This is a genomic window from Roseibium sediminis (genome assembly GCF_008711325.1).
Lineage (GTDB): Bacteria > Pseudomonadota > Alphaproteobacteria > Rhizobiales > Stappiaceae > Roseibium > Roseibium sediminis.
On record NZ_VXDB01000002.1, the window covers coordinates 1 to 55,321 of the forward strand.

Sequence of the window (55,321 nt, forward strand, 5' to 3'; positions counted from 1 at the left end):
GCCCGGCCATCCGTTGCCGAACTTCGCGCCTATCCACTTTGAGGTGAAAGATGGTTACTGACGCACGCACAGCAAAGGGCAATTTGCCCAAGCCGCATCCGGACAACAAGGTCAACGAGGATTTCCCGCGTATTGGCGAGTCCCTGGAACAGATCGGTGCCGGGCTGGATGGCTTGGCAACAGCGCTCGGTGAAAAGCCCGACGCCGCACACCAGCACACGATTGACGATATCCAGGGTCTGACGGCCCAGCTTCAAGAACTTGTCGAAAGTCTTGCGAGCCACACCCATCGCTTTGCTGATCTGGACGATGTCAACGTGGCGGGGGGCTATGAAGGCCAGCTCCTTCAATTCATTGCCGGGAAAATTCAGGCTGTCGGTGCAAAGGCGGAATATATCGCCCAAAGCCAGATCGAAGGACTGACCTCAAACAACGTCCACTCGGCCCTTGTGCAACTCGTGGCCAAGTTCAATCAACTGGTCTCCGAATTGGATCAGCTGCGCGGTGGTACGGCACCGGAGGCGCTGGACACCATCATCGAGATTGCTTCGGCGGTAGGAGATAATCAGGCGTCTCTCGTTGATGTTCTGGAGCAGATAGGACGGCGGGCAACCAAAGCCGAGGTCATCCCTACCTATAGCACTGTTTATGGCGGTGAAGTCATCGGATCGGCGGACAGTGGAAAGTCTTTCTCTTCCGATATCTCAACGCAGGCCGACTTCAAGATTGCACCGGTTGCCGATCTACCGGACGGCTGGTCCATCACAGTCAAGTTCGCAGGCCAAAGCGCAACGGCACGGCTCTTCACGGCGAGTGGAAACTTCGTCTATCGTGGCAGCGTGATGCCGACCGAATTTGCCGTGGTTGGATATGGTGAAGCCTTTCGGCTGACCAAGTTTGCCGGGGCCATCTACATCATGGTTCTGGAGCACCCACCTCGGCTCCTCGTCTCTTTTTCTTGGCCGGGAACAGGCGCCTGGGCTGCTGGCCCGACCGCATGGACCTCAATGCCACTGACAACCGGGGACGGAGGGGTAAATCTGGGACTTGCTACACTGGCGGGGCACGTCGGCACAGTTCGTATTGCCGGAGAGTACGAAATAAAGGGAAGTTTCAATTTCCACGTTAATACGAACAATGCCGCAGATTACGTGCATTACGGGCTCAGGTTGGACGGCGGACTACTTTGCTACGAACATGATTTAATTCGATATGGCGACCACATCAGTAGGGAGCCGGTGAAATCGGAATATCTCATGGCAGGAAGAGGGGTGGACTTGGCCTTTCTGACCAGCAACGGGATAGCGAAATACCTTACACACTATTCCACTCTGCAACTTTCCTTGAAGGGGCGCTGACATGAGCAATTGGAAAGATCGCCTTGTCGGCGCGGTTCTCGCAGAGTTTCCCGGCGCAAGCCCTGCGACAGATTTCTTTATCGAGTCGTCACCTGATGGCCCTGTCATCAAGGTTTGGAACGAGGATGTGCTTGGTCCCTATGTCGAGGCCGACTGGCAGGCGAAGTGCGAGGCGTTGATGGCTGTCGAGTTTGTCGAGGCTGTTAAATTGCAGATTGCACAGCGGATCACTTCCGTTGCTTCCGCATCAACGCAGATGAATTTGACCGCCGCTCACTCGGCAGGACTTCTGACGCCCGAACAACAAGCCGCATATCTCGCAGGGTTGGGGTGGATCGCGGCAACCCGACAAAGGGGAAAGGAGCTTGTTGCGGCTCATGACCCGGACTTTGCCGAAGATGAGAAGTGGCCGCTGCTTCCTGATGGAGTGGCAGAACTCGCAGCCTTGTTCTGAACAATGCCCGCTTCCTCTTACACCGCCCTACGTCAGGACATCCGCTCCGGTGATCTGATCGCTTTTAGGGGCAACGGGCCGGTGTCGCGCCTGATCCGGCATGTCACTGGCGGACGTCATACCCATGTCGGGGTGGCGTTTTGGTGGTGGCACCGGCTTTTCGTCCTGGAAGCCCGTGAAGGTGACGGGGTCAGATTGCGGGCCTGCTCGGCCCGTCTGCCCTTCGACTGGATCGCGACCGGGCTTAATTGGACCGAGGCGGCAGAACAGTTTGCCGCCGACACATTGGATGATCCATATTCCTACCTCGACGCGGTTCGCGCCGGGTTGGGGCTCAAGCTCAGGTCGGACGGGTTTATCTGCTCCGAATACGCAGCCGGAATTCAGATGCGTTGCAAAGGCACGGGCTGCGCCTCATTGCCGGTTGGACACCCGTCCGGTCTGGTCGACTACTGGCTGGATCTCGGGCGACCGCTCAGAAGCCTGAGCTGACATCTGTCAGCCCCGGCCATCATTCCTTGTCCATCATTCTTGTCTCCGAACTTCAGGAAACCTGATTGAGGCCTGTTTAAGCGGGCCTTTAAACGGAGATTGTCATGTCTGCCACGGTGCCTAATGTCGGGACGCGGGTCTTTTCCGATCTCTCGCCAACTGTTGCCTCGATCGACGCCCGTCAAACCTTTGTGGCGATGTGCCTGCCGACACCAAATGCCGATAACTCGATCGAGAAGCACCGCCCGATTGTGTTCTCGACCGATGACAGCGAGAAAATCGCGCTCCTGGGCGAAGGTGTCGCCAAAGATGCCATCAACCAGATCGCAGCTGAAGGCATTACCACCGACATTATCTTTTCCCGCGCTGAAGAAGATCCAGACGAAGAAACCCAGCTTGGGCATATCGCCGGGTCGGCTGCCGACAAGACGGGACTTTGGGCGCTTCTGGAAGCCAAAGGAGAGACCGGGCTGGAACCCGGCTTGATCATCGGACCGGAGCATTTTCACCAGCGACCAGGCGATGCGGCCAATCCCTGCCTGATGGTGGCCGATGCGCTCTGCGACAAGTTTATCGACTGCATGGCGATCGGGGATGCGCCGAACACAAACCGCGAAGATGCAGCGGAAGCTGCCAGCGATTTTGCATCCTCGCTCAATATCATGATGGGTTATCCCCGCGTTCGGATCTGGAAAGGTGGCGGCGAAGTGGACGCGCCGTTCTCCACGTCCTGGGCGGCAGCGATCCTGCGCATGGACGCTTTGGAAGGAAATCCCTTCAAGGCGGCCTGGAACAAACCCTTGAAGGGCGTTCGAGGGTTGACGCTCAAGGTCAGCCACCGGGACGGCGATCCAACGTCTGACAGCAATTTCCTGTGTCAGTCCGGTGTCGGGACGGCGATTGAAAAGAAGGTTCTATGGGCACCCTATTCGACGGCTTCTGACCCGACCGTTCGCGACTATCGTTCGATCAAACGCATCCGCACCCGCCGCTCGATCGAAAAGGCGTTCCTGCGCGCCGTGCGCAAATACAATGCTGAAGATCTCGGTCCGCATCTGACAACCCTTCTGTTTCAAGCCGCGTCCGAGGCCTGCAATGAACGCAAGGCATTTGGTGCGATCATCGACTACGAGGTTATCTGGGACCGCAAGATCAACCCGAACACGGTTCTTCGCGATGGCGGGCTGCGGATCAAACTTCGCTTTGAAGAAACCCCGGATCTGACCGACCTCCAGATCTTCACCGAGCCGCAGCCGGAGGCGTTTGACCTTCTGGCCGACAACATTGCGGCTGCCCTTCAAACCCTCGGCGATCCGAATATCCGGGTCGCAGGCTAAGGAGCCATTTCCATGGATAGTCTGATCTATGGCGCGAACTGGTATGTCGACACGTTGAACCAGCGCCTTCGCCTTGAGACAGTCAAGCTGCCGAACCTTTCGCGCACGAACGAGGAAATCAAACTGGCCGGTGGCTGGATGGCGTTCTCGCACCCTGGAGAGATTGCCGCGTTGTCGGCGTCCTTCACCTTGAAGGGGTCTCATGATGACGTGCGCTCCCTCTTTGGCCGGGAAGCTGGAGACTGGACTACGTTCTATTACTACGAGCGCCTTCGGGACATCCAAAAAAACATCAACAAGGGACGCATCGTTACCCTGAAAGGCCTCTTGACCGATGCTACCCCGCCGAGTGTCGGTGGCCGCATTGGCGGGCAGACCGAATATCAGATCGGAACGATCGTTGGGTATCGTGACGTGGTCGACGGCAAGCGGGTTCATGAGTTCGACTTCTTCTCCAACTCGCTGATCATCAACGGCACCGACTATGCAGCCGAGCATAATCGCCTGATCGCAGCTTAGGTCTCGCATGAGTGACAATCATCAAAGCGAGATCTGGCAGCACGTCAAAGGCGGCGGTCTTTATGCTGTTATCGGCATGGGCGTCATCGAGGCGGATCTTACCCCGGCAACCATCTATCGAAGCCTGCTTGACGGGATCGTTCGGGTTCGCCCTACCGCCGAATTCAACGACGGGAGGTTCAAGAACCTTTCCGTCTTTGAAGTGACCAACCACGATTGAGCCAAGGACGCGGACACTCCAATGACCGGCACCACCCCCAAACCCTTTGATCTCGGCGAACTGGAAACCCTGCCGCCCGAGGAACTAACCGACGCGCTCGATAATTCGGGGCTTTCCGGTGAACCGAAGAGCAAGTCTACCGCACAGAAGGCCGCGCCCGCTGAGCAGCTGAACTTCCGCTCTCCGGAAAGTTCCCGGCTCCGGGAAGTTCCGCTCGACCATCCATTTGATCGGGATGGGAAAGAGGTGAACAGCATTTGGGTCCGCAAGCTCACCGGCGGCGAGGTTGAAGACCTTGTGCGGAACGCGGACGGGGATCTCACGTATTTCAAGGTTTATGAGGTTCAAACCGGATATCCGGAGGCCGTGTTGCGCGGTCTCATGGACGAGGATCTGGAGAAGGTGAAGGAAGTCTGCGCGGATTTTTTTCCGCGATCACTCCGGACGGGAAGCGCCTGATCGCTCGACCCGAGCATTGGCGGAAGATTGCCGCCCGGCTTATGGCAATCCTCGGTTTCTCCCATGCCAAATTCCGGTCGATGGATTGGGACGAGGCGCTTTTGTGGTGGCGCGAAGCGGACGCGGTTCACCGGGAAACCTATGGCCTTTGGGTGAGGACGCAAGGTGAGGTCTGATGAGCGATCTTGATGTCAAAATGCGCCTCGATCTCGACTATCGGGGGCGCGACGCCAAAAAGGCCAAGGATGATATCGAGGCCCTGCGCAAAGCCGCGCAGCGCCTTTCCGGCCTTGGTGCCGACAAGCTGGAAAAGGACCTTGAACAGGTCTCAGCCGGAGCCAAAAAGGCAAGCTCTGCAATTGGTGCGTCGACCGACAAACTGAAACTCCTGAACAGGCAGACGACAAACAAGGCTGAAGGCGAGCTGAAGTCCTTGCGGGACGCGGCAAACCAGCTCGGCGGCAAGCTTGCTCTGCCAACCCAGAAACTCAAGGAGTTGAACCGGGTCAAGCTGGACCGGGCCGAGGGTGAACTGGATAGCCTCGGCAGGAGTGCGGCGGATCTTTCGGGCAAACTGGATTTGCCTAAAAAGGCCCTGCGAGAGTTGAACCAGCTGAAGACCGACAAGGTCGAAAACGAGCTGCGCTCCCTTGGAAACATCGCTGATACGGTCAACACGAAACTTGAACAGATCCGGCGCGGTAGCGGCCCGGTACCGGGCGCTGGTGCCGGTGGGCCTTATCGTCCGTATTCCGGCACTAACATTGGCCGTGGGGGTTCGGCGGGTCGCTTTGGCGAAGCCGTCTATGACCGCACGCCTCTCGGGGCCTATGTTCCACTCTCCAGCGGCACTGCTGTTGCGGCTGGGGCCGGAGTTGGCGCAGCAGTTGTTGGCGCAGGACACGCCTATGGCACCTATGCGGGCGCTGATCGCCGCATGACGCTTTTGGGCATGAGTTCGGGAGCAAACGAGACCGAGACCAGAGCGGCGGGCAAAAAGGTGCGCGCCTTGGCGACGGATCTCGGTGTTCCGATCGAGAGTGCAGTGTCCGGCTTGGAGGATATCATAGCGTCCGGGGTCGAGACGCTTGATGAGGCCATGGAGATGCTGCCTTCAACGTTGAAGGCCTCTGCGGGATCAGGAACGCCATCGACCTTGATGGCGACCGCGCTCAAGGCAACTCAGGATCAAATGGAATTGCGTCCGGATCAGATGATGACGGCCTCCGATACGATCATCACAGCCGGGCGCATGGGCAAGTTCGAAGTCGAGGACATGGCCGCTTTCCTGCCGAATATCCTTCCGACCGCCAAATCCCAGCTTGGCTATACCGGGCTTGAAGGATTGCAGAAAATCGCGACCCAGTTGCAGGTCATTCGCGAAACGTCCGGTACCAGCGGCGAAGCAGCAACCCGGCTCGGCGACCTTCATTCAAAAATCTGGCAGGAAGAGACGCAGAAGAAATACAAGGAGGCCGGTTACAACCTTCAAAAGACCGTTGAAGGGGCAAAGGAACGCGGTGAAGACCCGGTCATGGCCGCCGTTGAATTGACCCGCAAGGCCCTGAAGAAAAACCCGCACCTCCTGCCGAAACTGATCGGGGACAAGGAAGCGCGCCTTGGCATGCAGGCTCTGGTCGATAATCAGGACCGCTACGATTATTTCATGGGCGGCCTGCAAGGTGGATCAGGGGCAACTGAGGAGAGTTTTTCTCGCGTAACCAATGACGCCCAGGCGAGCATCGATCGGCTGAGCAACTCGGCATCCAATGCGGCATTCGGAATTGGCAAGCTGCTGGACGCCATGGGGATGAGCGGCGCGCTCAACTCCATCGGCGGGGCGACCGACAAGATCGCCGATGAGGGGTGGTCCGCTTTTCCGAAAGCCATTGGACGGACCTATAATCGCTACTGGACACAGCCTGCCAAAAAATTACTGTTCGGCGATGAGCCGGTAAAAAAGAACGCGGGAGCATCGCCGTTTCCGCAAGATCCGCTGACAACCGATATCGAAACCTTGGTCCTGGACGAGTTCATCAAATCCAAGATGCCTCTGGATGGAAAGACCAAGGCACCGGTTCCGAAGATCAAGCCCCTCGGCTCTGACAAGCTGAGCGCCCTGTCTGAAGGTATGGGACCAGCGGGAACAGATGCGGGCCAGAAGTTCAATTCTGCTCTGCAGGCAGAAGCTGCCAAGGCGGGTGCTCTTGCCGATGACCTGAGACAGAAGTTTTCTTTTACGGCAACTCCGACCATCAATCCGAGTTTTTCCGCAGCTTCCGGACCGCCGGTACAAGGTCAGAAGGTTTCGTCGGTCAGTTCAGGTCCGGTTAATCAGACCATTAATGGGGTTTCAAACCCATATCGTGCCGCCAGCCTGATGAACAGGCGGCAGAACCGGGAGATCCGTGGAGCACGCTCCCGCGCCCTTCATGAAACCGGGAACCTGGCATGAGTTCGCTTGTTTCCATCGGTGGGGCCCGGCTGAAGGTGATCGGCCTCAATCCGCAACATGTCTCCCGTTCTAGCGAAACCCGTTTACCGGGCCGTGCGACCTTCACCGGCATGGACTACCAGAAAACCGGACGTGGCCCGCACGAGGTCTATCTTGAGGCCATGACAGTGCCCCACTTGCTTGGCGGTCTCGATGCGCTGGGGCTCTTGCAAGCCCATCACGAGCGGCAGGACACCGTGCGCTATATCCGCCTGGAACGGAACTATCTCGGGCGCAATCTCGGCGACGTAGTGATTACTGAACTCCATGTCGACGAGGATCACTTTCACCCGTTCACCGGCATTGGCCGCAAGGTGAATGTCGAGATTTCCCTCGTCTTTGTGGGGGACAAATAATGGGCCTTGTGATCATTGGACACTACAGGGTGACCGAACCGGAGGAACGTCTCGATCGGATCGCAAAGGCCCTTTACGGCTTTGAAGGCAACAGGGCCGTTGAGCGCCTTCTTGAAGCAAATCCCGAACTTGCTGACACCGCCTTTGGACCGACCGGCTTTGTCACATTCGGCACCATTCTCGCCGTGCCTGAACCGCTGGAAGCCGAAGCGGAGCAGATCGTGAGGCCTTGGCTATGACCGCCCGCACTCCGATTGTTTCTGTTGTGGGCCCGAGCGGCACCAACCTTGTGCCCGCGTGGGGAAAAAGTCTTCTCGGGCTGACCTATACCGATCAGGCCGGTTACGAGAGCGACGAACTGGTTCTTCGCTTTGCCGCCCCTCCCTATGACCTTCCGCCCAAGGGCACGAAATACCGGCTGGCTCTTGGTTGGAAGGGAAGCAAGCCCGCCGACTTCGGGCTTTTCTCGGTTAGCCGGAATGCTCTTGGCGGCGATCCCGAAAGTGGCGAGGAGCTACAAGTTTTTTGCCGGGCTGCTGATTTCATCGACAAGATGAAACAGACCAGCTCGAAACATTATGACAAGGACGGCGGCTTCGGCACCGCCGGTTCCATCATCCGCGACATTGCAAAGGAGGCTGGTGTTCCGGCTGTCATTCCGGAGGGCCTTGACAAGATCAAGATCCCGTATCGCCTGCGCTGGAACCAGAGCCCGCTCGATTTCCTGACAGACCTTGCCGACGATATCGGCGGCATCATCAAACCGCAGGCGGGCCGTCTGGTTGTCCTGGAACGCGGCGGCGGCAAGTCGGCCTCCGGCCAATCCCTTCCCGTAATCCACATGCACCATAACCGCATTTACGCCTGGGACGCGGATCTCGAGGAACGCACCGCCCATGAAAGCGCCGAGGCGGATTGGTTTGATCAGAAATCTGGTCGCCTGCGTCAGGCCAAGGCCAACATTGGCAAGAGCGGCGGCCCGCGGCGCAGGCTTCATCCTGCGCCCGATGAAACCGAGGCGGGACAGATCGCCTCGGCCCTTGCCAGCTCTCTCAACCGCTTCACCGGCACAGGTTTCTTTGAAGGTCCGGGTGATCCGCTCGCCCTTGCGGGTGCCGAAGTGAAAGCGTCCGGATATGGCTCGGATGTGGATGGCACTCGCTGGGAAGCGACAAGTGTCACCCACACTTGGGAGCCTGATGGTGGTTGGCTGATCAACGTGGATGTCGAGACCATGAAGGGGAAATGAGCGAGACACGGGTGGTCCGGACCCGAAAGTCCGGACGGCGGGCCTCGGTCGGCAAACTTGAACCCGCCCGACAGTAACACTTGATAACCGCCGCACCCGCTGCCCGCGCGGGCGAATGCAGTGTGGCTGAGTCGACAGACGGTTGTCATGCAGGAAATCAGGTGCGGCAGATGCCGCAAGCTTTTGATGAAATCAGAACCCGCCGCCATTCGCGGCATGGTCGAGGTCAAGTGCCCACGGTGTGGGACAATGAACAGTTTGAGGCCGGTTGAGCCCCTTCCAGAGCGCCCGGGCGAGCGCACCCTGAAAGGTCTAGATGATGGGCAAGAAATCTCAGCCCCCAAAAGACTATGACGTGTGTTCAACCGCCCCGATGGCCACCATTCGGATTGGTCCGCACAGTTTCCTCGTTGATCGCCAGCGCTTCGAGGATTGGGAGCGAAAGCTCAATGCAAGTGTTGGCTTTGCCCGCGATGACGTAATCGCGGAAATCAAGGGGAGGCTCGGAATTGATTGAACTTGTCGCCCCTTCGTCCCTTCATGGGGACATTCGAAATCCGCGTGAGACAGATCCGGATCGCCTGGAACTTATCCGCCTTTCACTGCAAAAGTTCGGCTTTCTCCTCCCCCTTTATGCGACTGCCGAGCGCATGTTGTTGTCGGGGCATCAACGGTCAACGGCCGCTGATGATCTTGGCTGGCTTGTTCCTGTTGTGGTTGGACAAAAAACCGACCGCGACACGGCTGGTGCAAACCTGACATTCAACAGGGCAACAAATGATTTCGCCCTGACCGATATCGATCACAGCCAGATCTCCGCGGATGACTTGGTCAAACAACTGGCGGCGCTTCCCGATACTGAAAACCGCTATCCGTGCCTGACCACGGAACGGCGATCTGTACCGGAGTTGCTGGCGTTGAACTTTGAAAAGTTCGAGCGCTATGCGGCCAACGCTGCCCGGCAGCTGGCAAGCTACGGTTTCCACATGCCCATCATTGTCACGGCTGAAGGTGAAGTGATCAACGGCATTGGCCGTATTCAGGACGCCTCGGCACGTCAAGAGGCGGAGATTGCATGTGTGGTTCTGGACAGCTCGATCGATCCGGAACTGGTCGCTTTCGCGCTTAACCGGCTGAGCATGGATTTTCAGTTTTCGGATGCCTTTCGCGACATTCTTAGGGCCAATGCCTATCGGCGCAGCCGGCAAAGAAGAACGACGCTCGGGAGCGGCTTCCTGTTCGCGCTAGGGGTCAGACGGTGCAAGGATTTCTCGCCAGGGCGAGAAGCAGAGCGGATGCGGAGCCTGTACGGTCCGCGTATCCTGGACTTTGGAGCGGGACACGGCGACGAGGCAAAAATACTGCGCAAGATCGGGCTGAAGGTAACGACCTTTGAGCCGTATAAGTCAGGCGGGCAAAAACCCGGTGTCCGGACCGGTCGTCGTACCGCCCGCAGGTTTCTCAAAGCCGTGGCTGAGCGTCAAACTTATTCCAGCATCTTCCTTGCCAGTGTTTTGAACTCCGTTCCCTTTCCCGGCGATCGAAACCACATTGTCACCATTTGCGCGGCGCTCGCTTCTTCTGAAACTGTCCTCTATGCGGCTGCAAGGTCCTGCAAGGATCCAAACTGGCGGGAATGTTCGGTTGGAATAGGATTAGGAACGACAGCGGCCCGCAGTGCCCGTTTTGTACTGAAAGATGAACCGGGAACAGCCGTTTCCGAATTGAACGACGCGCCAAAGATCCAGAAGTTCTTTCAGCCGAGCGAGTTTGAGCGTCTGTTCAAACAACGATTCCGCTCAGTGAAGATCGGGGCACACATCAACAACGTGACGGCCATCTGTTCCGATCCGCTGCAGATCGACCGAAAGGCGCTTGTCGAAGCCCTGTCATTTGAGTTTGACCTGCCTTATCCCGATGGGCGCATGGACCTTGTTTCCGAAGCAATCCAGGCGTTTGAAACCCGGTTGGGGGTCAAACTATGAGCGATTGGACCTTCAAGGGTTTTCAGAACGATTTTGATCGTCATGTCCGCCAGCAATTGCCCTGGTATGAACTGGCGACAGATGCGGCAGTTCTGATAGCCAAGCATTACATTCCAAAGGGTGGCCTGATCTACGATATCGGTTGTTCGACCGGCAACATGGGCAGGAACCTCAAAGGGATATTGCTGGAGCGTGCAGCGCGGCTCATAGCGCTGGATGAATGCGCGGACATGATCCAGGCCTATCAAGCACCCGGAGAAGCGATAACCGCCGATGCAACTGCTTATGACTACCAGCCATTCGACGTAGCAATCCTCTTTCTGACCCTCATGTTTCTGCCCGTCGCTGAACGGCAAGAGCTGATGGCGAGACTGCGGGAAAGACTTCGTCCAGGCGGGGCAATCATCGTGTTCGACAAATGTGTTTCGGCGGCGGGTTACGAGGGGACTGTCCTTAGCCGTTTGACCTGGCACCACAAGCTGCAATCAGGCGCTCCACCGGCAGAGGTCGCCGAGAAAGAAATGCGGCTGATAGGCGTTCAGCGCCCTGTCTCAACCGCTGAAATTGCACCCGCTGTTGAGGTGTTCCGGTTTGCGGACTTCGCAGGCTGGATCATTTCGAATTCATAAGGACCGCTAAACGCCTTTTATGCGCCCTTTGAGAGGTCCTTAAATCGACGCTGAAGATTGGAGAATGACATGAGCTTAGTTGTCCAGGCAATCAGCCAAGGCGGCCAACAGACCATCTGGTTATGTGACCGGGTAAGCTATGAGAGGTCCGGCGACGTAAATCTGATCCGGAACGAGGAAACGGTCTTTACGCTCGGGCCGGAGGATTATGCGGCGGGGTTCAGTGTGGAGGCAACCTCGAAAACTCTGAACTGATACTGCCCTAATGCGATGGGCCTAATACTCTGTTGCCAGCTCACGCGATGTCGGCGTAATTTCACTCAAATTGGAGTTTGCAAATTTACGAGGGGGATTTCATGGAAATTTTTTTGAGCTGGAGCGGTGACTATAGCCGCCAATTTGCGAACGCAACAAAAGATCTGATTGAACTTATTCTCCCGAGTTGCAAACCGTGGATGTCGACCAGCATAGAGGGCGGAGAGCGCTGGTCTGAAGCAATTGCTCAGCGACTAGAGAATGCAAATTACGGTATTGTTTTTCTCACACCGGATAACCTGCAAAAACCTTGGTTGCTTTTTGAGGCGGGAGCGCTTGCTAAATCTATTGCGTTCGGGCGCGTGGTCCCTCTTTTGTTGGGGGTCCACCATACCGCCCTTGCGGGTCCTTTAGGACAGTTTCAAGGCAAAACGTTCAATAAAGAGAACGTGAAAACGCTACTTTTAGAATTAAACAACGCGTCAGAAGACCCGCGAAAGCAAGATATTTTCGAAAAGGTGTTTGAACAGAATTGGGACGGGTACTCTAATAAGGTTATCGAAATCCAAAACTCGGGTTTAGCCGATCCAGAGAGGCAGGTTCCAACCCGCAGTATCGATGAAGTGCTGGAAGAACTCGTAAAAGAGGTACGAAGCATCAAGTCGGCACTAAATTCTGGAATTCAGAATTCTTCAATTGGCCTGTCGTCCGAGTTAGCGCAAATAAAATCGGATGTGAGTAAATGGAGGGTTCTCAGCGCTATGGTGAGCAGCAATGCTTCTGTGAAGACCGACAAGCATTCCAAAGGTGGGTTGGGCGGTTCCTTGATAACTTCAGGGCAAGGCATGTTCGGGCCGCTGGCTTCTGAAGTGCCAGATGAGGAAGCCGAAGATTAATGCTGCAACAATTAGGAAATGCAAATTTCTAATTTTGATCGTCAAAATTCTAATTCTGGGCGGCGAGCTACATTGAGCATGAGAAGCACCCACGCGAGGCCTCGACTCCCTCTCCCGGTGGGAGAGGGTTGGGGTGAGGGGCTGAGATGTCGGGGCGCGCAGAAAAATCGCCTCCCCTCGCCCGGCGCATTGCGCCGACCTCTCCCCATGGGAGAGGTGAAGGAAGCGGCTCTATCTGGCGAAGGTCCCGGCTCAAGGCCGGGACGGCAGAGGTTTTCCACGCCGTGAAATCCGGTGTTTTCTTGCCATGGAAAGCTGAAGGGCAAGGCTTTATAGTGCCAGCCAGACAAGACATTGCGTGGGTGATTCAAGCCCGCGCCGGGGAGATACTGACAGAACATGCCTGATCCGATCAGCTGGGAATATGCCTGGCCCTATTACCTTGCCGTCCTCGTGTTTGGATATCTGCTCGGTTCGATCCCCTTCGGCCTTGTCTTCACCCGCATGGCCGGGCTCGGTGACATTCGCAAGATCGGCTCCGGCAATATCGGCACCACAAATGTGCTACGCACGGGCAGCAAGAAGCTGGCACTGGCGACGTTGCTGGGGGATGGCCTTAAAGGCACCGTGGCGGTGATGATCGTCAAGCATTTCTACGGTCAGGAAATGGCGCTGATTGCCGGGCTTGGCGCGTTTTTGGGGCACCTTTTCCCGATCTGGCTGAAGTTCAAGGGTGGCAAAGGCGTTGCGACCTATCTCGGCATTCTGCTCGGGCTCTACTGGCCTGCATTCATCGCCTGCGCGCTGATCTGGATCGGAATGGCGTTTGTGTTCCGCTATTCGTCCCTTTCTGCCCTCACCGCCAGCTTCCTGACGCCGGTCCTGCTCTTTTTCGTCTTTGGTCAGACGCAAATTGCGGAAATGTTTGTGCTCCTGTCCCTGCTGCTTTGGGCCAAGCACCACGAGAACATTGGCCGCTTGTTGCGGGGCGTGGAATCGAAGATCGGGCAAAAATCCAAGCCTGCGCCTGAAACGGAAGCAGACCTTTCCGAAGACGGGGCCGGGTGACGGCGCTTATCGCCCATAAAACACCCAGCCTCTCGGAGGCCCAGCGCCTTGCTTGGCTCCGTTTAATACGCTCTGAAAATGTCGGCCCGCACACGTTCCGCGACCTGATCAACCATTTCGGTTCTGCGGATGCGGCCCTTGCCGCCCTGCCGGAACTCTCGGCACGCGGCGGCAAACGCACGATCCGGGTGCATCCGCTGCATGATGCGGAAGCAGAGATGGAAGCTCATGGCCGTTTTGGCGCGAGACTGGTCGCTCTTGGCGAAGCGGATTACCCGCCCCATCTGAGGCATATCGACGGCCCGCCTCCCCTTCTATCCGTTCTTGGCGGCGCAACTTTGCGCGAAGCGCGGATGATCGGCATGGTGGGCGCGCGCAACGCCTCCCTGTCCGGTCGCAAGCTGGCCGCGCAGTTTTCAAAGGACCTGGGAGCACAGGGCTTTGGCATCGTTTCGGGCCTTGCGCGCGGAATTGATGCTGCCGCGCATGAGGCCTCGATCCTGACAGGGACCGTCGCTGTCTTTGCCGGTGGGATCGACGTCCTTTATCCGCCGGAGCACGAGCGCCTGTTGGCGGCAATCCTCCACGAGGGCGGCAATGCAATCACCGAAATGCCCTTTGGCTGGAAACCGCGTGGACGCGACTTCCCCCGCCGAAATCGACTGATTTCCGGCCTTTCGCTTGGTGTTGTGGTGATTGAAGCCGCCAAGAAATCAGGCTCCCTGCACACCGCCCGTTTTGCTCTGGAGCAGAACCGCGAGATTTTCGCGGTCCCCGGCTCCCCGCTCGATCCGCGCTCGGAAGGCGCCAACCACCTCATTCGGCAAGGCGCCACGCTGGTCACCTGCGCCGAGGACATTCTGGAAAGCCTTGCCGGACGCATCGAGCCGGACCTGCCGTTTGATCAGGACATTCGCGAAGACGACGCCTCCGATTGTCATTCTTATAAGGAACCGGATGACACGTTGCGTACTGCCGTTCTCTCCGCGCTCGGGCCCACACCGACCGATCTGGATGAATTGATCCGCTTTCTCGGAGCCCCTGTCCGCAGCGTCCATGTGATCCTTCTGGAACTGGAACTTGCCGGTCGGCTTGAACGACACCGGGGAAACACGGTTTCACTGCTTTATTAGGCTGCGAATTGTTCGCCGTCAGGGTTATCCACGGTCCGAACAAGCGTTTGCGCCGTCGTACCGACACTTCCCGCCAATCATCACCGCGCGCAATTTTCTTCAAGACTCGCCTTGCGTTGCGCAACATTTAGACGGGGAAAGGTTCTCAAAACCCAGATGGTTTTTCTGCCTCACTTGACCGCGCGGCTTCAAAGGTCCATTTGACAGGCGGCCTGCGATCCCGGATCGTCGGCGCTCGTGAACAGGTTTTCCTCCCGGAGCTCATTCTCCGGCAATCGTATTTTGGGTGTCCATGAACATCGTCATTGTAGAGTCGCCCGCAAAGGCGAAGACGATCAACAAGTATCTCGGCTCTGACTATCAGGTCCTGGCCTCCTATGGCCATGTCCGCGATTTGCCGCCCAAGGATGGCTCGGTCAAGCCGGACGAAGACTTTGCCATGAGCTGGCAGGTGGATTCCAAGTCCCAGAAACGGTTGAGCGAAATCGCCAATGCGGTGGAAGACGCCGACAAGCTCATCCTCGCAACTGACCCGGATCGCGAAGGGGAAGCCATTTCCTGGCACGTTCTGGAAGTGCTGCAGAAAAAGCGCGTCCTGAAGGACAAGAAGATTGAGCGCGTGGTTTTCAACGCGATCACCAAACAGTCCATTCTGGAGGCGATGAAGAACCCGCGCGAGCTGGACACCCCGCTGGTGGATGCCTATCTCGCCCGCCGTGCGCTCGATTATCTGGTTGGCTTTACCCTCTCTCCCGTCCTGTGGCGCAAGCTGCCGGGCGCACGTTCTGCTGGCCGCGTCCAGTCCGTTGCGCTCCGCCTGATCTGCGACCGGGAAATGGAGATCGAGGTTTTCAAGCCGCAGGAATACTGGTCGATCTTTGCCGGAATGAAGACGCCATCCGGCGCAATGTTTCAGGCCGGGTTGACCGGATATGATGGTCGCAAGATCGGCCGCCTCGACATTTCGGGTGAAGCGGAAGCAACCGAAATCAAGCGGATGCTTGATAGCGCCAGCTATCTGGTCGACAGCGTTGCCTCCAAGCCGGCAAAGCGGAACCCGGCGGCTCCCTTCACCACGTCCACCCTCCAGCAGGAAGCCTCGCGCAAGCTCGGTTTCTCGGCATCGCGCGCCATGCAGGTCGCACAGAAGCTGTATGAAGGGGTGTCGATCGGCGGCGAGACCTCAGGCCTCATCACCTATATGCGTACCGACGGCGTGCAGATCGCGCCTGAGGCCGTCTCTTCGGCGCGATCGGTGATCGCCAAGGACTTCGGCGACAACTACGTTCCGGAAAAGCCGCGCTTTTATTCCTCCAAGGCAAAGAACGCGCAGGAAGCCCACGAAGCCATTCGCCCGACCGATCTGTCCCGTCGCCCGAAGGATGTTGCCCGTTTCCTCGACCCCGATCAGGCAAAGCTCTATGAGCTGATCTGGAAGCGCACCATGGCCAGCCAGATGGAATCGGCGGTTCTGGAGCGCACCACCATCGACATCACCGCCAAAGGCAGCGGCAAGGTTGCGCAACTGCGCGCCACCGGCTCCGTCGTCCGCTTTGACGGCTTTCTGGCGCTGTACCAGGAAGGCCGCGACGATGATGACGAGGAGTCCGCGGGCCGACTTCCGGCGGTCGATGAAGGCGCTGCACTGACGCTCGGCGTTCTGGAAGACAAGAAGGAAGCCGTCGAGGCCTCCCAACACTTCACCACGCCTCCCCCGCGCTATACCGAAGCCAGCCTCGTCAAGAAGATGGAAGAGCTCGGCATCGGCCGTCCGTCCACCTACGCATCCACGCTGCAGACCCTGCGCGACCGCGAATATGTGGAGCTGGAAAAGAAGCAGCTTGTCCCGCAGGACAAGGGCCGGATCGTGACCGCGTTTCTGGAAAGCTTCTTCAACCGCTATGTGGAATTCGACTTCACGGCGAGCCTTGAAGAACAGCTGGACAAGATTTCTGCCGGTGAGCTTTCATGGCTCGATGTTTTGCGCGATTTCTGGACCGCCTTTTCAGCTACTGTCGAAGAGACCAAGGATCTGCGCGTCTCGGAGGTGATCGACAATCTGAACGAATTGCTCGGGCCGCATATCTTTCCGGCCAAGGAAGACGGTTCGGACCCTCGCAAATGTCCGACCTGTGACACGGGTCAGCTATCGTTGAAAGTCAGCCGGTTCGGCGCCTTCATCGGCTGCTCCAACTATCCGGAATGCAATTACACCCGCCAGCTGGCGAAAAGCGGCGACGGAGATGAAGACGGTGCGGCGGAAGGCCCGAAAGTTCTGGGTCAGGACCCTGAAACCGGTCTGGATGTCTCCCTGCGCACCGGTCGCTTCGGCCCCTATGTGCAGCTTGGCGAAGAAGCGAAGCCGAAACGCTCGTCCCTGCCCCGTGGCTGGTCGGCTGCAGACATGGACCTGGAAAAGGCGCTGCAGCTCCTCTCCCTGCCGCGCGAGGTCGGGCCGCATCCCGAAGACGGCAAGATGATTTCTGCCGGTATCGGTCGCTACGGGCCGTTTGTCTTGCATGAAGGCACCTATGCAAACCTCTCGTCCCCGGATGAAGTGTTCTCGGTCGGCATCAACCGCGCCGTAGACGCTCTGGCGCAAAAACGCGCCAAGGGCGGCGGACGCTCCGGCGCTGCGGCTACGCCGCTCAAGGAGCTTGGCGAGCATCCCAAGGAAGGCGGACCGGTCAATGTTTACGACGGGCGCTATGGGCCCTACGTGAAGCACGGCAAGGTCAACGCAACACTGCCCAAGGGCACTGACCCGCAGGCTGTCACCATGGAACAGGCGGTCGAACTGATCGCAGCCAAGGGTGGCACGAAGAAGAAGGCCCCTGCCAAGAAGGCAGCCAGCACGAAAAAGGCTGCAACCAAGGCAGGCGACAAGAAAACCGGCGAGAAGAAAACCGCTGCCAAGAAGACGGCAGCCAAGAAAACAACCTCCAAGGCCAAGGCGAAGGTCGACGCTTCTTCTGAAGAGGTTCCCTGGGACGACGCATCTTGAGCGCAAAGCGAATTAACCCGCGCAAGCACACCAAGCGGGCGCACCCGAAGGTGCCGGGCGAAATGCCCTCCAAGGAGGACATTCTCGCCTTTGTGGCCGATCATCCGGGCAAGGCGGGAAAACGCGAAATCGCGCGTCACTTCGGTATCGTCGGCGGCGCCCGCATTCAATTGAAGAAGATGCTGAAGGATCTGGCTGATGAAGGTCTGATCGAAAAGCGTCAAAAGCGCCTGATCCGGCAAGGCGACCTCCCCCCGGTCTTCGTGGTCAATCTGGTTTCCCGCGATGAAAACGGGGAGCTTCTGGGCGAGCCGGTCGACTGGGACGAGGAAGCAGGCACCCCGCCGCGCATTCTGGTTCTGACCGGCAAAGGCAAAACCACACAGCCGGGCCTGAACGACCGCGCCCTCGTGCGGCTCAGCGAGGCGGAGGCAGGCCCCGAGGCAAGCCATGTGGCTCGTGTCATCAAGGTTCTGGAAAAGCGTCAGGGCGCAATTCTGGGCATCCTGAGACTGCGTGAACGCGGCATGCCCCCCTATCTGGAACCGATTGACCGCAAGCAGCGTGAACTGGATGTCGATCCGGTTGATCTGCGCGACGCCGAGGACGGTGATCTTGTCAGCGTCCAGATCACCCGTTCGGGCCGGTATGGCCACCCACGCGCGCAGATCGTCGAGCGCTTTGGTTCCATGATGACCGAAAAGGCCGTCTCGGAGATCGCCCTTCACCAGCACGGCATCCCGCATGTCTTCCCCGATGGCGTGGAGGCGGAAGCCGAAGCCCAGCAACCGATTGCAACGCTCGGCAAACGCGAAGACTGGCGGCAGATCCCGCTGGTCACCATCGATCCGCCTGACGCCAAGGACCACGACGACGCGGTTTTCGCCGAGCCGGATCCCGATCCGGAAAACGAAGGTGGCTACATCGCCTATGTGGCGATTGCAGACGTTGCGCATTACGTGCGCCCCGGCTCAGCGCTCGACAAGGAAGCCCTGAAACGCGGCAATTCGGTCTATTTCCCGGACCGGGTCATCCCGATGCTGCCGGAGCGCATTTCCAACGATCTGTGTTCCTTGCGCGAAAAGGAAGACCGGCCCTCGATGGCCGTGCGCATGGTGTTCGACAAGACCGGTCGAAAGATCCATCACACGTTCCACCGGGTGATGATGCGTTCTGCCGCCAAGCTGTCCTACATTCAGGCACAAAAGGCGATTGAGGGTATTCTGGACGAGCGGACGGAAACCTTGGTCGACGGCGTCCTGAAGCCTCTATGGGAGGCCTATGCGTGCCTGAAGAGAGGCCGCGATGCCCGTGAACCGCTGGAACTCGATCTGCCGGAACGCAAGATCAAGCTGACGCCCGAAGGCACCGTGGACCATGTTTATGTTCCCGAACGGCTCGATGCGCACAAGCTGATCGAAGAATTCATGATCCAGGCGAATGTGGCGGCAGCCGAAACGCTGGAGAAGAAGAAGTCCCCTCTTCTCTACCGCATTCACGATGCCTCAACGCCAGAGAAGCTGGAATCGCTGAAAGAGTTCCTTTCAACGATCAACATGAAGCTGCCTTCGTCTGGCGGCCTTCGTCCGTCTGTATTCAATGGCATTCTGGAAAAGGTGAAGGATACTCCGCAGGCTCATCTCGTGAACGAGGTGGTGCTGCGTAGTCAGGCACAGGCGGAATACGCGCCGCAGAATATCGGCCATTTCGGTCTGAACCTGCGCCGCTACGCGCATTTCACCTCTCCCATCCGTCGCTATGCGGACCTGATCGTCCACCGCAGCCTCGTCAAGGCTTTGGGACTGGGCGATGACGGCCTTCCGGAAGGCATCGAAGCAAAACTGGATGTGATCGGCGCGGATATTTCTGCAGCCGAGCGTCGCGCCATGCTGGCCGAGCGCGAGACCATTGATCGCCTGATCGCCCTGTGGATGTCCGATCAGATCGGGGCCGAATTCAAGGGCCGCATCGTTGGCGTGGTGAAGTCCGGCATGTTTGTCCAGCTCACCGACACCGGTGCTGACGGCTTCATTCCCGCCAGCACCATCGGCCTTGACTACTATCGCTACGACGAAGGGTCGCACGCGCTCATAGGTGACAAGACGGGCGAAACGTTCCAGCTTGGCGACCGGGTGGATGTGCGGCTCGTGGAAGCGGCCCCCTTTGCCGGAGCCTTGCGGTTCGAGCTGGCAAGCGAAGGGCGCAAGCCCGGTCGACTGAGCCGGAAGCCCCACAAGGGGAAGTCCGGGGGAAAGTCCGGCGGGAAGCCTGGGGGAAAACCCGGAGGCAAGTCAGCCAGCAAGTCTGGCGCGCCAGCGGGTGATCGCAAACCCACCCGAAGTTCCAAACGGGCTGCAAAGTCCAAGGGCGGGAGAAACCGTTGAGCGTAGAGTACCGGACAGATACCCTTTCTCAGGAAGACAGCCCCAATCAGGACCCGACACGCAAACCACCGAGGCCAGTCTGGCGCTCGATCCTGCGCGGCGCGGCCTGCAAGTGTCCATCCTGCGGCAAGGGGCCTTTGTTCAACGGATTTTTGTCAACCGAACCGGTATGTTCTGCTTGCGGTGAAGAGCTGCACCATCAGCGCGCGGATGACGCTCCGCCCTATTTCACCATCACCATTGTCGGCCACATCATCATTCCCGGCATGCTGATCGTCGAAATGCTCTACCGGCCCGAACTCTGGGTTCACATGGCGCTCTGGGTGCCTTTGACGCTGATCCTGTCCTTTGCATTGATGCGCCCGGTGAAGGGCGCCCTGATCGGTTTGCAATGGGCCCTTTACATGCACGGCTTTGATCCTGATGCTGGGGACGATCTTCCAGAACCGGATCCAGCAACGGGGCATCAATGACGACAGGACTGGCCGAGAAACTGGCCCGCGACGAGCAAGCCGGAAACCATCCCTATATCCGTCCCAAGGATGCAGCCACGCTGTTGATCCTTGATCGGAACGACAGCGGTGATGTGCGGATCCTGATGGGTCGCCGGCACATTCGGCACACATTCATGCCGGGCAAGTTCGTCTTTCCGGGCGGACGGGTGGACCTTGGCGACTCCCGGATCAAGGTTGCCCAAAGTTACCACCCGAGCGTCGAGGAAAAGCTGACCAAGGATCTGAAAAGCGCCAAGTCCTCCGCGCGCGTTCGTGCCTTTGCACTGGCTGCGATTCGCGAGACTTATGAGGAGGCCGGCGTCTTCATTGGACGCAAGGAAGCGGACTGTCCACAGAAGCTCGGCACTGGCTTTGAAGCTTTTGCAGAACGCAGCATCGCTCTTGATCTGTCTCCCTTACGCTTTGTTGCAAGGGCGATCACGCCGCCCAAACGGCCGCGTCGTTTTGATGCCCGCTTCCTCGCCGTCTGGTCAGATGCGATTGCCGAGCAGCTGGCTGACGGGCACGGCCCCTCCGGGGAGCTTGAAGAATGTGCGTGGCTGACGCTTGAAGAAGCGCGGGAAAAGGAACTTCCCATGATCACGAAAACCATTCTCAGCGATCTGGAAAAGCGCCTGGAAAAAGATCCGGACCTCACGCCGGAAACACCGGTTCCATTCTATTCCTTCCGCAATGGAGACTTCGTTCGCGACCTTCTGTAGGAAGAAATCCACTCCACCAGCGGGGGACAAAGGGCTCAACACCATCGGTTGATCCTGCATAAGCAAAGGCAAGTCTTGACTTTGGGCGCTTCTTGAGTACTTTGCGCGCTGATTTCAGATCACGGGCAAACTGATCGCCAGCGTCCCTGGCCACTACCACCCTTTGCCCCGACAAAAGAACACAGGAAAGCAAGGCAATGGCCAAGGCGACGACCATCAAGATCAAGCTTCTTTCGACAGCTGACACCGGCTTCTTCTATGTCACGAAGAAGAACTCCCGCACCATGACCGAGAAAATGGTCAAGCGTAAGTACGATCCGGTTGCAAAGAAGCACGTCGAATTCAAGGAAGCAAAGATCAAGTAAGATCTTTTCTCCTTGCTTTCGGGCATAAAAAAACCCCGCCGAAATTCGGCGGGGTTTTTTGTTGTCTGGTTTGATCTTGAGATCAGGCTGCAGCAACGTTCCGCAGGAATGCCTCGACCTCGTCCTTCAGGGCGACGGTCTTGCCGGACAGCTCTCCGGACGCAACCAGAACCATCTCGGAAGAGCCGGAGGTTGCCTGAACAGCAGTCGACAGGTTTGTCATGTTGCTGGTCACCGCCCGAGTGCCTTCAGATGCCTTCAGGACATTGTAGGAGATCTCGGAGGTTGCTGCGCCCTGCTGCTCGACGGCAGAGGCGATGGTGGATGTGTAGCTGTCCACCTCTTCCATGATCGCGGAAATCTCGGCGATGGCATGGACGGATTCGCGGGTTGCTTCCTGGATGGCGGCAATCTGCGCTCCGATTTCCTCGGTCGCACGCGAGGTCTGTGTAGCAAGTTCTTTCACCTCGGCAGCAACCACGGCAAAGCCCTTGCCGGCTTCCCCTGCCCTTGCCGCCTCAATCGTGGCGTTGAGGGCCAGAAGGTTGGTCTGCTCGGCGATCGCCTGAATGAGGGTGACGACCTCACCGATCTTGGCTGCAGAAGCTGCCAGTCCCTCAACCTTCTCGTTGGTGTTGCGCGTGCCTTCCGTTGCACGGCCCACAACATCCGTCGTGCGGGCGACCTGACTGGAGATCTCGCCGATGGACGCTGCAAGCTCCTCTGCGGCGCTGGCTACGGTCTGAACGTTGTTGGAGGTCTCTGTGGACGACGATACGGTCTCATCCGCATGGGAGGCACTCTCAGCAGCCAGAGCGCTCAGTTCGCGCGCTGTCGCATCCAGATGGTCAGCCGTCTCTTCAACAGAGGACAGGAGACCCAGGGCACGATTGCGGAAGCCTTCGATAAGCTGCTGGACTTCGCCCTGACGCTCTGCGCGCTGACGTTCATCGGTTTCGCGGTGGAGCGCCAGCTCGGAGCGTTCGACAGAGCGGGACTTCAGCGTCTCGACGGACTTGGCCAGATCACCAATCTGATCGTGGCGCGCCAGATACGGTACATCAACGGACAGATCATCTTCGGCAATCTTGCGGGTCACATCGGCAAGTGAGGTCACCGGCCGCAGCATCCGGCGGACCATCAGCGACGTCAGCACAACGAAGACCGCGACTACCGGAAAAGCCAGCAATACGAAGGAAGACATCAGCTCCCAAACGTTGGCTAGAACAGCTTCCTTTTCAACACCCGCATACAGAATGCCGACAATGCTGTTGTCCCCGGCAAAGATCGGCTTGTAAATCGTGTAGTAGTCCTTGCCGAGGATGTTGGCCTGACCAACATATGTCTTGCCGTCCATGACCACCGGATATACCGCGCCCTTCTGGCCGAGCGGCGTTCCAACCGCGCGCGATCCGTCAGGCTTTATAATGTTGGTGGTCTTGCGCCAGAAATCGCGACTTTCTGCATCCCATGCAAACACCGTCGCGGTTTCGCCCGTCATGCCGGTAATTGTCTCGATCATGGCGTGATCGGCGAATTCGGGAAGCTCGCGAACCTCAATGCGCTCGATGTTTCCGTCGGCGCCTCGGGTGATGCGCACGCCATCAATACGCTCGGAAAAGATAGTGGCAGCCACTTTCAAGCTGGCGTTCTGTTTGTCGACAGCAGTCCGTGCGGCCTGCTTGTCAGCGATCGTGAAGACGATGACGCCCACCAGAACCATTGCCACGGTGAAAAAACCAGCGCATGCCAATGACATAGCTGTTGTTATTCGTAACCTTGCAAAAAAAGACATAGCTGCCCCTCATGAACCGAAGTGGCAATAAATTTGATCGTATAACTTTAATCCGAAGTAAACATACCCTACGTAAGATTGCAGAATATTTCTTTTATTTTCCGGCTGAAGCAATAGTAGAGAACGAGCTGCAACAGATGAGCCCTCGGGGCACAACACTATTGTTTTCAAGTATTTGAATATAGAAAAGACGCCAGAAAAGTGGAGGCCGGCGGAAATCAAGCATTCGAGGAGGCCACTCTTCGACTTGATTTCGCGCCGGCCTGCCCCACGGACCCAGGAGATGCGGCGGACCTGAGCACTCCGTAGGGAAACTGGTTTTTACGGCAGGAGGATTTTCTCACTGCGTAAAACACTATCAGGAATTACCCTGATCCAGCGACACCCTACCTATTTGCCCAAGCAAATCAATAGAAAGCGCCTTTTTTACACACTCTCTTTATCGATTTTAGTAAAATTGTAACCTTAATGCGCTGCGCCGCACGGTTTTATACAGCCAGTAGCAACAATGGCCTGCAGCAATGCAACCTTCATCACGCAAGCATCAGGCGTCTACATCGCCGATATAGGAACGAACTGTTTCCAGGAACTTTGCAACCGAAATGGGTTTGGAAATATAGGCTTCGCATCCGCCCTGACGAATACGTTCCTCATCCCCCTTCATGGCGAAGGCAGTGACGGCAATCACCGGGATCTTGGCAAGATCATCGTCTTCCTTGATCCATTTCGTTACTTCCAGACCGGATACTTCCGGCAACTGGATATCCATCAGGATCAAGTCAGGGTGATGCTGACGCGCCAGTTCCAGCGCTTCGATTCCCGTCCTCGTTTGAAGTGTGGAATAACCGTGCGCCTCGAGCAGGTCATGAAAGAGTTTCATGTTCAGCTCATTGTCTTCCACAATCAGCACGGTTTTTGACATGGCATTGCCCTTTTGACGGCTTTTAGTGCCGATCCCCGTTTCTTACATATTAGCCCAACAATCCTCTGCTGGACCCCTGCCCCGCTGCAAGTTATTCAGTCTTTTTATCGCGGAAATCTTTCGGAAAGGCAAAAAATAGCAATGATAAATTCAATTGGCAGCCGTATTTCCGTCGAACAGGCTGAAGAAATTGCCACTCAGGCCCTTATTCAGCTTACAAGCGACCCTGAACAGGTCGGGCGGTTTCTGGCGGTTTCGGGTATCGGCCCCGAGTCGATTCGGCTTGCTGCCGCCGAACCGGGCTTTCTTGCCGGAGTACTTGAGTTCTACATGGCAGACGAGGCTCTCCTGTTGGCCTTCTGCGAGAATGCGGGCATTCGCCCCACAATGATCGCAGCTGCCCGCTACGTTTTGGCCAAGGACCTGCCGGACGATGCCTGAACCTGATGCACCTGGACGCGCAATTCTCGATCAGATCGATGCGCTGCCGAGATCAACGCGGCCAATTCTCATCTGCGACATTGACGAAGTGGTGCTCCATCTGGTGCGTCACCTTCGAACCTATCTGGTCGCCAATGATCTTGTTCTGCTGGAAGACCGCTACAGACTGACAAACAACATCGCCCGCAAAGAAGATAAAACGCTTCTTTCTCCGGACGCGGTCAAACGTCTGCTGCAGGAGTTCTTCGACCGGCAAAGCCATGATCAGGATCTGGTCGATGGCGCTCATGAAGCGCTTCACACCCTTGCCGAACGACGAGACGTCATCTTCCTGACCAATCTTCCCGGCGTGCATAACAAGCCGCTACGAGAGCGTCTGCTGGCTTCCTACGGGTTCAGCTTTCCGCTGCTGGTGAATTCCGGCCCCAAGGGAGGTGCCGTCGCAGCTCTTTCTGCCAATCGCGAGGGCCGCGCCGTCTTCATCGATGACAGTCCCACCAACCACACGTCGGTCAATGCAAGCCTGCCGACGGCGGTACAGGTGCAGTTCATTGCGGATGACACCTTCCGGGCCAACATGGCACAAGAGCCTCATGTGGACCTTCTGACCGGCAACTGGTCCGAAACAGCTTCCTTTGTCAGCGAGTTGAGCTGATGCGCGTTTTTCTGCAGATCACCCATCATGGCTCATGACGCCTCAAGGACCGATCAATCTCCCGGCCCCGTCCGGGCCTTGTGCCGCGACTGCGGATCGCGGGCGTCGCAAGGCAAGAGCCGCTGTCCGAGATGTGGAAGCCCGCGTCTGGTCTGTCATCCCGAACTCGACCAGCTGACAATCGCGCATATCGACTGCGATGCGTTTTATGCTTCGGTCGAAAAGCGTGACAATCCGGACATTCAGGACCAACCGGTGATCGTTGGTGGTGGTCAGCGTGGCGTGGTTTCGACCTGCTGCTATATCGCCCGCATTTCCGGCGTGCGCTCGGCCATGCCGATGTTCAAGGCAATGGAGCTGTGTCCGGATGCCGTCGTAATCAAGCCCAATATGGAAAAGTACTCCGCAGTGGGGCGTGAGATCCGGGAACGGATGCGCGCACTGACACCGCTGGTCGAGCCCATTTCCATAGATGAGGCATTTCTGGATTTGAGCGGAACGGAGCGACTGCATGGGGCCACGCCCGCAGAAACGCTGGCGAAACTGATCCGCGAAATAGAGGCGGAAATCGGTGTGACGGCTTCTGTCGGGCTGGCTCCCAACAAGTTTCTGGCAAAAGTCGCTTCAGACCTTGAAAAGCCGCGCGGCTTTTCGGTTATCGGCGCAGCGGAAGCGTTGGAGTTTCTGGCGCGGCAACCGGTCAGCATCATCTGGGGCGTCGGCAAGGTCTTTCAGAACAAACTGGCCTCGGATGGAATTCGCACCATCGGCCAGCTGCAGACCATGGACCCGACGGATCTCGCCCGGCGCTATGGGTCCATGGGCCTGCACATCGCCAAGCTGTCGAGGGGAACCGACGATCGGGTTGTGACCCCATCGCGCGGAGCCAAAAGCATCAGTGCGGAAACCACCTTCAACAGCGACATATCCGACTTTGAAACCCTGAGGCCGATCTTGCGGCGGCTGTCGGAAAAGGTCTCGGCACGGTTGAAAAAGGCAGCTCTTTCAGGCCGTGGCGTGACGCTGAAACTGAAAACGGCAGACTTCAAGACGATCACCCGGGCGCGTCATCTGATGGACCCGACCCAGCTGGCCGACAAGATCTATCGCAACGGCGTCGACCTTCTGGAGAAGGAAACAGACGGGCGTCGGTTTCGGTTGCTCGGCATTGGCGTCAGCGATCTGGAAACGGCAGATCGCGCCGACCCGGTTGACCTCGTGGATCAGCAGGCCGGACGCCGGCACAAGGCCGAAAAGGCCATGGATGCTCTAAAGGAGAAATTTGGCTCATCCGCAGTCGAACTTGGTCTCACGCACACAACGCGCAAGACCAAGGCTGCCGAAAAGCCCGCGTCCTTACGGTCGGACGACGACGAAATGGAGTGAACCTGCTGAGCTCAGGCGATGAGAAACCCCGTTAGTTGGGGCAGCTCTCACTGTCGTAGAATTTCAGATCCGTCAGTTTGCCCTTCATGGCAAAGTCGCCATAGTCGAGGATCAATTCGCGGCTGACGCCGTTTTCATAGAGGACAAAGGTGAGCTGATAGACAGGCGTCTGCTCTCCCCCCTCTTCCTGACTGGGATCGAAATAGGCGATCGTCACCGGCCAGCGCTTGACGCCATCCAGCTTTTCGACCTGCCCGGCGGCTCCAGTGATTGTCTCTGCATCATCGCGGACAGCACCAATGACGGCGGTCGTGGAAAAGACCTTGTCGCCGGTTTCCGAGCCATCATAGACATCTGCCGCGACAAAACGGGTTCCGTCCAGCGCGCTGCTGATGACGCGCTTGAGATGCTCTGTTGGAAAGAGAGCAGTGTCGGTGATCAATACCGAGCGTTTTTCGGGCTCGGCCAAGTCGACCAGCTTGACGTCATCAGACTGCTTGGCCTTGCCGCGTGTGGATTCGGTCAGTTTCTGATTGACGAAAGTCTTGCTGAGGAACTCGTAAGCCTTTGCGTCCGGAGCCTCAAAGGAGGTCGTTTGCAGATCGGTGACCTGTGACCCGCCGGATTCATCCTGAAACTCGGTGACGAAGCGGAAGGAAACACTGTAACCGTCGCAGGAGTTTCCGGAGAAGTCATAGACCATACGGCCGGACAGGCTGGCAATGCCGGACTGCCCCTCAGCCTGATCGAGTTCCATGTCATAGACAGCGCGGTGCGGCGCAAGGGCACTGCCCCCCGCAAGCGCAGCCTCCGGCAAACTGGCCACACAGAGGACAGAACCCAAAAGGGCAACAGAAAGCCGCTTCATTCGCAACGCACCTAAGCAATACCAATACTCTGACGCATCCGCGTCACCAGCGCCGAGTTTACGACCAGTCCGCATCCCTCGCCACCCTTGGGTCGAAAAAAACAGGATTTTGCAGAGTTTTACCAATATTTCTATCCATGCCGCCGAAAGCACGTCGGAAATTGAACAGGGAGCGTCCCGTATGGCCGCATTCTTGTCTTGCAGTGGTTCTGCATTTCCTCCAAGAAACCACAAAACTGAAAGCTCAGGGAGCCGAATCCATCATGACCCAGACCATTGAAAGCCGCCTTGCCGAACTCGGTGTCAGCCTGCCGCAGGCCGCCGCTCCGGCTGCAAACTATGTTCCCTATGTTGTTACCGGGAACCAGCTGTTCATTTCCGGCCAGCTTCCGATGGGTTCTGAAGGCCTTGCCTACAAGGGCAAGATCGGTGAAGACGCCTCTCTGGAAGATGGCATCGCAGCCGCCAAGCTTTGTGCGATCAACCTGTTGGCGCAGGCGAAGGCCGCAACGGGTGACCTTGAGAAGGTGGCGCGTCTGGTGAAGATCGTCGGCTTTGTGAATTCCACAGGTGACTTTGGCGAACAGCCGAAGGTCATCAATGGTGCGTCCGACTTCCTCGTTGCCGCCATGGGTGAAAAGGGCAAGCATGCCCGCTCTGCCGTCAGCGCAGCTTCCCTGCCCTTCGGCGCAACCGTCGAAATCGAAGCGATCTTCGAACTCGCTTAACCCCATCGGGAGCCGCATGGCGCGGCTCCTTTTTTCTTCCGGACATTCCAGATGACTATGTTGCAGGACATTTTTGCGCGGCCTGTTGCCCATCGCGGCTACCATGATGCCAGACAGGGCAGAATGGAAAACACCCCGACAGCCATTCAGGCCGCTGTCGACAAGGGTTTCGGCATTGAAGTGGATGTTCAGGAAACCGCTGACGGCGAAGCCCTGGTGTTTCACGACTACACGCTTGACCGTCTTGCAGATGCGACTGGCAAGGTCATCGACCGTCCGTCAGAGGCGCTTGTTGCGCTCAAGATGAAGACGGGTGGCGACAGCCTCTGGATGCTTCAGGATCTGTTTGATCTGGTGGACGGCAAGGTCCCGCTTGTCATCGAGATCAAGTCGCTGATGCGCCCCGGTGCACAGGCGGATTTCGTCCGGCGCATTGTCGATCAGGTGGCTGCCTATTCGGGCCCTGCCTGCATCAAGTCGTTCGACCCGGACATGGTGGCAGTTGCACGAGAGCATAACCCGGCGGTGCTGCGCGGGATTGTTGCCGATGCGGCGCGCCCGGACGGCGAATTTGCGCGACTGTCCTTCACACATCGTTTCATCCTGCGCCATTTGCTGCACTACCCGCGGACACGGCCGCACTTCATTTCCTATGGCATCAAGGACCTGCCGCAGATGGGGCCGAGCCTATTCAGCCGCCATGCGAAGATCCCGATCATGACCTGGACAGTCCGCACGCAGGAAGACCGCGAAAAGGCAGCCCGATTTGCAGACCAGATTGTCTTTGAGGGTTTCGACCCGGATGCGGATCAAGCCTGAACGGCTTGATCCCTATTCTCTTAAGGGGATGTAGTTCCGGCCCGGGTCCTGCGGCCTGATCGAGCGGAAAACTGACGGCAGACTGCGGGTCTGGCCGGTGCATTCATCCACACACATGTTCGACGTGTCTGCCGAGGTATCGGCAGGCAGTTGCGGAATTGCGGTCGTGTTCTTGTTCTGGCCGACCGGCCCTTCCCGGTTCCAGATGGCAACGGCTGTGTCTTCAGACACCGGATGGCACGCGGAGATGGCGTCCCGCTTGCTGATTTCGCCAACACCGACATAAAAGCCGATAAGGTTGGAGACGAGGTCTTCCTGCGAAAATCCGCTGTCATAGGCCTTGCCGCGGATGAGTTCCGACAGGGTGTTTGCAATGCCACCCCACTCCAGTCCGCGCTGGAACGTCTCGAAGCGAAAGCTCACGATCAGGAATATCGAAAGAGCCACCGATTTTTGCTCGATCTCGGAGAGGCCTCTGCGAACCAGAAACGCGCCGGTGGTTCCAAGCCCCGGCCCCATCTGCTGGCGATAGGTGACCCGGTAACCGGTAGACCCGTCCGCAAACCGCGCCGTCCCGTCTCGGCGCATGTCGCGCAGAACAGTGTCGGGATAATCGTACTGGCGGAAGTTCGGCGGATAGAAATAGCCCCAATGTGTTCTGGCATCCGGTCCTTCAGACTGGATTTGTGTCCAGAGATTGGCGGCTCCGATTAGGGGATCATTGTTTGTTGGGTTAAGATGCCCAAGATCAAGCCAGCCGCAATTGCAGGTGTAGACCAGACCATAATTGGCAGCTCCGGCCAACCGGTCATAACCGGTGGCAATATCTCCAAAAGTGCTCATCAAAAATCTCCGACAACAAATATTTTAACGGCCCGGCAGCTACCTTCTTCCTCGATCTGGATGCTGTAGCTACGCGCATTGCACATCGTGTCCGCCAGATTGTCAGCCGGGCAGCCCAATCCCCCCAGATAGTCCCGATAGAAGCCGTTCAGCTCACTTGCCGTTTCGTTGGAGCGAAAGGTGATCTCCGTGGCAGGTGGAGCCTCCCCGTCCCGGCCAGAGTGGGAAAATCGGGCGGCCTCACAGCTGTCAAATAGCGGAATATCCTTTGCCCCATCCGGAAAGCCCAGCTTGTAGGCCCAATCTTCCCGAGCTGCATTGCTTGGCTCGACCAGCATGATGGCCAGCCCGAAAACCGCAAGAAGAAGACATGTGAGGACCGCGAGTGCGGAAAGGAGAAATGGGCGGCGAAACATGAACAGCCTGACGGTGAGAAATAAGAAAACGAATTACGTAACGGTATAATCCAGACTTTCGTACCTTATCAAGCACCGGAGCACATCCGGTTTCCTTTCGAAGGGAGATATCGACTCGGCACGGCTTTCTGTTGGAATTGAACAGTTGAGAGCCTTCTTGCAGACACACAAAACAATCCCTACGTAATGAAACAAGATGTTACTTTTGACCGGTTTTGCTAAATTGAGAGATTAAGACCATTGTTTCATCCCAAAGAAGAAGAACGTGATGCATTTTGGTTGAAAATATCTTTTTCAGCAATGTTCTCCATCGCCTTGATACTGACGGTTTACTCGAGCTATCTTCCGGGTATCAAATACCTTCTCCTCACCCAGCTTGGCGTAACATCCATTGGGGATGTTACTCGTATCGACAGCCCAACAATTTCGTATGAGCAAGTTCTTGCTTTTTCAGAGGGAGAGCTGAGTGAGGACGATATGCGTGAGTTGTTTAGGAGAGCAGGCCCCGGAGAAAGACAATTCTATCTGACAATTGAGTTTAAGCCGCACACCAACTCACTGAACGAAATCCTAAAGGTACCGCTTCAACTGGATCGGCTTTACCAAGTGACGGATGGCCTCCCGATTGAGATCACCTTCCTTAGATCAAATCCCTCAATCGCGTATCCGACAGAATGGCTTGGGGATTATCGCTTTGACATGAAGGTTCTTCTCGTAGCGTCAGCTATTCTGGCGTTTGTGCTGTGGACCCTCATCAAGACCGTTCGGCAGCTTCGAGAGTTTCAAAACAAGATGAAGCGTTACTGACGACCGTCAGCCCCTTGCCAATTCGCCGCCAAGTTCTACGTTAGGCTCCAGACGCCAAGAGGGCCGGAATCAAGGCATGACACATTCCAGCGATCAGGCCAGCGATCAGGAGCAGGCCTCCGCTACGCTGCGCATCTTATCCAGCTTGAAAGAAATTTCGCCGAGTGACTGGGACAGCGTCGCCAACCCCGGCTGGCAGCTTGGCGCGGCTGGAAAACTGTCAGGACCTGCCATAGCTGACGATCTGTCACAATTGGCAGGCCCGCCTGACAAACTGATTCAGAATATAGCATTTAACCCCTTCCTTTCACACGCCTTTTTGCATTCGCTTGAAGAGGCTGGATGCTCAACCGGGCGCACGGGATGGCATCCGCGCCATCTTGTGCTGGAAAACACAGCAGGCGAGATCTGGGGGGCTGTTCCGGCCTATCTGAAAAGCCATTCGCAAGGCGAGTACGTGTTCGACCACGGATGGGCCGAGGCGTTTCACCGGGCGGGCGGAAACTATTATCCGAAACTGCAGGTCTCGATCCCCTTCACACCGGCAACCGGACGCCGCTTTCTCGTGAGCCCGAAAATTGATCGGGCCGCCGGGCTTCAGGCGCTCGCCTCGGGCCTTGTGCAGGTCTGCCGCCAAAGCGGCGCGTCCTCGGTTCACGCGACATTCCTGACAGACAGCGAATGGTCCGCGCTTGGCGACCTTGGCTATCTGCAGCGCACGGACCAGCAATTCCACTGGGAGAACGAAGGCTACAGCTCATTCGATGACTTCCTGAATGCCCTCGCCTCTCGCAAACGCAAGGCCGTGAAGAAAGAACGCCGCGAGGCCCTTGGCACAGGCATCGAAATCGAATGGGTGACCGGCAGTGATCTGACCGAAGCGCATTGGGACGCGTTTTTCGAGTTTTACGAGGACACCGGCGCCCGCAAGTGGGGTCGCCCCTATCTCAACCGCCAGTTCTTTTCACTGGTGAGCGAACGCATGGCCGAGCGCATCCTGCTGGTCATGGCCAAGCGCCAGGGGCGCTACATTGCCGGAGCGCTCAATTTCATTGGCTCGGATATCCTCTACGGGCGTCATTGGGGCTGCACGGAGCATCATCCGTTCCTGCATTTTGAAGTCTGCTACTATCAGGCAATCGATTTTGCCATCGCTCACCGCCTCAAGCGCGTTGAAGCGGGCGCGCAGGGGGCGCACAAGCTCGCCCGCGGCTATTTGCCGGTGACGACACGGTCTGCCCACTGGATCGCCCATGAAGGGCTGCACAATGCGGTTGCCGACTTTCTGGAACATGAACGACAAGCAGTTGAACGGGAAAACGAGCTGCTCATTGATCATGCACCGTTCAGAAAGGCTTCACCCTCCAGCGGGCATGATTGAAACCAAGGCGCAAAGCAACTTGAACTCGCCACGCGCTTGAACTACAAACTCATTCATCATCAAGAGTTGGGATGACGCCCAACGCCAACCTGCCGATCCGGGCAAGGTGGTACTCCTGAAAAACGGAGGATGTGGCCGAACCGGCAACCAAGCGGAACGGATCACGGGGCGTCTATCCTTCAAGTAACGGACGCCGACAATGCCCATAAAGATTCCAAACGATTTGCCCGGTCGCGAAGTTCTCGAAAACGAGGGCGTCATGATCATGAGCGAGTCTCAGGCGATCCGGCAGGATATTCGTCCGCTCAATATCGGCCTGCTCAACCTGATGCCGAACAAGATCACGACCGAGACGCAGATCGCTCGTCTGCTGGGCGCAACGCCGCTGCAGATCGACCTGACCCTGGTGAAGATCGGCAGCCATACCCCGCGCAATACCTCCGCCGACCACATGGCCTCCTTCTACCGCTCGTGGGAAGAAGTGCGCGGCAAGAAGTTCGACGGCTTCATCGTCACCGGTGCGCCGGTCGAACACCTCCCCTTCGAAGAAGTCACCTATTGGGACGAAATCCGCCAGGTCTTCGACTGGACACAGACCAACGTGCACCGCACCTTCAACATCTGCTGGGCGGCGCAGGCGGCCTCCTATCACTTCCACAACATGCCAAAATATGCGTTGGACACGAAGGCAACCGGCATCTTCCGGCAGTATGTGCGCGTGCCCGCCTCCCCGTTCCTGCGTGGCTTTTCCGACGACTTCCGCGTGCCGGTATCCCGCTGGACGGAAGCGCGCAAGTCAGACATTCCGGATGGCAGCGGTCTGGTGGTTCTGGCAGAAAACGAGGAAACCGGCATGTGCCTTCTGGAGGATCCGAAGCACCGCATCCTCAACATGTTCAACCACATCGAATATGACACGACTTCGCTCGCCGACGAGTTTGCCCGAGACAGCGAAACGAAGAAGGACGATGCGCCCTTCCCGCTCGACTATTTCCCGGAGAACAATCCTTCCAAGGTGCCGCCCAACCGCTGGCGGGCGCATGCTCACCTGCTCTTCGGCAACTGGATCAACGAGATGTACCAGACCACCCCGTTCGATGTGGCCGATATCGGAAAGTGATTTCCCGCACTGTTGAAACGACAATCCCGACCAGAGTTCTGGTCGGGATTTTTCTTTGTTTTCAGGCTATTATTTCCAGTGGTGAAACTGCTGATTCAATCAGCTTTCCAAACGGCACACTTGCCCTGCGCTTCGAAACGCCCCGATGACGATCCTTCATTGGCAATCTGATTCAAGGGAACGGGCTAAGCCACTTGGCTCCTTGCGGAAAAACGAAATACGCGGTTCTCTCCGACCGGAATATTGACTAGGTTAGCTGCCGATTTGATCAGCCAGACCCGGCTGAGCGTTTTTCCCGACGAGGTTCCCATGTCCACGCCCGCTTATGACACCAACAACGTTTTTGCCAAGATCATGCGCGGCGAGTTGCCAAGCCATACGGTCTATGAGGACGACAAGACATTGGTGATCATGGACATCATGCCGCGTGGCGACGGACACGTGCTGGTGATCCCCAAAGCCCCTTCGCGCAACATTTTCGATATTGCAGATGCCGACCTTCATGCCGTGATGTCGACAGTGAAGAAGTTGGCCATCGCCGTCAAAAAGGCGTTCGGTGCCGACGGCACGACGATCCAGCAATTCTCGGAACCGGCTGGCGGACAGGTGGTGTTCCACACCCATGTTCATGTGATCCCGCGCTTTGACGGCATCCCCATGCGCCCGCACACCGGCGAGATGGCCGACAATGACACCCTCGCCGCCCACGCAGAAAAGATCAGGGCCGCGCTTGGGTAAACCGGGCGCGTAGAATGACAAATGCGATGGCAAGTGTTAGCGAAACACCAGTTGTCAGCAGCCCTTTTCCTGCCCTTCCCCAAAATTCCATTTGGGTCTGAACATCAGCATATCGATGTGGAAGTCCCCCAAAAAGTAACTGAAAATCAAAATACAGATATGCTTGAACAGCAAGGTTGAGGCTCCAGAACTGCAAGCATCCCAACCAAAATACCGATGTTTTCATCACATGTCTGCGGACAAAAAATCCGGCCCATGCCAGAAGTACGGAAATCGCAAATAACGAGCTATATGCGAAAAACTGCTCCTGCAAAATCGCGGTATCAATTGGCCCCGATCGCCAGCCGGACTGCAGCGCTGCTGTTTGTGTTTCCATCAAACGGAGCCCCAAGGCAATCCAGTAGAAGGAACCAGTCAACCATAACGCTGGCAATGCGCATTTGTTGCGTTTGAAAAAATAGCTCAGTTGGAGAGCTACAAGCGCCCCTACGCCTAGCAAAACAGAATATGGGTAAGGTATCGCGTTGGGAATATGGTTTGGCATCAAATATTGCTCGCCCAACAGGACAGCAGGAATTACTCCACAGAGGAGCAGCAGCCGACGATCCTCCTTGACCAAAAAGATGAAAAGAGCTGTGCCGAAAGTCGCACCCGCTGTCAGAGGCCAGTTGAAAATAAAAAAACCTTCAACACCAAGCATCCACTCTGCCCTATCTGTTTGTCAATAAATCGAACCTATCGGGTCTTAAAAGAACCAGACCACCGAAATGATGAAAGCGCATAATGTGGTTCATCTTCAAGTCAGCTGATTAAACGCGGCTGCAAAACTGCAGCAAGCAGATTTGTTATTCAATCAAGGCTTTGTGAGTTAATAAACGAGTGCCCCGGAGTTTTCCGGGTGCGGGTCTCGCACGAGAATGCGGGCGACGAAATAGGAGATCGCGAACAAGGCTACCCCGGCGAGGATATCGATGAGGTGATGTCCTCCATGCAGGATGGTCGCCGGGATCACCGCCATGTTGAGGACCAGCAACACCGGAAAGATCCGTTTGAGGGTGCGGCTGTAGACCGTGCACATGCCCGCCAGCAATATATGGACCGAGGGAAAGGCGATCAGGCCGAGCACGTTGTCTGGCGAGAGAACCTCGATCCCGAATTGCGCCTGCTGGCGCAGCGCCTCGCCGTAGTCGGCCCCCACGACAAGTGTGAACGAGGTCAGCCCCAATGCGTCGATGTCGTAGACCACGGAAGTTCCAAAACTCGGCGCGACATACCAGATGGCCATCGAGGCGAGCACGCCGATCAAGCCGCAACACAGGAAGCGGTAAAGTTCGGTTTTCTGTACTGATATCCCGAGGCAAAAGATCACCAGGGCGATCTGGGAAATGGCGCTGGCGTATACCAGTCCGAAGACCTGCGCCAACCAGGGATATCCGATGAACCATCTGACGTAGTCGGGCCAGTTGAAGCCAAGCATGCTGTCGATCTGAACCAGTTCAAGGTCGGTTGCCCGGTCGCCGACGGGAAGCAGCAGATAGTTCAGAACAGAGGCCCCAATGGAAAAGAGGATATAGATCGCAGCCGCAAGACAGGTGACTGCGATGCGTTCATTCCCCCGAACCAAACGATAAAAGAGGCCGAGGCCGATCATCAACGCGGACGCTGTTGCCCCGACAACATATCCCGTCCAATTGACCTTCTGGCCGGATGTGACAATGACAACCAGATCCACGATCAAAATTGCCGTCACAACCAGAAACAACAACCGCTCGGTCTGCGTAAACAAGTGCCGCGCCCCTTGACTACCCCTGTCAGAATAATCAAGGACAAAGCCTAATAGAGTGAGAACTTGCGCAACAAGCTGGCCTATCCGAGCACAAACCACCCGGTGAGAAGAACTGCTTCCCCGGTCAGAACACCAACAACAACCCTTTGGCGGAAGACGAGGAAGGCAGTAAAGCCGCACGCGGCAGCCAGAAGGCGGAGGGCGAGCGGGGTTTCGGCCAGCGCCCCTTGCGGGAACAGCAGCAGCTTGGCAATCACCCCGGCAATCAGCGCCGTTGCCACGCAGCGCACCCAAATGAAGACTTCGCTGTCCTCGCGCAGGCGCCCACCGGCCAGAACGCCGAGCCAGCGCCACACATCCGTCGCCAGCCACCCTGCCACCAGGATCATCACGAAGGGCCACCACCAGGCCTCGGAGAGGCCGTTCATCACACCGCCCTCCATCAGCTGAAGCCCCGTCGCATGAACCGGGTCACGAGATAGGCTCCGGTTCCGCCAACAAGCCCGGTCCAAAGAAGATCAAGGCCCGGCAAGTAGAGAAAGAACAGCGGCCCGAGCACCAGCCCGGTGATCATGGCGGCCTTGTCCGCGTTCATGCGCGCCGCGCCCCAGAGCGAACAGAGGAAGTAGACAGGCGTCAGCAGAAACAGCGCCCCGGCCACAATCGGCGGCATGTGGTCGATCAGCAGATAAGAGATGCCGGTCATGCAGAAGACGAAACTTGTCACCGACCCGCCGAAGCCGATGAAAAACGGCAAGCGCCCTTCCCTCGGCATGTCGGGCAAATGTTTCATCGCATAGACCCAGGCGGTGATCGCAACGAAATGCGAGGCGATCAGCAGCTGCCAGGTTTTCGTCTTGCCCGGCACCTTGACGATGGGCATCAGGGCCATGGTCATGGGCATCAGGCGGACGGAGGCGAGCGCAACCGCAATTGCAGCAGGTACCAACCCCATGCCGGTCGCCATGCCGCCGGTCAGAACCACGATGGAGGGCAGCGCCCAGACAAACCCGGTCATCAGCAAGGTTTCGGCCAGGGACAGGCCGGTTTCGCGCGCAAGGCCCGCATAGCCCACAAAGGCGGCCGTAAGGATCAGCGCCGGAATGGAGATTGCCGAACGTGTTCCAAACAGCATCCAACCGCCGGTCGTGGTCGGCCACGAGCGCTGAGCAGCATCAGAAGACGGGTTTTGCTCCGGCGAACCGCCGGCTGGCGAGGACATGACGCTCACACTTTGCAGAACTGAGTAATGAAAGGACAGTCTCACTGTCCCGCCTGACAAAAAGCTTGTCAATTCGCTTTGCCGCCCAAAGCGTTCGGTAGGCGCGAGTTTTTTGCTCGCCCCATCAAAAGTGTCGCATCAGTCAGCAAACCGTAACCGGCCCAGAATGCGCGACCTCACTTCAAACCTTGCGAGCCAGATACACTGCTTGTGTGACCTCGCGCCCGTCCTGCAGGGGATTGGGAAATACCACCGGTTCCGCCCAGGCTTCATCAAAAGCTTCGGCCAGCCGGTTGGTAATCGCATCGTCCGGAGCTTCGTCCGACCAGAGCCCGACCACGCCGCCCGGCTTCAGGAACCGCTGCACTGCCGTGAACCCGTCCTGCGTATAAAAGCCCTGCGACCCGCCATGCAGCAGGCGATCGGGCGTGTGATCAATGTCGATCAGGATCGCGTCATACTGGCGCCCCCGCTGGCGCGGGTCGAACCCGTTCCCGGAGGCTGCCAGGGCAAAGAAATCACCTTGCACCAGCTCGCAGCGGGAGTTGTCGGCCAATTCCCGCTTCATCGGCACAAGCCCCTCCTCATGCCAGCGAATGACCGGCTCCAGAAGGTCGACGACGGTGAGGCTCCTGACCGTATCGTGCGCCAGAACGGCCTGCGCCGTGTATCCCAACCCCAAACCGCCAACCAGAACGTCCAATTGCTCTCCGGCCAAGGCCCTTATTCCGAGATCCGCCAGCGCCACTTCAGAGGCCGTAAACAGGCTCGACATCAGATGTTCTTCACCCAGAAGGATTTCAAACACGTCGATCTCGAGGGAAAGAATGTGGCGGCGGCGCAGGGATATCGCACCAATCGGCGTTGGGGCGTAATCCAGTTCTTCAAACATCTTGCTCATCCCCTACCGTGACGGCGAATGGCCTGAATGGGAAGGGAATTTTCCAGAAAGAGGAGAAAGTTCGTGGGACGGTTTACCGAAGAAAGATGTCGACGCAGTCCTCTTCAAAGCGACTGACCGCAAATCAGCCCCCCCCCAAATCTCACGGTGCGCGTCCCCTCTCCCATTGGGAGAGGGCTAGGGTGAGGGGCGGAGATGTCGAAGGTATGTCGCGAGACCCCATCCCGTCACCCGCCGCTTCGCGCCGACCTCTCCTCATGGGAGAGGTAAACAGGGTTTCCTGCACTTTGCAGGCTTTGACCTCGCGTTTCATTCCACATGTTGCCAGCATGCCACGCAGCCGTCCCGGACAAGCGTAGCGTGATCCGGGACCTTCTCATCGACAGCTCTTGTCCCAGAAATCAACGAGGTCCCGGCTCAAGGCCGGGACGGCCAAGGCGTTGGAAGAATGCGGTGGCGTTGTGTCGAAGATATAAAAAAGGCGCTCGATTGAGCGCCTTTTCCATTTGTTTCAGTGTCTTAGCCGTCCGGATCAGTCCGCGAGCGGGACTTTCGGAACGAGGCTTTTCTTCGGGCCCTTGCTGTCGTCCGGCTTGGCGGACTTGGCAGGTGTAGCGGCTGCCTTGGCGGCGGCTGGCTTCTTGCGGCGCTTGGGCTTGGGCGCTGCCTTTTCCTTTGCCTTGGGCGGGGGAGCCTTGCGGTCTTCCACGCTTTCCAGCAGCAGGCCGGCAGCATCCTCCGAGACGGAGACCTTCACCGTGCCGCCCTTCTTGAGCTTGCCAAACAGGACCTCGTCGGCCAGCGGCCGCTTGATGTGCTCCTGAATGACGCGGCCAAGCGGGCGGGCCCCCATCTGGCTGTCATAACCCTTGTCGGCCAGCCACTTGGTGGCGCTTTCCGTCAGCTCGAAGGTCACGCCGCGCTCGGACAGCTGAACCTCAAGCTGCATGACGAATTTCTCGACCACCTTGTAGACAACTTCCATCGGCAGATTGCCGAACTGAATGACGGCGTCGAGTCGGTTGCGGAATTCCGGCGTGAACAGCTTGTTGATCGCCTCCTGATCGTCCCCTTCCCGCTTCACGCGGTTGAAGCCGACCGGAGCCTTGGCCATGTCCGACGCACCGGCATTGGTGGTCATGATCAGGATGACATTCCTGAAATCGACCTGCTTGCCGTTGTGATCGGTCAGCTTGCCATGGTCCATGACCTGCAGAAGGATGTTGTAAAGGTCCGGATGGGCCTTTTCGATTTCATCCAGCAACAGGACACAGTGCGGGTGCTGGTCGACACCGTCGGTGAGCAAACCGCCCTGATCGAAGCCGACATAACCCGGAGGCGCGCCGATGAGGCGAGAAACCGTGTGCCGCTCCATGTATTCCGACATGTCGAAGCGGATCAGCTCGACGCCAAGTGACATGGCCAGCTGGCGCGCCACTTCCGTCTTGCCGACACCGGTCGGACCCGAGAAGAGGTAGCTGCCGATCGGCTTGTCCGGCTCACGCAAGCCCGCTCGGGCCAGCTTGATCGCCGAGGCGAGCGTGTCGATGGCATCGTTCTGGCCGTAGACCACGCGCTTCAAGTCCTCGCCAAGGCTGTGCAGCACCTGCGCGTCATCCTTGGAGACGGATTTCGGCGGGATGCGGGCCATGGTGGCGATGGTGTTCTCGATCTCCTTCACACCAATGGTCTTGCGGCGCTTGGCTTCGGGAACCAGCATCTGCGATGCGCCCGTCTCATCCAGAACGTCGATGGCCTTGTCCGGCAGCTTGCGGTCGGAGATGTATTTCGCCGACAGCTCCACCGCGGACTTGATAGCGTCATTGGTGTAGCGGACCTTGTGGAAGTCCTCGAAATAGGGCTTCAGACCCTTGAGGATGTCAATGGCATCCGGGATCGTCGGCTCGTTGACGTCGATCTTTTGGAACCGGCGCACAAGAGCGCGGTCCTTTTCGAAGAACTGGCGGTATTCCTTGTAGGTGGTCGAACCGATGCAGCGGATCGAACCGGAAGCCAGAGCCGGCTTCAGGAGGTTGGACGCATCCATTGCCCCGCCAGAGGTCGCGCCAGCGCCGATCACCGTATGGATCTCGTCGATGAACATCACCGCGCCGGGATAATCCTCGATTTCCTTGACGACCTGCTTCAGCCGCTCTTCGAAGTCGCCGCGATAGCGGGTGCCTGCGAGCAGAGAGCCCATGTCGAGCGAGAAGATCGTGGCGTCCTTCAGAACTTCCGGCACATCCTTGTTGATGATGCGCAGCGCAAGGCCTTCGGCAATGGCCGTCTTGCCAACGCCGGGATCGCCGACAAAGAGCGGGTTGTTCTTGGACCGGCGGCACAGGATCTGGATCGTGCGCGAGATTTCATTGTCACGCCCGATCAGCGGATCGATCTTGCCGTCTCTGGCCTTCTTGTTGAGGTTGACGCAATAGGCTTCCAGCGCGTCTGTCTTCTGGTTGGCCTTCTTGTCGCCGCCCGCATTGCTGGTGCCCGAGATTGCCTCGTCTTCTTCCGCGCCTTCCACAGAGCGGCTTTCGGACAGGCCCGGTCGCTTGGCAATGCCATGGGAAATGTAGTTCACCGCGTCATAGCGGGTCATGTCCTGATCCTGCAGGAAGTAGGCAGCGTGGCTTTCGCGCTCGGCAAAGATGGCCACGAGGACATTGGCGCCGGTCACTTCCTCCCGGCCCGAGGACTGAACATGAATGACCGCGCGCTGGATCACACGCTGGAACCCGGCCGTTGGCTTGGAATCCTCATCGTTGTCCATCACCAGGTTTTCAAGTTCATTTTCGATGTAATCGATCAGGTTTCGCCTGATCACATCCAGATCGACGTTGCAGGCGCGCATGACGGCTGCAGCATCCTGGTCATCCAGCAACGCGAGCAACAGGTGTTCCAGTGTCGCGTATTCCTGCTGGCGCTCATTGGCAAATGCCAGAGCCTGGTGGAGGGCTTTTTCGAGACTGCGTGAAAATGATGGCACGTGCAATATCCCTCACTTCTTTTCCATGACGCACTGCAGCGGATGCTGGTGCTTGCGGGCGAAGTCCATGACTTGCGTCACTTTGGTTTCAGCTACCTCATACGAATAGATCCCACATTCTCCGACGCCATGATGGTGAACATGCAACATGATCTGGGTCGCTTCTTCCCTATTCTTCTGGAAAAAACTCTCCACAACATGAATGACAAACTCCATAGGTGTGTAATCGTCGTTCAAAAGAAGCACCCGGTACAGATTTGGGCGCTTGGTCTTTGTTCTGGTCCTGGTAACAACGACCGTTCCGGCATCCGAGCCGTCGTCGTCATAATCAGCCCCACCTGCCATGTTCGTTGCCTATACCCCTTGTTCGACGGACGGATGCAAACACCCAAGGGCGGAAGCCTGCATCCAACTGATTACTTGCCCTACATCAGACGGTATCACGGTTTCAGATCGCCGCCATCTGCAGATTTTTACGAGTCTGCCGTGACGACGGCCATTGTGCAATGGGTGAAATGGCAGACCGGTTACCAGAACCGGAAACCTGCTTCTTCTCCACTACAGACGGTTATGTAGGTTGATTGGAAATAATTAAAAGTCCCCATGTTTGCTTCTGCAATACGGCGGGATCATCAAAAAAACTGATCGATTTTCTTCGTCAAAATCTGTGAACAGCACAAAATAAAAGCCCGGCTTGCGAGAAGCCGGGCCCCAATGAACCTCAAATTGCAGATTTGAGTCGTTCGCTTACTTGCCAAATTTGCCGAGCAGGCCTTCGTACGGCTTGTAGGCGTCCTTGGACAGGTCGGCAACCATTTCACCGATCTTGGTCATTTCGCCAACGAAGCCTTCGTAAGCGGTCTTGACGTATTCGCTCTGGGCTTCAACGGCCTTGTCGAGGGACTTGGAAGCAACGAGCTTCTCAACAGCTGCAGTGCCTTCCTCGAAGGACTTCTTCTGATAATCAACGACTTCAGAAGCGATGGCCTGGAAGCCCTTGGAGAAGGTGCCGAAGGATTCCATGGCTACGTCCATGTTTTCCTTGCCGATTTTCTGAATGTCTTCGAAGTTGTTCAACATAATGAGTGTCCCTATTCCGCATTCTGTGCGATCCGGGTGAAAGCCTCGCGCCTCGGATCAGCACAACCAATCAATCACACGCGGAATATCGTGCGCCGCACAATTTTTGTCAACCAAAATATTGCATCGCAACAAAAGAATTCACGCAGGGCGACTTCTCTCCCCTGCTTGAGGCTTCGGAGTGCTTCATGAAAGAATACCGAACTGAACCAACGAAACCTGCAATCACCAAGCGCGATTCTGTAAAGTAAACAAATATTAGCCATATGTTTTATTTTTACTCATACATCTATTTTACTTACACTCTCCACAATGCAATAAGTTTACCATCTATTAACCCTAACTAAATCTAGAATTTTTTTCCGAGATCGTGCCGTATTATTTACTCATTCGTAACTGAGATTCCATCAAATGAAGCCCTGAGTTTTACGGGATTCATCCTGTCCGCTACAGCGGCTGGACCCAGAGATGAAACCTCCGGTTTCAAAATAGATGCCCCAGAATGGGATCAAGTACTGTGTTTGGTAAGCGTATCAATCAGATATCCAAAAACGTTCGCCGTGTCGGCTCAGCCCTTCTGGTTGCCGGCATGGCAATGGCAGCTGCGTCTCCCGCGTTGGCAAATGCCAAGTATGCGGGCATCGTCGTGGACGCGAAGACGGGCAAGACCCTCTATGCCGACAGCGCGGATTCCTATCGGTACCCGGCTTCGCTGACCAAGATCATGACGCTCTACATCGTTTTTGAAGAGCTGGAAGCCGGTCGACTGTCGCTGAATTCCGAACTGAAGGTTTCCAAGAACGCTTCGCTTGAGCCGCCATCGAAAATCGGTCTCAAGCCCGGCCAGACCATCAAGGTCAAGGATGCAATCCTGGCGCTGGTGACCAAGTCCGCCAACGATGTTGCAACGACCGTTGCAGAGAACATCGGCGGTTCGGAAGCCAACTTCGCCAAGCGCATGACCCGTACGGCTCGTCAGATCGGCATGAAGAAGACCACCTTCCGCAATGCACATGGTCTGCCGAATAAGAGCCAGCGGACCACAGCTCGCGACATGGCAACTCTCGGCATTGCCATTCAGGAGCGTTTTCCGAAGTACTACGACTTCTTCCAGACCAAGGTTTACACCTATAAAGGCCGTCGCTACGGCAACCACAACAAGCTGCTGGGTCGTGTCCGCGGCGTTGACGGCATCAAGACCGGTTACATTCGCGCTTCCGGCTTCAATCTGGTCACCTCGGTAAACCGCGACAACCGGCACATTGTGGCCGTTGTCATGGGTGGACGCACGGGTGCATCTCGTAATGCACAGATGACTAACCTCATCGGTCGGTATCTTCCGAAAGCCAGCAAGGGTCGCAAGGCCGAGCCCCTCATTGTTCAAAACAAGAGCCGACCGAGCAAGGACTCACCGGTATTCGTTGCTGCGAACATGAAGAGCGTACCGATGCCGGAAAGCAAGCCGGGCTCGAGCAAGCCTGAAGCCTCTTCGGTCCTTGCGCTTGCGCCGACCAAGCCGCTCGCCAACGTCCCCTTCCCGATCAATGCCGACGCCCCGGTTCCGCCGAAGCCCGTTGTTGACGCAAACGGCAGCCGCTTCGATCAGGCCTTTGCCGCAGCTGCCCTGCCCCCGGTGCCGGTCTCTGCCCCTGTGCGGTCGAACGACGCCGTGGCGATCAAGGCTGTGGCCACCTCGACCATCAAGGTGGAGAGCGATGATGTTGTAGCCGTCGCTACAAACAATGCCCGGGATCAGGCCCCGTCCTGGCAGGTCCAGATTGCAGCAACCGAAACCGAAGGTGATGCACTCCAGATGCTGAAGAGGGCGGCCAAGGCAACCGGCTCTGTCCTTCGCAAGCAGGTTCCCTACACCGAGCCGGTCAAGTCGAACGGTCAAACTCTCTATCGTGCCCGATTTGTGGGGTTCGAGACCAAAACAGCAGCTTGGAACGCGTGCAAGTCCCTGAAACGGGCAAAGTTCCCCTGCTATGCCATCTATCAGTAATGCGTATCGGATGTGGTCAATGTCTTCTGAGAAGAGTGTCTTTAGCCTCGTTGAGTTTCGCCGCGAGGAAGGTGGAGCCGCCGCTGTCGGGATGAACGCGCTTCATCAACCGTCGGTGCGCCGCTCGGATTTCCGCTTCCCCGGCGTTGGGCGTAAGCCCAAGGACCTCGTAGGCCTCCTCGTATGTCATGGGGCCCGCGCCCGTCGCGCCTCCATGCCCCTCTGCTCCATCCGCCTCGAAGTCTTCTCGCCATCGGGCAAACCGGCGGTCGAAATAAGCTTCGATTAAGGCGCGGCTTTGGCTGTCAGCTGCTGTTTCCAGCCAGAGCTCCTTTAATTCATCGGGCGAGAGATCTTCCAGCTCCCGCCCTTGAAAATGCCCGGCTAGTACAAAGCCACGCATTTCTCCGCTGTCGTGATCCAGCTCCATCTCCAGCATTGCCGAGCGAACGGTGGACTTTTGCCCTCCCGATTTCTGTGTCCGGCGGGATGAGAACGGGTTCAATCGCCCCCAGCCGAGCAAAGACAGTCCGAAGGCCGCCACGGGAAGGCCGATCATCATGCGGCCTGTCAGGGTGAAAAACCCTCCAAAGCCTACAAGCACGATGCCGCAGAGCACCTTGATCCGCCGCGCAAGAACAGCCGGGTTGGCGTTCACGAAGCTCTGGGCTGACACGAGCAAGACGACAAGCGCAAAAATTCCAAGAAGCAAATAGACCATTCAGCTTGCCCGCCCGAGCTGTTCCAGCAACATCCGGGCGCCCTGCCCTCCGGATGTTTCCAGCTGTTTCAATGCCTTTCGCCCCCCGGCTGCATATGCTGCAACGGCTTTCAGCAAGTCGGTCAACTGACGGGCTGACCCGGCATCAAAGCGACAATAGGCCCCTTTTGTCAGGCGGGCCATTTCCTTGAAAGCTGTCTCCGCAGCCGGATCTGTTCCCTCTTGAAAACAGAACATCGGCACGCCGAGAAGCCCGAGTTCTCCAGCCTTGTGGCACAGGGTATCGATATCTTCTTCCATACAGTCGCCGACATAGACGAGCGCATGTATCTTTGCCTTGCGCGCTTCGTTAAGCCCGGCGCTCAACACCTTGCTGATCTGCGTATGCCCGCCCTGACAGGAAATCCGCCCCATGACAGAGGCAAGTTCGCGACCATCGCGAAACCAGCGAGATGCGCGGCATTCGTTGAACCCGCGAAAATAGACCAGCTTGATCTCGAGACCGCCGATCTTTCCCGCTTCCTGAAACATCTCCGACTGGATGTGGCAGGCCTGATCCCAGGTGGGCTGACGGCTCATCGTGGCGTCCAAAGCAAACATCAAACGCCCCGCCCCTTCCTGAGGCGCAGGTATTGAAGCGGCCTTTTTGAGAAAGGCCTCGATTTCGCCAGAGCTGGACGAAGCGGCGATGCCCGTTTCCATGTCCTGCCGGATTTTCTCCGGCGGTGTCTTGGTCATTCGGTTCCCCTGCAGTTTCCGGACCCTGCCCTGAAAATTGGGGGAGCTGGAGCTGATTGGCAAGTTGAGCCGAGCCAAAAGCTGCAACCGCGACCGGTTATGCCCTTAAATCAGACACAGCTCGGTCAGGGCCTGACGCATGCCGTCAGGCATGGCCGCGGCTTCCGTTGCGTTGCGGATATCGGCCGGTGCATCCCCCTTCTTGAGGTATCTCCAGCCTTGAAACGGGCGCTTGGGTTGATACTGGGTCAGGATGATGCGCGGATCGAGAACGAGGTCGCAGCGCTTCACGCCCGCCTTGTCGGTGAACGGGCGGATATCCAGCAAGTGCTGACGGCATTGGATCTTGCCCTTGATGACCCAATAGAGCGATCCGCCGTCGAGCAGCTCGTCCCGCCGCGTTGGCACCATGCGGGTCGTGTGTGTCTGCTCGAACTCGATGCCCGCCGAATGGGCTTGTTCCTTGCGGAAATCAAGCCAAGCCTGAAGGCTCTCCACGCTGTCCGCGCCAACACATAATTTCACCAGATGAAGTGTCATGCCCTATCACCTAGCACCGTGGCGTCAGGTTTCAAACCTGCCGCATTTTGGCCAACCCTTTTTGCACAGCTCTTGGAGGCCGGTTGCTTGCACAAACCCGGCGAACAGGTTTCTGTCAGCTCATGGAAGTATTCGTAACAGGCGGTTCCGGCACCATCGGACAAGCGGTAGTTGGGCAGCTCATCGAAGATGGCTGCAAGATTGTGGGACTGTCGCGCTCGGACGCATCTGCCGACACGTTGAGGCGTATTGGTGCGACCGTGTTTCCCGGCGACCTCAGCACGCCGGAAGACTGGGCCCAGCGGGCCGTGACCTGTGATGCCGTTGTGCATCTGGGAGCCACGTTTCAGGCTGACATGGGACCGGTGGACCGAAACGCCATGTTTGCCCTGCGCAAGGCGACAAGAGGTCGAGGACGTCCTCTCAAATTGCTGTATACCGGCGGCATCTGGCTCTATCCGTCTACGCCGGAACGGTATGCGCTGAAGGAAACAACGGCTCATGAACCGCTTGCGCCCTTTTCGCAGATGTCCGAGACGATCCGAAGCCTGATGACCAGTGTCGAGCTTCAGGTATCGGTCATTCATCCCGCACTTGTCTGCAGCAAGTCCGGCGGGCCTGTGTCCGCGATGGGGGATGCCGCGATCTCCGGCCTGCCCTTCAAGACCCGCGCAACAGCAGAGACGGTCTGGCCGCTGGTCGAAGCATCAGACCTTGCTCGCCTCTATTCGCGGGTTCTGCGCCGTCAGGGCTTCCGCCTCAACGTTTTTGGAGCCGGTGTTTCCGGTGTCCCGGTCGGCGGGTTGATCGATCTTGTGAACGAACAGCTTGGAACCGAACTCCAACTGGAAACCACCCTCCCCACAGATGGCCTCTCGCCTGCAGAGGATTGGGAAGCCGGATACGCCTTGTCGCAATATGTGAATACGGAACGGGCGCAAAAGCTCTCCGGCTGGGTATCAGAGCACCAGACGGCGGAAAGCCTTGTTGCGGCAGTCCTAGGGAAATAGAGCACCTCCATTCTACTCGTTTTTCCCTTTCGAGGCCTGATACAGGTTCGTCTTGGGATAGTGCATCGTGTTGTGGAACTGGGCAGGATTGCTGCCCGGATTCCTGTAGCCGTGAGGTTGATCAGCCCGAAACCTGATCCCGTCGCCCTGCTGACAGGCTTTCCACTCACCGTCATGCAGGACCTCGATCGTTCCGGCCACCACAAAGACATCCTCTACCACGCCGGTATCATGCGGATCTGATGCGTGGCTCTGCCCCGGTTCCAGCGTGTGCAGGAAGGTTTCCGACCCGAAAAGAGGATCGAACGGAAAGACAGTCCGAAAGGTCAGGCTTTCGCGGAACCGCGTCGGCTCCTTTTCGGCGGGCGCGAAGGTATCCGTAGTCTGGACCAGATCCTCGATGAACGCTGTCAGCGGCAGATGGAATCCCTTTGCGAGTTTCCACAAGGTTGCGATCGTCGGGCTGGAGTCTCCGCGCTCGATCTGGTGCAGCATCGCCTTGCTGACCCCGGTCAGTTCCGCCGTCTGAGCGAGGCTGAGCCCTGCCTTCTGGCGCACGGCCTTGAGGTTTATTCTTATCTTTTCGTCTTTCATCGGCACCAAAAGGCTTGTCTGTTATAACAGACGATTGTAGTAAGAGGTGTCCGTTATAACAGACGCCTCACCGTCTGTCAGTTCATTCTCGCCCTCACCCCTCCCCGTATCGCAAAGGCACGGCTGCAATGTTTACCGGTTACAAGATCACCCACATTGTCTCCGGATTTATTGCGGTTCTTGTCGGGTATACCGGGAGCGTCGCCATCATCTTTCAGGCAATCGACGTTCTTGGAGCTACACAGGCCCAAGCCAACAGCTGGATGCTCGCCCTCGGGCTTGGTATGGGGCTAACCGGTCTTTTCCTGTCACTTCGCTACAAGATGCCGATCCTGACGGCTTGGTCCACGCCGGGAGCGGCCCTGCTTGTTTCCAGCCTGAACGGAGTGCCCATGGACGAAGCCATAGGTGCCTTCATGGTGTGCGGTGTGCTGCTGACCCTCACTGGGCTCACCGGCTGGTTCGAACGGCTGTCCCACTACATCCCGACCGCCATTGCCAGCGCCATGCTGGCCGGCATCCTGTTTCGCTTCGGAATGGGGATCTTTCCCTCGCTTGAAGAGAACCTGCCGCTCGTCGCCCTCATGTGTGGGCTCTATCTTGTCGGCAAACGCTGGTTTCCCCGCTTCGCCATACCGGTGGTCTTTCTGGCGGGGGTGTTCTTTTGCTGGGCCACAGGCGCTTTTTCGACCGATGTGTCGATCTCTTTCGATATCCCCAGACCAGTCTTTGTCATGCCGGCCTTCTCGCTGGTGGCGCTCATCAGCATTGCGCTACCGCTCTACATCGTGACGATGACATCGCAGAACATGCCCGGCGTCGTTGCCCTGAAGTCGGCAGGTTACGCCCCGCCGGTTTCCGCAACTCTGACAGTCACCGGATATGCAACGCTGCTGCTCGCTCCCTTTGGTGGCTATGCCTTCAATCTGGCGGCCATCACGGCTGCGATCTGCGCGAATTCGGAAGCCGATGAAGACCCGGACACCCGCTACAAGGCCGCCGTCATTGCCGGTATCGTCTACTGCATCGTCGGACTTTTGGGCGCTGCAGTCATCAGCCTTTTCCTGATCGCCCCGAAGGCGCTGGTTGTCACGATTGCCGGTCTTGCCTTGCTCGGCACAATCGGCAACAGCCTCGGCCTCGCCCTCTCTGATCCGGCACAAAGGGAAGCAGCCCTCGTTACCTTCATGACAACCGTGTCCGGGATCAGCTTTTTCAACATTGGTGCGCCAATGTGGGCACTTCTGTTTGGCGGACTGACCGCCGCAATGCTCTCGAAAGTCCGCTTCTTCCCGAAAAGCACGCCGCAAAGCGCCTGAGTTCTCATGCCCTTGCAGCTGATTTCAGGCAACAAAAAAGCGCGGCATCTGCCGCGCTTTAAAGTCTGCCAGTCCCAAGACCTTACTTGGCGACGGCGACTGCCTGTTGTGCTGACTCAACATCGTTGAACAGAACGACAAGGGCGAGTGCCGCAGTGACGGCGACCACAGTCCACATCGTTACGCCCCAACAGGACTTCTGAACGTTTTCTTCCATAGAAGTGAAAACCTCGTATACCAATTCGGCCGCGGGGTGCCCCAAATATGGCCTCAATGAGGCGATGAGTTAAAGGATCGTTATGCCTTTCGCAAGTGCAAAAAGTTGGGCCCAGTCCCGCGTCCTGTGCACGGCTCGATTTGTGCCGACCTTTTCAAGGCTTTAAATGAGGGTAGGAATTTTATTCCGCAGCTGAAATAAGATGCCCCAAACGTCATCCTCGCCCTGATTCTCGTTGGAATGTGACATCGCAATGTTCGACGCCCTCACCGTTCACGACACACTTGCCGTCATCTGGTTCCTGTTCGCCTGGATCGGGTTCAACCTGCTCGTCGACATCAGCCCGTTGCACAAGAAGACCCTGTCGCACGCCATGGATGTGCATCGTCGCCAATGGATGGTGGCCATGGCACACCGGGAAGTGCGGATCATGGACACGGCGATCATTGCTGGTCTGCAGCAAGGAACAGCATTCTTCGCCTCCACCTCGCTGCTGGCCATCGGCGGCAGCTTTGCGCTTCTGGATTCGCCCGACACGATCCAGCGCGTTGCCGGAGATTTGTCGATCCCGGTCGAAATGAGCCGAACTCTCTGGGAAATCAAGGTTTTAGGTCTGATGATGATCCTGGCCTATGCCTTCTTCAAATTCGGCTGGGCCTATCGTCTCTTCAACTATGCCAGCATCATCATGGGATCCGTACCAGAGCGGGGCACACTGCCCCAGGAACAGGTTGATGATGCCGCCGCGCGGGCAGCAGACCTCAATGTTCTGGCCGGGCGGCATTTCAACCGTGGCCAACGCGCCTTCTTCTTCGCGATCGCGTTTCTGGGCTGGTTTGCCGGGCCGTTCATCTTTTCGCTGACGACCCTTGCTGTTCTGCTTGTCCTGCTGCGCCGTCAGTTCACGTCCCGGGCCAGAACCGCTGCGCTTTCCGGACAGAACCTGATGTCGCCACCGGCCAGGAGTTCCGGCGAATAGACATTCACCGGGTCAGCAAAACCCTTCACCTGATAGGTGCCGAAATGCCCGCTTCGGCATCTCATAACGTCGGCAAGGGCGTCGGTCACGAGTATGCGCGCATCGAGGTCCTTGGCGAGTTCCGCAATGCGGGATGCCAGATTGACGACGGGCCCGATCACGGTGAAATCAAGACGACTGTCGCCGCCCACATTCCCGAAGAACACGTCTCCTGCATGCAGCGCGATGCCCGCCTTCATGGCAGGCGTTTCGTCGCAACTGTTTGCCTCGTTAAACGCCTCAAATCGCGCCGTTGAGTCCCGCGCCGCCAGAAGTGCCCGAACCGCAGCGTCCTGCGCCTCCTCCCCGTTTTCATAGGGGAAAATTGCCAGAACCTCGTCTCCGATAAACTTCAGAACCTCTCCTCCGTTTTCTTCGACAGACCGTGTGACAGCCCCGAAATAGGCATTGAGGAACGGAATGAGTTTGTCGGGTGGAAGCGTATTCGAAATGGGCGTGAAGTCGCGCAGATCCACAAAGCAGACGACGGCTGAAATCCACTCACCCTCGCCGCGCTCGATGCGGCCATCAAGCACGCGCTTGCCCGCGCGCGGGCCCACATAGGTGTCCAGCAATGTTTCGGCGGTACGCCGCAGCGTCTTCAGTTCGCAGATCATGGCGACAGGACGCAGAATGGACTCAAACACATGGATGTCCGACGTGCGAAACCCGCCTTCGGCCTTTGTGGCAAAGGTCATTGCCTTGATCGAACCATCCGAAAAATGCAGAGGCAGGGCCACATAGTCCGTATAGCCTTCCGCCCGGAGGTCCGGCACGATGCCATATTCGTTGCCGGTGGGTTCTGGAGGGATTGGACAATGAAGCGTCGCCTTGGTGTCGTGGACGACCTTCAACGGGCTCTTTTCGTATTCTTCCTCAATGTCATCGGACGCAAGGTAGCGGCGAAGTTCCTCCACCCCATCCGATGTCCAGATCGCCGCTTCCGCCCGTACCAACGGATGCAGGATTCGAATGGCCGTCGTGGCCCGGTCGATGGCTATGCCGTGGCCAACCAGCTTGCGGGCCAAAGCTGCAATCAGTCCCTGACTGTCCGTGTGCGCAAGGGCGTCGGTATAAAGCCAGTGGACGAGGTCGGCGGCGACCAGTGGGGCTTCCAGGGCCATGTCAGGTTCCAAATGCAAGTGATTTGTCTTCCACCTCATATGGGTGCACTGCAATATATTTTCACCCCGCGTGGCTCGAGAAAGTCACCCGACACACAGATTTGCGCTAGGGCGTTCAAGGGGCCCTGCCGTCAGGGCGCAGGGAAGAGGGCTGTGCTGCGCCCTGTGGCATAATAGACGATCAGGCCGATCCACTCCTTGACGGCGATGTCCGTGCGCTTGAGCCCTTCTGCGACACCGACAAACCATCTCTTGGTGTCCTGCGGACCGCGGGTCCTGTGATCGACCGGATAGGGAATGATGCCAGTCCAGCCAGCGGCCTCAAACACGCCCACCGACCGGGGCATGTGATAGGCGGACGTCACCAGCAGCCACTTCTGCCCTTCCTTCGGTTCCAGCATGGTTTTGGTCAGCGTTGCATTTTCCCAAGTGTTGCGCGCCTTATCCTCGAGCACGATCCGCTCGCGCTCTATTCCAAAGGACAGGAAGATCGGCAGCACGCCTTCCGCTTCCGACGTGCCGGACCCAAGCAGAAGCCCCTCGCCGCCCGTATGTGCCACACGGGCGTTCGGAAACCTGCGGGCAAGCTCTGCCACAGTGACAACCCGTTCTGCAGAGGAGTTCAGCGCAGTCAACGGCCTGGAGCCGGTAACAACCGTATCAATCGCCCCACCCAAAACAATGATGCCGTCGATCTCGCCGATGTCGGTGGGCGTCGGGAATCGGTCTTCCAGCGGCTGCATGAGCATGTTGCCCAGCGGGCCGAGACCGAATGCCAAGAACCCGATAAATGCCAGCAACACGAAGTGTCGCCCGGCCCTGTCACGTTTCGTGAACAGAAGAAAGAGGCCCAACCCAAGCAGGATCAGCAGGAAATTGGACGGGCGAATGATGAAAAAGACGACCTTGGACAGGGCAAAGAACAAAACACCGGCTCCGCTTGTGGCTTGTCGGGATGTAATACCAACCTCAAAAGACAAGAACTTGGCAAAAGCGTGTCCGCACGTCATGCAGCCCGATACAAAAAACACCGGCCTGTTTCCAGACCGGTGTTTGGTATTCGAAGGCGCAGGGTCGGTTTAGCCGAGTTCGCTGACGTTCGTCACGACCTTGCCAACCAGACCGTAGACGATCCCTTCTTCCGGGCTCATCCAGTAGTCGCGGTCCGTGTCCTTTTCGATGCGCTCGATCGGCTGACCGGTTGCATCTGCAAAGATGTGGTTCAGGCGATCACGCATCTTGATGATTTCCTTGGCCTGGATCTCGATGTCGGTCGCCATGCCACCTGCACCGCCTGACGGTTGATGCAGAAGGAAACGGGTGTTCGGGGTGCACAGGCGCTGTTCCTTGGGAACTGAGACATAGATCAGCGCGCCGGCGCTTGCGACCCAGCCCATGCCCAGAATGCGAACTTCCGGTGCGATGAACTTGATCGTGTCATGAATCATGTCGCCAGATTCAACGTGGCCTCCCGGAGAGGAAACGATGACGGTGATCGGATCGTTGGAAACCTGGGCCAGAGCAAGAAGACGGGAACAAACATCCCGCGCCAGCTCCTGCGTAATCGGGCCGGTGATCAGAACGGTCCGGGATTCAAACAGGTGCTTGTCGACCGGCACGGACTGCGGGGTCTTGGTCTTGTCGTCCTCGTCATCATCGAGGCGGGCGGGCACCGGTGTTGTATAGTCTTTCATGCGCGGGAAAAACTCCGTTGACTTTTGAAGAGCGCCGGGTGGACCGGCATTCGGTGAACCTTGCGTTCATGTTTAGGCGATGACGGCGCGGCTCGCAAATGGAGAAACGTTCTTAGACGCAAAAGAGTTACCAGCCCGCCAACATTGACGTAATCTTGCACAAGTTATTCAGTCGATTTGTTCGCCTCTGGCATTTCGTCTTCCCTTTTCCCGACGAAAAGGTGCCATGCCAGCATGACGGCAAATGGGAGTGAGGGCCAGACGAACCAGAGGTCCGCAAGGCCATCGGTCAAAAGATTGATGGTGAAAAAGAAGCCAATCATGAAAATCGGTACCCGGACCTTGCGCGGCTGAGCAGCCAGCCAGGCGCGCGCCTGTTCAAGGCCGTTCCTCGTCCGAGAAACGTCCGGATCTCCGGCTGATTGCGCGTTACCCGCCCCGCCGTCGAAACCGTCACCAACTGCTACCGCTTCCGGCTCGTTGCGTCCGCCCAGGCGCACGGCATAGGTTTCCACCGGCTCGGAGACATTCTTGACCGACTGCAGGCCACGCGGATCGAACCCGACAGCCAGCTTGTTGCGCACCTGATCATAGACCGACTGGGACAGCATTATGCCGCCGGTCGGTGCCAGTTCCTGAAGACGGGCAGCAACATTCACGCCATCGCCATAGATATCGTCGCCCTCGACCATCAGGTCGCCAAGGTTGAGGCCGATCCGGAATTCCATCTTCTGGCTGTCGGGCAGGTCTGCGTTTCGGTGGGACAGTTCGGTCTGGATTTCGACCGCGCATTGCACAGCCTCGATCACCGATCCGAATTCAATGATAACCGCATCGCCCCACGTGTTGACGATCCGGCCGTCATGGCGCTCGGTCAGGGCAGACATGATGTCCCGATAGGCCTTGAGACGGTTCAAGGTTCCGTCTTCGTCCTGCTCCATCAGCCGCGAATAGTGTGCGACATCCGCACACATGACGGCCGCTAGGCGCCGCTTGGCCCGTTGCATATCCCTGCCCTTTGCTCCGTGTTCCTTAGGAATGGGAATGATCGGCCTCAATTGCAATGTTTGAGGCACAAATGGGGATGATTCCCTGTGAAGTTTTTGGAACTCTGAGAGGTCATTTGCCTTAGCAGAAGCTAATGAATTCCGAGGACATGATTTCACACAACGAAACATCCAAGATCAAAAGCAATAACCCTATAGTCGACAAACCGACGAACATCGACACACCGATAAATACAAACCACGACACAAGAAATCTAAGAGGTTGATTTAAATCACGTTTATTTAAAACCGACTGAACACGAGAAAAAATGTAAAAGATAATAACAGCAACAATAATCAAAAAGACCAAAAACGAAGCACCCATATTCTATCTCTCAATGTATTTTTTGCTCTGAGCCAGCTGCTCAAGAACCCGAACAGCCTTGTCGGCGTCCCTTGCGGCGACAAAGATATGATCGTGAAAATATCCTGCGATGACATTGGCCGATATATCGGCCTTGCCCAGCGCGGTTGAAAAGGCTGCGGTCAGGCCAACGGCTTCCAGGGCCGAGTGGATTTGAAGTG

Annotated in this window: 61 protein-coding genes and 1 riboswitch (1 of these 62 cut by a window edge); of the genes, 38 read left to right on the forward strand and 23 right to left on the reverse strand. The window is 57.3% G+C overall.

Annotation, left to right across the window (positions count from 1 at the left end; translation table 11 throughout):
- Window positions 1–50 precede the first annotated feature (50 nt).
- From F0155_RS01810 to rpmG, 25 genes are all read left to right on the forward strand, one after another.
- Entirely contained in the window at window positions 51–1,358 is a 1,308-nt protein-coding gene (locus tag F0155_RS01810) for a hypothetical protein (RefSeq protein WP_150522772.1), read from the forward strand.
- 1 nt (window position 1,359) lies between these two features.
- Window positions 1,360–1,812, forward strand: a complete 453-nt coding sequence (locus F0155_RS01815) for a hypothetical protein (protein WP_150522773.1) — start codon at window positions 1,360–1,362, stop codon at window positions 1,810–1,812.
- A 3-nt stretch (window positions 1,813–1,815) separates the two neighbouring features.
- Window positions 1,816–2,304 (forward strand): C40 family peptidase, encoded by a 489-nt coding sequence (locus tag F0155_RS01820; RefSeq protein ID WP_150522774.1) that lies wholly within the window; start codon window positions 1,816–1,818, stop codon window positions 2,302–2,304.
- 104 nt (window positions 2,305–2,408) lie between these two features.
- On the forward strand, window positions 2,409–3,641 hold the full coding sequence (locus tag F0155_RS01825; RefSeq protein WP_150522775.1) for a phage tail sheath family protein: 1,233 nt from the start codon (window positions 2,409–2,411) through the stop codon (window positions 3,639–3,641).
- Between the two features lie 12 nt (window positions 3,642–3,653).
- A complete protein-coding gene (locus F0155_RS01830) occupies window positions 3,654–4,160 on the forward strand; it encodes a phage major tail tube protein (RefSeq protein ID WP_150522776.1) in 507 nt (168 codons plus the stop codon).
- A gap of 7 nt (window positions 4,161–4,167) precedes the next feature.
- Complete coding sequence (locus F0155_RS01835) at window positions 4,168–4,380, forward strand: DUF1653 domain-containing protein (RefSeq protein ID WP_150522777.1); 213 nt, start codon at window positions 4,168–4,170, stop codon at window positions 4,378–4,380.
- Window positions 4,381–4,401: 21 nt separating this feature from the next.
- Entirely contained in the window at window positions 4,402–4,839 is a 438-nt protein-coding gene (locus F0155_RS01840; protein WP_150522778.1) for a phage tail assembly protein, read from the forward strand.
- 41 nt (window positions 4,840–4,880) lie between these two features.
- Window positions 4,881–5,015, forward strand: a complete 135-nt coding sequence (locus F0155_RS24010) for a hypothetical protein (RefSeq protein ID WP_280176989.1) — start codon at window positions 4,881–4,883, stop codon at window positions 5,013–5,015.
- The gene (locus F0155_RS01845) at window positions 5,015–7,294 is read left to right on the forward strand and encodes a phage tail tape measure protein (RefSeq protein ID WP_150522779.1); all 2,280 of its coding nucleotides are present in this window, start codon (window positions 5,015–5,017) and stop codon (window positions 7,292–7,294) included. Before F0155_RS24010 ends, F0155_RS01845 begins: the two co-directional genes overlap by 1 nt.
- Window positions 7,291–7,689 carry a phage tail protein gene (locus F0155_RS01850; protein WP_150522780.1) on the forward strand — a complete coding sequence of 133 codons (399 nt, stop codon included), beginning with the start codon at window positions 7,291–7,293 and terminating at the stop codon, window positions 7,687–7,689. The genes F0155_RS01845 and F0155_RS01850 overlap by 4 nt, the downstream gene beginning before the upstream one ends.
- The gene (locus tag F0155_RS01855; RefSeq protein WP_150522781.1) at window positions 7,689–7,928 is read left to right on the forward strand and encodes a tail protein X; all 240 of its coding nucleotides are present in this window, start codon (window positions 7,689–7,691) and stop codon (window positions 7,926–7,928) included. Before F0155_RS01850 ends, F0155_RS01855 begins: the two co-directional genes overlap by 1 nt.
- Window positions 7,925–8,938: a phage late control D family protein gene (locus tag F0155_RS01860; RefSeq protein WP_150522782.1), complete on the forward strand. Its 1,014-nt coding sequence runs from the start codon at window positions 7,925–7,927 to the stop codon at window positions 8,936–8,938. Before F0155_RS01855 ends, F0155_RS01860 begins: the two co-directional genes overlap by 4 nt.
- A gap of 147 nt (window positions 8,939–9,085) precedes the next feature.
- Window positions 9,086–9,292 carry a Com family DNA-binding transcriptional regulator gene (locus F0155_RS24090; protein WP_150523074.1) on the forward strand — a complete coding sequence of 69 codons (207 nt, stop codon included), beginning with the start codon at window positions 9,086–9,088 and terminating at the stop codon, window positions 9,290–9,292.
- The gene (locus F0155_RS23340; RefSeq protein ID WP_192913744.1) at window positions 9,255–9,455 is read left to right on the forward strand and encodes a hypothetical protein; all 201 of its coding nucleotides are present in this window, start codon (window positions 9,255–9,257) and stop codon (window positions 9,453–9,455) included. The genes F0155_RS24090 and F0155_RS23340 overlap by 38 nt, the downstream gene beginning before the upstream one ends.
- Window positions 9,448–10,923, forward strand: a complete 1,476-nt coding sequence (locus tag F0155_RS01870; RefSeq protein WP_150522783.1) for a ParB N-terminal domain-containing protein — start codon at window positions 9,448–9,450, stop codon at window positions 10,921–10,923. The genes F0155_RS23340 and F0155_RS01870 overlap by 8 nt, the downstream gene beginning before the upstream one ends.
- Window positions 10,920–11,552, forward strand: a complete 633-nt coding sequence (locus tag F0155_RS01875) for a class I SAM-dependent methyltransferase (protein ID WP_150522784.1) — start codon at window positions 10,920–10,922, stop codon at window positions 11,550–11,552. Before F0155_RS01870 ends, F0155_RS01875 begins: the two co-directional genes overlap by 4 nt.
- A gap of 69 nt (window positions 11,553–11,621) precedes the next feature.
- Window positions 11,622–11,807 (forward strand): hypothetical protein, encoded by a 186-nt coding sequence (locus tag F0155_RS01880; protein WP_150522785.1) that lies wholly within the window; start codon window positions 11,622–11,624, stop codon window positions 11,805–11,807.
- 101 nt (window positions 11,808–11,908) lie between these two features.
- Complete coding sequence (locus tag F0155_RS01885) at window positions 11,909–12,703, forward strand: toll/interleukin-1 receptor domain-containing protein (protein WP_150522786.1); 795 nt, start codon at window positions 11,909–11,911, stop codon at window positions 12,701–12,703.
- Between the two features lie 399 nt (window positions 12,704–13,102).
- The gene (gene plsY, locus F0155_RS01890; protein ID WP_150522787.1) at window positions 13,103–13,771 is read left to right on the forward strand and encodes a glycerol-3-phosphate 1-O-acyltransferase PlsY; all 669 of its coding nucleotides are present in this window, start codon (window positions 13,103–13,105) and stop codon (window positions 13,769–13,771) included.
- Window positions 13,768–14,904 (forward strand): DNA-processing protein DprA, encoded by a 1,137-nt coding sequence (gene dprA, locus F0155_RS01895; RefSeq protein WP_150522788.1) that lies wholly within the window; start codon window positions 13,768–13,770, stop codon window positions 14,902–14,904. The genes plsY and dprA overlap by 4 nt, the downstream gene beginning before the upstream one ends.
- Before the next feature lie 292 nt (window positions 14,905–15,196).
- A complete protein-coding gene (gene topA / locus F0155_RS01900; RefSeq protein ID WP_150522789.1) occupies window positions 15,197–17,908 on the forward strand; it encodes a type I DNA topoisomerase in 2,712 nt (903 codons plus the stop codon).
- 62 nt (window positions 17,909–17,970) lie between these two features.
- Window positions 17,971–20,292, forward strand: coding sequence for a ribonuclease R (gene rnr / locus F0155_RS01905; RefSeq protein WP_150523075.1), 2,322 nt, complete (start codon window positions 17,971–17,973; stop codon window positions 20,290–20,292).
- Window positions 20,289–20,765: a DUF983 domain-containing protein gene (locus tag F0155_RS01910; RefSeq protein ID WP_150522790.1), complete on the forward strand. Its 477-nt coding sequence runs from the start codon at window positions 20,289–20,291 to the stop codon at window positions 20,763–20,765. The genes rnr and F0155_RS01910 overlap by 4 nt, the downstream gene beginning before the upstream one ends.
- Window positions 20,762–21,508, forward strand: a complete 747-nt coding sequence (locus F0155_RS01915) for an NUDIX hydrolase (protein WP_150522791.1) — start codon at window positions 20,762–20,764, stop codon at window positions 21,506–21,508. Before F0155_RS01910 ends, F0155_RS01915 begins: the two co-directional genes overlap by 4 nt.
- Before the next feature lie 197 nt (window positions 21,509–21,705).
- On the forward strand, window positions 21,706–21,873 hold the full coding sequence (rpmG, locus tag F0155_RS01920; protein WP_008192710.1) for a 50S ribosomal protein L33: 168 nt from the start codon (window positions 21,706–21,708) through the stop codon (window positions 21,871–21,873).
- Between the two features lie 82 nt (window positions 21,874–21,955).
- On the opposite strand, the gene F0155_RS01925 is transcribed toward rpmG, so the two are convergent.
- Both F0155_RS01925 and F0155_RS01930 read right to left on the reverse strand, forming a co-directional pair.
- Window positions 21,956–23,632, reverse strand: a complete 1,677-nt coding sequence (locus F0155_RS01925) for a methyl-accepting chemotaxis protein (RefSeq protein WP_208999090.1) — start codon at window positions 23,630–23,632, stop codon at window positions 21,956–21,958.
- A 580-nt stretch (window positions 23,633–24,212) separates the two neighbouring features.
- Window positions 24,213–24,590: a response regulator gene (locus tag F0155_RS01930; RefSeq protein WP_150522793.1), complete on the reverse strand. Its 378-nt coding sequence runs from the start codon at window positions 24,588–24,590 to the stop codon at window positions 24,213–24,215.
- 141 nt (window positions 24,591–24,731) lie between these two features.
- Here F0155_RS01930 and F0155_RS01935 point away from each other — a divergent pair, with 141 nt between their 5' ends.
- Genes F0155_RS01935 through F0155_RS01945 form a run of 3 tightly spaced genes read left to right on the forward strand, consistent with a single transcriptional unit; the run spans window position 24,732 to window position 27,072 of the window.
- Window positions 24,732–25,031 (forward strand): DUF3572 domain-containing protein, encoded by a 300-nt coding sequence (locus F0155_RS01935; RefSeq protein ID WP_150522794.1) that lies wholly within the window; start codon window positions 24,732–24,734, stop codon window positions 25,029–25,031.
- Window positions 25,024–25,686 (forward strand): hypothetical protein, encoded by a 663-nt coding sequence (locus tag F0155_RS01940; RefSeq protein ID WP_150522795.1) that lies wholly within the window; start codon window positions 25,024–25,026, stop codon window positions 25,684–25,686. Before F0155_RS01935 ends, F0155_RS01940 begins: the two co-directional genes overlap by 8 nt.
- Before the next feature lie 27 nt (window positions 25,687–25,713).
- On the forward strand, window positions 25,714–27,072 hold the full coding sequence (locus tag F0155_RS01945; RefSeq protein WP_150522796.1) for a DNA polymerase IV: 1,359 nt from the start codon (window positions 25,714–25,716) through the stop codon (window positions 27,070–27,072).
- Between the two features lie 31 nt (window positions 27,073–27,103).
- Here F0155_RS01945 and F0155_RS01950 read toward each other — a convergent pair whose 3' ends face one another.
- Window positions 27,104–27,940 (reverse strand): cell envelope integrity EipB family protein, encoded by an 837-nt coding sequence (locus F0155_RS01950; RefSeq protein WP_150522797.1) that lies wholly within the window; start codon window positions 27,938–27,940, stop codon window positions 27,104–27,106.
- A 263-nt stretch (window positions 27,941–28,203) separates the two neighbouring features.
- Between F0155_RS01950 and F0155_RS01955 the strand changes: the two genes are divergently transcribed.
- Both F0155_RS01955 and F0155_RS01960 read left to right on the forward strand, forming a co-directional pair.
- Window positions 28,204–28,668 (forward strand): RidA family protein, encoded by a 465-nt coding sequence (locus tag F0155_RS01955; RefSeq protein ID WP_150522798.1) that lies wholly within the window; start codon window positions 28,204–28,206, stop codon window positions 28,666–28,668.
- Window positions 28,669–28,719: 51 nt separating this feature from the next.
- Window positions 28,720–29,487 (forward strand): glycerophosphodiester phosphodiesterase family protein, encoded by a 768-nt coding sequence (locus tag F0155_RS01960; protein WP_150522799.1) that lies wholly within the window; start codon window positions 28,720–28,722, stop codon window positions 29,485–29,487.
- Between the two features lie 12 nt (window positions 29,488–29,499).
- Here F0155_RS01960 and F0155_RS01965 read toward each other — a convergent pair whose 3' ends face one another.
- Together F0155_RS01965 and F0155_RS01970 are read right to left on the reverse strand one after the other, a co-directional pair.
- Complete coding sequence (locus F0155_RS01965) at window positions 29,500–30,330, reverse strand: hypothetical protein (RefSeq protein WP_150522800.1); 831 nt, start codon at window positions 30,328–30,330, stop codon at window positions 29,500–29,502.
- Window positions 30,330–30,746 carry a hypothetical protein gene (locus F0155_RS01970; protein ID WP_150522801.1) on the reverse strand — a complete coding sequence of 139 codons (417 nt, stop codon included), beginning with the start codon at window positions 30,744–30,746 and terminating at the stop codon, window positions 30,330–30,332. The genes F0155_RS01965 and F0155_RS01970 overlap by 1 nt, the downstream gene beginning before the upstream one ends.
- 240 nt (window positions 30,747–30,986) lie before the next feature.
- On the opposite strand from F0155_RS01970, the gene F0155_RS01975 reads away from it, so the two are divergent.
- The 4 genes from F0155_RS01975 (at window position 30,987) to F0155_RS01990 (ending at window position 34,792) form a co-directional block, all read left to right on the forward strand.
- Complete coding sequence (locus tag F0155_RS01975) at window positions 30,987–31,553, forward strand: hypothetical protein (protein WP_150522802.1); 567 nt, start codon at window positions 30,987–30,989, stop codon at window positions 31,551–31,553.
- 76 nt (window positions 31,554–31,629) lie between these two features.
- On the forward strand, window positions 31,630–32,934 hold the full coding sequence (locus F0155_RS01980) for a GNAT family N-acetyltransferase (protein ID WP_150522803.1): 1,305 nt from the start codon (window positions 31,630–31,632) through the stop codon (window positions 32,932–32,934).
- A gap of 51 nt (window positions 32,935–32,985) precedes the next feature.
- Window positions 32,986–33,095, forward strand: a riboswitch (SAM-I-IV-variant riboswitch).
- Between the two features lie 38 nt (window positions 33,096–33,133).
- Entirely contained in the window at window positions 33,134–34,054 is a 921-nt protein-coding gene (locus F0155_RS01985) for a homoserine O-succinyltransferase (protein ID WP_150522804.1), read from the forward strand.
- 309 nt (window positions 34,055–34,363) lie between these two features.
- Window positions 34,364–34,792 (forward strand): HIT family protein, encoded by a 429-nt coding sequence (locus F0155_RS01990; RefSeq protein ID WP_150522805.1) that lies wholly within the window; start codon window positions 34,364–34,366, stop codon window positions 34,790–34,792.
- On the opposite strand, the gene F0155_RS01995 is transcribed toward F0155_RS01990, so the two are convergent.
- The 8 genes from F0155_RS01995 to F0155_RS02030 form a co-directional block, all read right to left on the reverse strand.
- Window positions 34,773–35,492 carry a hypothetical protein gene (locus F0155_RS01995; protein WP_150522806.1) on the reverse strand — a complete coding sequence of 240 codons (720 nt, stop codon included), beginning with the start codon at window positions 35,490–35,492 and terminating at the stop codon, window positions 34,773–34,775. The genes F0155_RS01990 and F0155_RS01995 overlap by 20 nt on opposite strands.
- A gap of 168 nt (window positions 35,493–35,660) precedes the next feature.
- Window positions 35,661–36,578 carry a phosphatase PAP2 family protein gene (locus tag F0155_RS02000; protein WP_150522807.1) on the reverse strand — a complete coding sequence of 306 codons (918 nt, stop codon included), beginning with the start codon at window positions 36,576–36,578 and terminating at the stop codon, window positions 35,661–35,663.
- An 80-nt stretch (window positions 36,579–36,658) separates the two neighbouring features.
- Entirely contained in the window at window positions 36,659–37,006 is a 348-nt protein-coding gene (locus F0155_RS02005; RefSeq protein ID WP_208999091.1) for an AzlD domain-containing protein, read from the reverse strand.
- 14 nt (window positions 37,007–37,020) lie between these two features.
- The gene (locus F0155_RS02010; protein ID WP_150522809.1) at window positions 37,021–37,800 is read right to left on the reverse strand and encodes an AzlC family ABC transporter permease; all 780 of its coding nucleotides are present in this window, start codon (window positions 37,798–37,800) and stop codon (window positions 37,021–37,023) included.
- Window positions 37,801–37,981: 181 nt separating this feature from the next.
- Entirely contained in the window at window positions 37,982–38,692 is a 711-nt protein-coding gene (locus F0155_RS02015) for a spermidine synthase (RefSeq protein WP_150522810.1), read from the reverse strand.
- Window positions 38,693–39,233: 541 nt separating this feature from the next.
- Window positions 39,234–41,690: an ATP-dependent Clp protease ATP-binding subunit ClpA gene (clpA, locus tag F0155_RS02020; protein ID WP_150522811.1), complete on the reverse strand. Its 2,457-nt coding sequence runs from the start codon at window positions 41,688–41,690 to the stop codon at window positions 39,234–39,236.
- A 12-nt stretch (window positions 41,691–41,702) separates the two neighbouring features.
- The gene (gene clpS, locus F0155_RS02025) at window positions 41,703–42,035 is read right to left on the reverse strand and encodes an ATP-dependent Clp protease adapter ClpS (RefSeq protein WP_150522812.1); all 333 of its coding nucleotides are present in this window, start codon (window positions 42,033–42,035) and stop codon (window positions 41,703–41,705) included.
- Between the two features lie 402 nt (window positions 42,036–42,437).
- The gene (locus F0155_RS02030) at window positions 42,438–42,770 is read right to left on the reverse strand and encodes a phasin family protein (RefSeq protein ID WP_150522813.1); all 333 of its coding nucleotides are present in this window, start codon (window positions 42,768–42,770) and stop codon (window positions 42,438–42,440) included.
- Window positions 42,771–43,287: 517 nt separating this feature from the next.
- Between F0155_RS02030 and F0155_RS02035 the strand changes: the two genes are divergently transcribed.
- On the forward strand, window positions 43,288–44,775 hold the full coding sequence (locus F0155_RS02035; protein WP_425299909.1) for a D-alanyl-D-alanine carboxypeptidase: 1,488 nt from the start codon (window positions 43,288–43,290) through the stop codon (window positions 44,773–44,775).
- 16 nt (window positions 44,776–44,791) lie between these two features.
- Here the strand turns inward: F0155_RS02035 and F0155_RS02040 are convergent, their stop codons facing one another.
- The 3 genes from F0155_RS02040 to F0155_RS02050 form a co-directional block, all read right to left on the reverse strand.
- Window positions 44,792–45,496 carry a DnaJ domain-containing protein gene (locus tag F0155_RS02040; protein ID WP_150522815.1) on the reverse strand — a complete coding sequence of 235 codons (705 nt, stop codon included), beginning with the start codon at window positions 45,494–45,496 and terminating at the stop codon, window positions 44,792–44,794.
- Complete coding sequence (locus F0155_RS02045) at window positions 45,497–46,234, reverse strand: vWA domain-containing protein (RefSeq protein WP_150522816.1); 738 nt, start codon at window positions 46,232–46,234, stop codon at window positions 45,497–45,499.
- Between the two features lie 105 nt (window positions 46,235–46,339).
- Window positions 46,340–46,774: a DUF1489 family protein gene (locus tag F0155_RS02050; protein ID WP_150522817.1), complete on the reverse strand. Its 435-nt coding sequence runs from the start codon at window positions 46,772–46,774 to the stop codon at window positions 46,340–46,342.
- A gap of 122 nt (window positions 46,775–46,896) precedes the next feature.
- Here F0155_RS02050 and F0155_RS02055 point away from each other — a divergent pair, with 122 nt between their 5' ends.
- Window positions 46,897–47,784, forward strand: a complete 888-nt coding sequence (locus F0155_RS02055; protein ID WP_150522818.1) for an NAD-dependent epimerase/dehydratase family protein — start codon at window positions 46,897–46,899, stop codon at window positions 47,782–47,784.
- A 12-nt stretch (window positions 47,785–47,796) separates the two neighbouring features.
- On the opposite strand, the gene F0155_RS02060 is transcribed toward F0155_RS02055, so the two are convergent.
- Entirely contained in the window at window positions 47,797–48,378 is a 582-nt protein-coding gene (locus F0155_RS02060) for a helix-turn-helix domain-containing protein (protein WP_150522819.1), read from the reverse strand.
- A gap of 128 nt (window positions 48,379–48,506) precedes the next feature.
- On the opposite strand from F0155_RS02060, the gene F0155_RS02065 reads away from it, so the two are divergent.
- Window positions 48,507–49,697 carry a benzoate/H(+) symporter BenE family transporter gene (locus F0155_RS02065; protein WP_150522820.1) on the forward strand — a complete coding sequence of 397 codons (1,191 nt, stop codon included), beginning with the start codon at window positions 48,507–48,509 and terminating at the stop codon, window positions 49,695–49,697.
- A gap of 82 nt (window positions 49,698–49,779) precedes the next feature.
- Here the strand turns inward: F0155_RS02065 and F0155_RS24015 are convergent, their stop codons facing one another.
- Window positions 49,780–49,914, reverse strand: coding sequence for a hypothetical protein (locus F0155_RS24015; RefSeq protein WP_280176990.1), 135 nt, complete (start codon window positions 49,912–49,914; stop codon window positions 49,780–49,782).
- Between the two features lie 253 nt (window positions 49,915–50,167).
- Here F0155_RS24015 and F0155_RS02070 point away from each other — a divergent pair, with 253 nt between their 5' ends.
- The gene (locus F0155_RS02070) at window positions 50,168–50,893 is read left to right on the forward strand and encodes a DUF599 domain-containing protein (protein WP_150522821.1); all 726 of its coding nucleotides are present in this window, start codon (window positions 50,168–50,170) and stop codon (window positions 50,891–50,893) included.
- On the opposite strand, the gene F0155_RS02075 is transcribed toward F0155_RS02070, so the two are convergent.
- From F0155_RS02075 to F0155_RS02095, 5 genes are all read right to left on the reverse strand, one after another.
- A complete protein-coding gene (locus F0155_RS02075; RefSeq protein WP_150522822.1) occupies window positions 50,812–52,056 on the reverse strand; it encodes an adenylate/guanylate cyclase domain-containing protein in 1,245 nt (414 codons plus the stop codon). The genes F0155_RS02070 and F0155_RS02075 overlap by 82 nt on opposite strands.
- A gap of 131 nt (window positions 52,057–52,187) precedes the next feature.
- Window positions 52,188–52,982: a YdcF family protein gene (locus tag F0155_RS02080; protein ID WP_150522823.1), complete on the reverse strand. Its 795-nt coding sequence runs from the start codon at window positions 52,980–52,982 to the stop codon at window positions 52,188–52,190.
- Window positions 52,983–53,135: 153 nt separating this feature from the next.
- Entirely contained in the window at window positions 53,136–53,750 is a 615-nt protein-coding gene (locus F0155_RS02085) for an ATP-dependent Clp protease proteolytic subunit (RefSeq protein ID WP_150522824.1), read from the reverse strand.
- A 164-nt stretch (window positions 53,751–53,914) separates the two neighbouring features.
- A complete protein-coding gene (locus F0155_RS02090; protein ID WP_150522825.1) occupies window positions 53,915–54,757 on the reverse strand; it encodes an adenylate/guanylate cyclase domain-containing protein in 843 nt (280 codons plus the stop codon).
- Between the two features lie 367 nt (window positions 54,758–55,124).
- Window positions 55,125–55,321 carry the 3' portion of an ACT domain-containing protein gene (locus F0155_RS02095; RefSeq protein WP_150522826.1) on the reverse strand. It continues 223 nt past the right edge of the window, so 197 of the gene's 420 nt are visible here — the last part of the coding sequence; its start codon lies off the right edge, out of view; its stop codon occupies window positions 55,125–55,127.

Excerpts from the sequence above, each read along its gene's own strand:
- F0155_RS24015 (WP_280176990.1), bottom strand. The coding sequence starts at position 49,914 with ATGGAAGAAAACGTTCAGAAGTCCTGTTGGGGCGTAACGATGTGGACT.
- F0155_RS01845 (WP_150522779.1), top strand. The coding sequence starts at position 5,015 with ATGAGCGATCTTGATGTCAAAATGCGCCTCGATCTCGACTATCGGGGG.
- clpS (WP_150522812.1), bottom strand. The coding sequence starts at position 42,035 with ATGGCAGGTGGGGCTGATTATGACGACGACGGCTCGGATGCCGGAACG.
- F0155_RS02055 (WP_150522818.1), top strand. The coding sequence starts at position 46,897 with ATGGAAGTATTCGTAACAGGCGGTTCCGGCACCATCGGACAAGCGGTA.
- F0155_RS24010 (WP_280176989.1), top strand. The coding sequence starts at position 4,881 with ATGGCAATCCTCGGTTTCTCCCATGCCAAATTCCGGTCGATGGATTGG.
- F0155_RS02040 (WP_150522815.1), bottom strand. The coding sequence starts at position 45,496 with ATGGTCTATTTGCTTCTTGGAATTTTTGCGCTTGTCGTCTTGCTCGTG.
- topA (WP_150522789.1), top strand. The coding sequence starts at position 15,197 with ATGAACATCGTCATTGTAGAGTCGCCCGCAAAGGCGAAGACGATCAAC.
- F0155_RS02075 (WP_150522822.1), bottom strand. The coding sequence starts at position 52,056 with ATGGCCCTGGAAGCCCCACTGGTCGCCGCCGACCTCGTCCACTGGCTT.
- F0155_RS02030 (WP_150522813.1), bottom strand. The coding sequence starts at position 42,770 with ATGTTGAACAACTTCGAAGACATTCAGAAAATCGGCAAGGAAAACATG.
- F0155_RS23340 (WP_192913744.1), top strand. The coding sequence starts at position 9,255 with ATGATGGGCAAGAAATCTCAGCCCCCAAAAGACTATGACGTGTGTTCA.
- F0155_RS01855 (WP_150522781.1), top strand. The coding sequence starts at position 7,689 with ATGGGCCTTGTGATCATTGGACACTACAGGGTGACCGAACCGGAGGAA.
- F0155_RS01810 (WP_150522772.1), top strand. The coding sequence starts at position 51 with ATGGTTACTGACGCACGCACAGCAAAGGGCAATTTGCCCAAGCCGCAT.
- F0155_RS01980 (WP_150522803.1), top strand. The coding sequence starts at position 31,630 with ATGACACATTCCAGCGATCAGGCCAGCGATCAGGAGCAGGCCTCCGCT.
- F0155_RS02010 (WP_150522809.1), bottom strand. The coding sequence starts at position 37,800 with ATGTCCTCGCCAGCCGGCGGTTCGCCGGAGCAAAACCCGTCTTCTGAT.
- F0155_RS01950 (WP_150522797.1), bottom strand. The coding sequence starts at position 27,940 with ATGAAGCGGCTTTCTGTTGCCCTTTTGGGTTCTGTCCTCTGTGTGGCC.
- F0155_RS01995 (WP_150522806.1), bottom strand. The coding sequence starts at position 35,492 with ATGCTTGGTGTTGAAGGTTTTTTTATTTTCAACTGGCCTCTGACAGCG.
- F0155_RS01990 (WP_150522805.1), top strand. The coding sequence starts at position 34,364 with ATGTCCACGCCCGCTTATGACACCAACAACGTTTTTGCCAAGATCATG.
- F0155_RS01935 (WP_150522794.1), top strand. The coding sequence starts at position 24,732 with ATGATAAATTCAATTGGCAGCCGTATTTCCGTCGAACAGGCTGAAGAA.
- F0155_RS01970 (WP_150522801.1), bottom strand. The coding sequence starts at position 30,746 with ATGTTTCGCCGCCCATTTCTCCTTTCCGCACTCGCGGTCCTCACATGT.
- F0155_RS01940 (WP_150522795.1), top strand. The coding sequence starts at position 25,024 with ATGCCTGAACCTGATGCACCTGGACGCGCAATTCTCGATCAGATCGAT.
- F0155_RS01850 (WP_150522780.1), top strand. The coding sequence starts at position 7,291 with ATGAGTTCGCTTGTTTCCATCGGTGGGGCCCGGCTGAAGGTGATCGGC.
- F0155_RS02070 (WP_150522821.1), top strand. The coding sequence starts at position 50,168 with ATGTTCGACGCCCTCACCGTTCACGACACACTTGCCGTCATCTGGTTC.
- F0155_RS01930 (WP_150522793.1), bottom strand. The coding sequence starts at position 24,590 with ATGTCAAAAACCGTGCTGATTGTGGAAGACAATGAGCTGAACATGAAA.
- rpmG (WP_008192710.1), top strand. The coding sequence starts at position 21,706 with ATGGCCAAGGCGACGACCATCAAGATCAAGCTTCTTTCGACAGCTGAC.
- F0155_RS01840 (WP_150522778.1), top strand. The coding sequence starts at position 4,402 with ATGACCGGCACCACCCCCAAACCCTTTGATCTCGGCGAACTGGAAACC.
- plsY (WP_150522787.1), top strand. The coding sequence starts at position 13,103 with ATGCCTGATCCGATCAGCTGGGAATATGCCTGGCCCTATTACCTTGCC.
- F0155_RS01915 (WP_150522791.1), top strand. The coding sequence starts at position 20,762 with ATGACGACAGGACTGGCCGAGAAACTGGCCCGCGACGAGCAAGCCGGA.
- F0155_RS02085 (WP_150522824.1), bottom strand. The coding sequence starts at position 53,750 with ATGAAAGACTATACAACACCGGTGCCCGCCCGCCTCGATGATGACGAG.
- F0155_RS01965 (WP_150522800.1), bottom strand. The coding sequence starts at position 30,330 with ATGAGCACTTTTGGAGATATTGCCACCGGTTATGACCGGTTGGCCGGA.
- F0155_RS01885 (WP_150522786.1), top strand. The coding sequence starts at position 11,909 with ATGGAAATTTTTTTGAGCTGGAGCGGTGACTATAGCCGCCAATTTGCG.
- F0155_RS02060 (WP_150522819.1), bottom strand. The coding sequence starts at position 48,378 with ATGAAAGACGAAAAGATAAGAATAAACCTCAAGGCCGTGCGCCAGAAG.
- F0155_RS01860 (WP_150522782.1), top strand. The coding sequence starts at position 7,925 with ATGACCGCCCGCACTCCGATTGTTTCTGTTGTGGGCCCGAGCGGCACC.
- F0155_RS01960 (WP_150522799.1), top strand. The coding sequence starts at position 28,720 with ATGACTATGTTGCAGGACATTTTTGCGCGGCCTGTTGCCCATCGCGGC.
- F0155_RS01825 (WP_150522775.1), top strand. The coding sequence starts at position 2,409 with ATGTCTGCCACGGTGCCTAATGTCGGGACGCGGGTCTTTTCCGATCTC.
- F0155_RS01875 (WP_150522784.1), top strand. The coding sequence starts at position 10,920 with ATGAGCGATTGGACCTTCAAGGGTTTTCAGAACGATTTTGATCGTCAT.
- F0155_RS02090 (WP_150522825.1), bottom strand. The coding sequence starts at position 54,757 with ATGCAACGGGCCAAGCGGCGCCTAGCGGCCGTCATGTGTGCGGATGTC.
- F0155_RS01835 (WP_150522777.1), top strand. The coding sequence starts at position 4,168 with ATGAGTGACAATCATCAAAGCGAGATCTGGCAGCACGTCAAAGGCGGC.
- F0155_RS01830 (WP_150522776.1), top strand. The coding sequence starts at position 3,654 with ATGGATAGTCTGATCTATGGCGCGAACTGGTATGTCGACACGTTGAAC.
- F0155_RS01815 (WP_150522773.1), top strand. The coding sequence starts at position 1,360 with ATGAGCAATTGGAAAGATCGCCTTGTCGGCGCGGTTCTCGCAGAGTTT.
- F0155_RS01880 (WP_150522785.1), top strand. The coding sequence starts at position 11,622 with ATGAGCTTAGTTGTCCAGGCAATCAGCCAAGGCGGCCAACAGACCATC.
- F0155_RS02050 (WP_150522817.1), bottom strand. The coding sequence starts at position 46,774 with ATGACACTTCATCTGGTGAAATTATGTGTTGGCGCGGACAGCGTGGAG.
- F0155_RS02005 (WP_208999091.1), bottom strand. The coding sequence starts at position 37,006 with ATGAACGGCCTCTCCGAGGCCTGGTGGTGGCCCTTCGTGATGATCCTG.
- F0155_RS24090 (WP_150523074.1), top strand. The coding sequence starts at position 9,086 with ATGCAGGAAATCAGGTGCGGCAGATGCCGCAAGCTTTTGATGAAATCA.
- rnr (WP_150523075.1), top strand. The coding sequence starts at position 17,971 with ATGCCCTCCAAGGAGGACATTCTCGCCTTTGTGGCCGATCATCCGGGC.
- F0155_RS01820 (WP_150522774.1), top strand. The coding sequence starts at position 1,816 with ATGCCCGCTTCCTCTTACACCGCCCTACGTCAGGACATCCGCTCCGGT.
- F0155_RS01945 (WP_150522796.1), top strand. The coding sequence starts at position 25,714 with ATGGCTCATGACGCCTCAAGGACCGATCAATCTCCCGGCCCCGTCCGG.
- F0155_RS01985 (WP_150522804.1), top strand. The coding sequence starts at position 33,134 with ATGCCCATAAAGATTCCAAACGATTTGCCCGGTCGCGAAGTTCTCGAA.
- F0155_RS02065 (WP_150522820.1), top strand. The coding sequence starts at position 48,507 with ATGTTTACCGGTTACAAGATCACCCACATTGTCTCCGGATTTATTGCG.
- F0155_RS02045 (WP_150522816.1), bottom strand. The coding sequence starts at position 46,234 with ATGACCAAGACACCGCCGGAGAAAATCCGGCAGGACATGGAAACGGGC.
- F0155_RS01925 (WP_208999090.1), bottom strand. The coding sequence starts at position 23,632 with ATGTCATTGGCATGCGCTGGTTTTTTCACCGTGGCAATGGTTCTGGTG.
- F0155_RS01955 (WP_150522798.1), top strand. The coding sequence starts at position 28,204 with ATGACCCAGACCATTGAAAGCCGCCTTGCCGAACTCGGTGTCAGCCTG.
- F0155_RS02015 (WP_150522810.1), bottom strand. The coding sequence starts at position 38,692 with ATGTTTGAAGAACTGGATTACGCCCCAACGCCGATTGGTGCGATATCC.